The 50,023-nt window shown below is 48.0% G+C and carries 53 protein-coding genes, 2 pseudogenes and 2 other annotated features (1 of these 57 only partly in view); of the genes and pseudogenes, 24 read left to right on the top strand and 31 right to left on the bottom strand.

Translation table 11 applies throughout. From position 1 onward, the window contains the following. Positions 1 to 262 precede the first annotated feature (262 nt). Positions 263 to 1,558, bottom strand: a complete 1,296-nt coding sequence (locus tag KNO76_RS06535) for an HD domain-containing protein (protein ID WP_214883812.1) — start codon at positions 1,556 to 1,558, stop codon at positions 263 to 265. 106 nt (positions 1,559 to 1,664) lie between these two features. Here KNO76_RS06535 and KNO76_RS06530 point away from each other — a divergent pair, with 106 nt between their 5' ends. Beyond that, a complete protein-coding gene (locus KNO76_RS06530) occupies positions 1,665 to 2,507 on the top strand; it encodes a lipoate--protein ligase family protein (RefSeq protein ID WP_214883809.1) in 843 nt (280 codons plus the stop codon). A gap of 8 nt (positions 2,508 to 2,515) precedes the next feature. Beyond that, positions 2,516 to 3,361 carry a DegV family protein gene (locus tag KNO76_RS06525; protein WP_214883806.1) on the top strand — a complete coding sequence of 282 codons (846 nt, stop codon included), beginning with the start codon at positions 2,516 to 2,518 and terminating at the stop codon, positions 3,359 to 3,361. Between the two features lie 41 nt (positions 3,362 to 3,402). Here KNO76_RS06525 and KNO76_RS06520 read toward each other — a convergent pair whose 3' ends face one another. Next, positions 3,403 to 5,352, bottom strand: a complete 1,950-nt coding sequence (locus KNO76_RS06520) for a glycoside hydrolase family 3 protein (protein WP_214883803.1) — start codon at positions 5,350 to 5,352, stop codon at positions 3,403 to 3,405. Positions 5,353 to 5,680: 328 nt separating this feature from the next. On the opposite strand from KNO76_RS06520, the gene lipA reads away from it, so the two are divergent. After that, positions 5,681 to 6,577, top strand: coding sequence for a lipoyl synthase (lipA, locus tag KNO76_RS06515; protein ID WP_214883800.1), 897 nt, complete (start codon positions 5,681 to 5,683; stop codon positions 6,575 to 6,577). A gap of 17 nt (positions 6,578 to 6,594) precedes the next feature. Beyond that, the gene (locus KNO76_RS06510; protein ID WP_214883797.1) at positions 6,595 to 7,425 is read left to right on the top strand and encodes a lipoate--protein ligase family protein; all 831 of its coding nucleotides are present in this window, start codon (positions 6,595 to 6,597) and stop codon (positions 7,423 to 7,425) included. 35 nt (positions 7,426 to 7,460) lie between these two features. Here the strand turns inward: KNO76_RS06510 and desA are convergent, their stop codons facing one another. The 6 genes and pseudogenes from desA to KNO76_RS06480 form a co-directional block, all read right to left on the bottom strand. After that, positions 7,461 to 8,474, bottom strand: a complete 1,014-nt coding sequence (gene desA / locus KNO76_RS06505; RefSeq protein WP_214883782.1) for a Delta(5) desaturase DesA — start codon at positions 8,472 to 8,474, stop codon at positions 7,461 to 7,463. A 202-nt stretch (positions 8,475 to 8,676) separates the two neighbouring features. Then, a pseudogene (amyS, locus tag KNO76_RS06500) lies at positions 8,677 to 10,116 on the bottom strand (alpha-amylase). 277 nt (positions 10,117 to 10,393) lie between these two features. Then, positions 10,394 to 10,921 carry a DUF2812 domain-containing protein gene (locus tag KNO76_RS06495; protein ID WP_214878774.1) on the bottom strand — a complete coding sequence of 176 codons (528 nt, stop codon included), beginning with the start codon at positions 10,919 to 10,921 and terminating at the stop codon, positions 10,394 to 10,396. Beyond that, positions 10,918 to 11,250: a PadR family transcriptional regulator gene (locus KNO76_RS06490; protein WP_214703125.1), complete on the bottom strand. Its 333-nt coding sequence runs from the start codon at positions 11,248 to 11,250 to the stop codon at positions 10,918 to 10,920. Before KNO76_RS06490 ends, KNO76_RS06495 begins: the two co-directional genes overlap by 4 nt. Before the next feature lie 128 nt (positions 11,251 to 11,378). Next, entirely contained in the window at positions 11,379 to 12,506 is a 1,128-nt protein-coding gene (locus KNO76_RS06485) for a YfbR-like 5'-deoxynucleotidase (RefSeq protein ID WP_214883779.1), read from the bottom strand. An 11-nt stretch (positions 12,507 to 12,517) separates the two neighbouring features. Continuing rightward, positions 12,518 to 13,537, bottom strand: a complete 1,020-nt coding sequence (locus tag KNO76_RS06480; protein ID WP_214883776.1) for an ion channel — start codon at positions 13,535 to 13,537, stop codon at positions 12,518 to 12,520. 105 nt (positions 13,538 to 13,642) lie between these two features. Here KNO76_RS06480 and KNO76_RS06475 point away from each other — a divergent pair, with 105 nt between their 5' ends. The 5 genes from KNO76_RS06475 to KNO76_RS06455 all read left to right on the top strand — a co-directional run bounded on the left by KNO76_RS06475 (position 13,643) and on the right by KNO76_RS06455 (position 16,730). Beyond that, positions 13,643 to 14,101, top strand: coding sequence for a hypothetical protein (locus KNO76_RS06475; RefSeq protein WP_026825010.1), 459 nt, complete (start codon positions 13,643 to 13,645; stop codon positions 14,099 to 14,101). Next, positions 14,098 to 14,466 (top strand): hypothetical protein, encoded by a 369-nt coding sequence (locus KNO76_RS06470; protein WP_214883773.1) that lies wholly within the window; start codon positions 14,098 to 14,100, stop codon positions 14,464 to 14,466. Before KNO76_RS06475 ends, KNO76_RS06470 begins: the two co-directional genes overlap by 4 nt. After that, positions 14,463 to 15,692, top strand: coding sequence for a glutathionylspermidine synthase family protein (locus KNO76_RS06465; RefSeq protein ID WP_214883770.1), 1,230 nt, complete (start codon positions 14,463 to 14,465; stop codon positions 15,690 to 15,692). Before KNO76_RS06470 ends, KNO76_RS06465 begins: the two co-directional genes overlap by 4 nt. Continuing rightward, complete coding sequence (locus tag KNO76_RS06460) at positions 15,689 to 16,102, top strand: DUF350 domain-containing protein (RefSeq protein WP_034770831.1); 414 nt, start codon at positions 15,689 to 15,691, stop codon at positions 16,100 to 16,102. Before KNO76_RS06465 ends, KNO76_RS06460 begins: the two co-directional genes overlap by 4 nt. A 70-nt stretch (positions 16,103 to 16,172) precedes the next feature. Further along, the gene (locus KNO76_RS06455) at positions 16,173 to 16,730 is read left to right on the top strand and encodes a hypothetical protein (protein ID WP_214700282.1); all 558 of its coding nucleotides are present in this window, start codon (positions 16,173 to 16,175) and stop codon (positions 16,728 to 16,730) included. 48 nt (positions 16,731 to 16,778) lie between these two features. Here the strand turns inward: KNO76_RS06455 and KNO76_RS06450 are convergent, their stop codons facing one another. Continuing rightward, positions 16,779 to 17,879, bottom strand: coding sequence for a globin domain-containing protein (locus KNO76_RS06450; protein WP_214883767.1), 1,101 nt, complete (start codon positions 17,877 to 17,879; stop codon positions 16,779 to 16,781). A gap of 186 nt (positions 17,880 to 18,065) precedes the next feature. Between KNO76_RS06450 and KNO76_RS06445 the strand changes: the two genes are divergently transcribed. Next, complete coding sequence (locus tag KNO76_RS06445) at positions 18,066 to 18,506, top strand: RrF2 family transcriptional regulator (RefSeq protein WP_214700286.1); 441 nt, start codon at positions 18,066 to 18,068, stop codon at positions 18,504 to 18,506. Between the two features lie 40 nt (positions 18,507 to 18,546). On the opposite strand, the gene KNO76_RS06440 is transcribed toward KNO76_RS06445, so the two are convergent. Both KNO76_RS06440 and KNO76_RS06435 read right to left on the bottom strand, forming a co-directional pair. After that, on the bottom strand, positions 18,547 to 19,035 hold the full coding sequence (locus KNO76_RS06440) for a hypothetical protein (RefSeq protein ID WP_214883764.1): 489 nt from the start codon (positions 19,033 to 19,035) through the stop codon (positions 18,547 to 18,549). Positions 19,036 to 19,072: 37 nt separating this feature from the next. Continuing rightward, entirely contained in the window at positions 19,073 to 20,005 is a 933-nt protein-coding gene (locus tag KNO76_RS06435) for a ring-cleaving dioxygenase (RefSeq protein WP_214883761.1), read from the bottom strand. A gap of 119 nt (positions 20,006 to 20,124) precedes the next feature. Between KNO76_RS06435 and KNO76_RS06430 the strand changes: the two genes are divergently transcribed. The 5 genes from KNO76_RS06430 (at position 20,125) to KNO76_RS06410 (ending at position 25,148) form a co-directional block, all read left to right on the top strand. Then, positions 20,125 to 20,334 carry a helix-turn-helix transcriptional regulator gene (locus tag KNO76_RS06430; RefSeq protein WP_026825002.1) on the top strand — a complete coding sequence of 70 codons (210 nt, stop codon included), beginning with the start codon at positions 20,125 to 20,127 and terminating at the stop codon, positions 20,332 to 20,334. Next, positions 20,331 to 20,795, top strand: a complete 465-nt coding sequence (locus KNO76_RS06425; protein ID WP_026825001.1) for a hypothetical protein — start codon at positions 20,331 to 20,333, stop codon at positions 20,793 to 20,795. The genes KNO76_RS06430 and KNO76_RS06425 overlap by 4 nt, the downstream gene beginning before the upstream one ends. A gap of 129 nt (positions 20,796 to 20,924) precedes the next feature. Continuing rightward, positions 20,925 to 22,253, top strand: a complete 1,329-nt coding sequence (locus KNO76_RS06420) for an MATE family efflux transporter (RefSeq protein WP_214883758.1) — start codon at positions 20,925 to 20,927, stop codon at positions 22,251 to 22,253. Then, entirely contained in the window at positions 22,237 to 24,528 is a 2,292-nt protein-coding gene (gene gshAB / locus KNO76_RS06415; RefSeq protein ID WP_214883754.1) for a bifunctional glutamate--cysteine ligase GshA/glutathione synthetase GshB, read from the top strand. The genes KNO76_RS06420 and gshAB overlap by 17 nt, the downstream gene beginning before the upstream one ends. 119 nt (positions 24,529 to 24,647) lie before the next feature. Beyond that, positions 24,648 to 25,148: an SRPBCC family protein gene (locus KNO76_RS06410; protein WP_214883751.1), complete on the top strand. Its 501-nt coding sequence runs from the start codon at positions 24,648 to 24,650 to the stop codon at positions 25,146 to 25,148. Between the two features lie 45 nt (positions 25,149 to 25,193). Here KNO76_RS06410 and KNO76_RS06405 read toward each other — a convergent pair whose 3' ends face one another. The 5 genes from KNO76_RS06405 to KNO76_RS06385 all read right to left on the bottom strand — a co-directional run bounded on the left by KNO76_RS06405 (position 25,194) and on the right by KNO76_RS06385 (position 29,160). Beyond that, the gene (locus KNO76_RS06405; RefSeq protein WP_034770829.1) at positions 25,194 to 25,565 is read right to left on the bottom strand and encodes a YidH family protein; all 372 of its coding nucleotides are present in this window, start codon (positions 25,563 to 25,565) and stop codon (positions 25,194 to 25,196) included. Positions 25,566 to 25,573: 8 nt separating this feature from the next. After that, positions 25,574 to 26,218: a response regulator gene (locus tag KNO76_RS06400; RefSeq protein WP_034770826.1), complete on the bottom strand. Its 645-nt coding sequence runs from the start codon at positions 26,216 to 26,218 to the stop codon at positions 25,574 to 25,576. Continuing rightward, entirely contained in the window at positions 26,205 to 27,230 is a 1,026-nt protein-coding gene (locus tag KNO76_RS06395) for a PAS domain-containing sensor histidine kinase (protein WP_251127909.1), read from the bottom strand. Before KNO76_RS06395 ends, KNO76_RS06400 begins: the two co-directional genes overlap by 14 nt. A gap of 159 nt (positions 27,231 to 27,389) precedes the next feature. Beyond that, positions 27,390 to 27,950 (bottom strand): hypothetical protein, encoded by a 561-nt coding sequence (locus tag KNO76_RS06390; protein WP_214883745.1) that lies wholly within the window; start codon positions 27,948 to 27,950, stop codon positions 27,390 to 27,392. A 16-nt stretch (positions 27,951 to 27,966) separates the two neighbouring features. Next, positions 27,967 to 29,160 (bottom strand): FAD/NAD(P)-binding oxidoreductase, encoded by a 1,194-nt coding sequence (locus KNO76_RS06385; protein ID WP_214883742.1) that lies wholly within the window; start codon positions 29,158 to 29,160, stop codon positions 27,967 to 27,969. A 324-nt stretch (positions 29,161 to 29,484) separates the two neighbouring features. On the opposite strand from KNO76_RS06385, the pseudogene KNO76_RS14290 reads away from it, so the two are divergent. Continuing rightward, a pseudogene (locus tag KNO76_RS14290) lies at positions 29,485 to 30,666 on the top strand (TsoY family (seleno)protein). A 42-nt stretch (positions 30,667 to 30,708) separates the two neighbouring features. Here the strand turns inward: KNO76_RS14290 and KNO76_RS06370 are convergent. From KNO76_RS06370 to KNO76_RS06360, 3 genes are read right to left on the bottom strand one after another with little or no spacing between them, the layout of a single operon-like run. Next, positions 30,709 to 31,773: a threonine aldolase family protein gene (locus KNO76_RS06370; RefSeq protein WP_214883733.1), complete on the bottom strand. Its 1,065-nt coding sequence runs from the start codon at positions 31,771 to 31,773 to the stop codon at positions 30,709 to 30,711. Positions 31,774 to 31,828: 55 nt separating this feature from the next. Beyond that, on the bottom strand, positions 31,829 to 32,809 hold the full coding sequence (locus KNO76_RS06365) for a zinc-binding dehydrogenase (protein ID WP_214883730.1): 981 nt from the start codon (positions 32,807 to 32,809) through the stop codon (positions 31,829 to 31,831). Between the two features lie 2 nt (positions 32,810 to 32,811). Further along, a complete protein-coding gene (locus tag KNO76_RS06360) occupies positions 32,812 to 33,303 on the bottom strand; it encodes a lactoylglutathione lyase family protein (RefSeq protein ID WP_214883727.1) in 492 nt (163 codons plus the stop codon). Positions 33,304 to 33,421: 118 nt separating this feature from the next. Here KNO76_RS06360 and KNO76_RS06355 point away from each other — a divergent pair, with 118 nt between their 5' ends. Then, positions 33,422 to 33,730 carry a winged helix-turn-helix transcriptional regulator gene (locus KNO76_RS06355; protein ID WP_214883724.1) on the top strand — a complete coding sequence of 103 codons (309 nt, stop codon included), beginning with the start codon at positions 33,422 to 33,424 and terminating at the stop codon, positions 33,728 to 33,730. Between the two features lie 29 nt (positions 33,731 to 33,759). On the opposite strand, the gene KNO76_RS06350 is transcribed toward KNO76_RS06355, so the two are convergent. After that, positions 33,760 to 34,140: a VOC family protein gene (locus KNO76_RS06350; RefSeq protein WP_214883722.1), complete on the bottom strand. Its 381-nt coding sequence runs from the start codon at positions 34,138 to 34,140 to the stop codon at positions 33,760 to 33,762. A gap of 75 nt (positions 34,141 to 34,215) precedes the next feature. Here KNO76_RS06350 and KNO76_RS14040 point away from each other — a divergent pair, with 75 nt between their 5' ends. Both KNO76_RS14040 and KNO76_RS14035 read left to right on the top strand, forming a co-directional pair. Next, positions 34,216 to 34,353: a hypothetical protein gene (locus KNO76_RS14040; protein WP_251127910.1), complete on the top strand. Its 138-nt coding sequence runs from the start codon at positions 34,216 to 34,218 to the stop codon at positions 34,351 to 34,353. A 21-nt stretch (positions 34,354 to 34,374) separates the two neighbouring features. After that, positions 34,375 to 34,698, top strand: coding sequence for a GNAT family N-acetyltransferase (locus tag KNO76_RS14035; protein WP_353047878.1), 324 nt, complete (start codon positions 34,375 to 34,377; stop codon positions 34,696 to 34,698). A 35-nt stretch (positions 34,699 to 34,733) separates the two neighbouring features. Here KNO76_RS14035 and KNO76_RS06340 read toward each other — a convergent pair whose 3' ends face one another. After that, on the bottom strand, positions 34,734 to 35,564 hold the full coding sequence (locus tag KNO76_RS06340; protein WP_214883719.1) for a TerC family protein: 831 nt from the start codon (positions 35,562 to 35,564) through the stop codon (positions 34,734 to 34,736). A 253-nt stretch (positions 35,565 to 35,817) separates the two neighbouring features. On the opposite strand from KNO76_RS06340, the gene folE2 reads away from it, so the two are divergent. Then, a complete protein-coding gene (gene folE2, locus KNO76_RS06335; RefSeq protein ID WP_214883716.1) occupies positions 35,818 to 36,729 on the top strand; it encodes a GTP cyclohydrolase FolE2 in 912 nt (303 codons plus the stop codon). Positions 36,730 to 36,768: 39 nt separating this feature from the next. Here folE2 and KNO76_RS06330 read toward each other — a convergent pair whose 3' ends face one another. The 3 genes from KNO76_RS06330 to pta all read right to left on the bottom strand — a co-directional run bounded on the left by KNO76_RS06330 (position 36,769) and on the right by pta (position 38,326). Next, the gene (locus KNO76_RS06330; RefSeq protein ID WP_026824983.1) at positions 36,769 to 36,933 is read right to left on the bottom strand and encodes a hypothetical protein; all 165 of its coding nucleotides are present in this window, start codon (positions 36,931 to 36,933) and stop codon (positions 36,769 to 36,771) included. After that, positions 36,933 to 37,232, bottom strand: coding sequence for a rhodanese-like domain-containing protein (locus KNO76_RS06325; RefSeq protein WP_214883713.1), 300 nt, complete (start codon positions 37,230 to 37,232; stop codon positions 36,933 to 36,935). Before KNO76_RS06325 ends, KNO76_RS06330 begins: the two co-directional genes overlap by 1 nt. A 104-nt stretch (positions 37,233 to 37,336) precedes the next feature. Further along, positions 37,337 to 38,326: a phosphate acetyltransferase gene (pta, locus tag KNO76_RS06320; RefSeq protein ID WP_214883710.1), complete on the bottom strand. Its 990-nt coding sequence runs from the start codon at positions 38,324 to 38,326 to the stop codon at positions 37,337 to 37,339. 337 nt (positions 38,327 to 38,663) lie between these two features. Between pta and hemQ the strand changes: the two genes are divergently transcribed. Further along, a complete protein-coding gene (hemQ, locus tag KNO76_RS06315; protein ID WP_214883707.1) occupies positions 38,664 to 39,440 on the top strand; it encodes a hydrogen peroxide-dependent heme synthase in 777 nt (258 codons plus the stop codon). A gap of 75 nt (positions 39,441 to 39,515) precedes the next feature. Continuing rightward, complete coding sequence (locus KNO76_RS06310) at positions 39,516 to 39,662, top strand: hypothetical protein (protein ID WP_012727492.1); 147 nt, start codon at positions 39,516 to 39,518, stop codon at positions 39,660 to 39,662. Between the two features lie 3 nt (positions 39,663 to 39,665). Here the strand turns inward: KNO76_RS06310 and KNO76_RS06305 are convergent, their stop codons facing one another. Beyond that, on the bottom strand, positions 39,666 to 40,604 hold the full coding sequence (locus KNO76_RS06305) for an ATP-grasp domain-containing protein (protein WP_214878802.1): 939 nt from the start codon (positions 40,602 to 40,604) through the stop codon (positions 39,666 to 39,668). A 154-nt stretch (positions 40,605 to 40,758) separates the two neighbouring features. Here KNO76_RS06305 and KNO76_RS06300 point away from each other — a divergent pair, with 154 nt between their 5' ends. Continuing rightward, on the top strand, positions 40,759 to 42,249 hold the full coding sequence (locus tag KNO76_RS06300) for a potassium/proton antiporter (protein WP_026824978.1): 1,491 nt from the start codon (positions 40,759 to 40,761) through the stop codon (positions 42,247 to 42,249). 41 nt (positions 42,250 to 42,290) lie between these two features. Here KNO76_RS06300 and trpA read toward each other — a convergent pair whose 3' ends face one another. The 5 genes from trpA to trpD are packed head-to-tail and all read right to left on the bottom strand — an operon-like array spanning position 42,291 to position 46,516. After that, on the bottom strand, positions 42,291 to 43,058 hold the full coding sequence (gene trpA, locus KNO76_RS06295) for a tryptophan synthase subunit alpha (RefSeq protein WP_214883703.1): 768 nt from the start codon (positions 43,056 to 43,058) through the stop codon (positions 42,291 to 42,293). Further along, positions 43,055 to 44,242, bottom strand: a complete 1,188-nt coding sequence (gene trpB, locus KNO76_RS06290; protein WP_026824976.1) for a tryptophan synthase subunit beta — start codon at positions 44,240 to 44,242, stop codon at positions 43,055 to 43,057. The genes trpA and trpB overlap by 4 nt, the downstream gene beginning before the upstream one ends. Continuing rightward, positions 44,239 to 44,793 carry a phosphoribosylanthranilate isomerase gene (locus KNO76_RS06285; RefSeq protein WP_214883700.1) on the bottom strand — a complete coding sequence of 185 codons (555 nt, stop codon included), beginning with the start codon at positions 44,791 to 44,793 and terminating at the stop codon, positions 44,239 to 44,241. The genes trpB and KNO76_RS06285 overlap by 4 nt, the downstream gene beginning before the upstream one ends. Next, entirely contained in the window at positions 44,769 to 45,530 is a 762-nt protein-coding gene (gene trpC, locus KNO76_RS06280; RefSeq protein ID WP_214883698.1) for an indole-3-glycerol phosphate synthase TrpC, read from the bottom strand. The genes KNO76_RS06285 and trpC overlap by 25 nt, the downstream gene beginning before the upstream one ends. Further along, positions 45,527 to 46,516 (bottom strand): anthranilate phosphoribosyltransferase, encoded by a 990-nt coding sequence (gene trpD / locus KNO76_RS06275; protein ID WP_214883695.1) that lies wholly within the window; start codon positions 46,514 to 46,516, stop codon positions 45,527 to 45,529. Before trpD ends, trpC begins: the two co-directional genes overlap by 4 nt. 62 nt (positions 46,517 to 46,578) lie before the next feature. After that, positions 46,579 to 46,806: a binding site (T-box leader), on the bottom strand. A gap of 48 nt (positions 46,807 to 46,854) precedes the next feature. Further along, positions 46,855 to 47,083: a binding site (T-box leader), on the bottom strand. A gap of 243 nt (positions 47,084 to 47,326) precedes the next feature. On the opposite strand from trpD, the gene KNO76_RS06270 reads away from it, so the two are divergent. Continuing rightward, complete coding sequence (locus tag KNO76_RS06270) at positions 47,327 to 48,640, top strand: amino acid permease (protein WP_251127919.1); 1,314 nt, start codon at positions 47,327 to 47,329, stop codon at positions 48,638 to 48,640. Positions 48,641 to 48,727: 87 nt separating this feature from the next. Here KNO76_RS06270 and KNO76_RS06265 read toward each other — a convergent pair whose 3' ends face one another. Then, on the bottom strand, positions 48,728 to 50,023 hold the 3' portion of the coding sequence (locus tag KNO76_RS06265) for a murein hydrolase activator EnvC family protein (RefSeq protein WP_214883691.1). It continues 210 nt past the right edge of the window; only the last 1,296 of its 1,506 coding nucleotides appear in the window; its start codon lies off the right edge, out of view; the stop codon is at positions 48,728 to 48,730.

The following is a 50,023-nucleotide window of genomic DNA, read 5'->3' as shown; positions in this document are numbered from 1 at the left end:
AAGGCGATGCGGCTCCCTGACCGCCCCCAGGAAAGCGGCGTGCCCAAGAGGGCGACAAAGCAAAGGCAAGGAAAACAGATGAGCGTCATCCCTGGTCGGGACGACGCTCATCTGTTCAAGATCATTTTGAGTTTTTCAGTGCCCTCGTCGTGTACCCGCCCATTTTTTGAGCGTATCTGTGAGTAGTGTCATGCCGAGTAAAAATATCCCGATTCCACCAATCAGTGTCGCAATCTCCATCGTGTCACGCTCCTTTGCGTGCTTATTCGTCTTTTAATGTCGACAAAATCCACGATTTCTCGTTGGCATAATCCTTCAAGTTCAACAACACATCTTCCGGATAATAAATCTTTTCATCCGACTGTCTCGAGTTCAAAATCGACTGGACGAGCATCGACACTTCCGAAATCTCTTTCCGCTCACCGTCATTCATCTGAAGATAAATCCCTTCATACTTTCCTTGGCCTTTATACAAGTCATATGGCAATTGACTTAACTGATCTTCAAGCAAATAATATTTCGACGGTAACCCGATTGTTTCCATCGTCTGACGGAGACGTTCCATATGACGGTCACGGTTCGCTTCCGGGAAGTTTTTATATTTCAATAAACGACGATTCACGAACCGACTGGACAGATCGGCCAAAATCGAGTCTTCCTCATCCATCCACTCTTGGAAATAGAAGTAGACGACCGTTTCATCCAACTTCAAATATTGTTCGAGCGTCATCACTTTTTGTTCAAAAATTGGCAAGAAGTGCTTCGGGGTCAGGTTGAAGGCATAGCCACTCTCATACAGTTCCTGTGCTCGCTCAAGAATCGCTTTCAAGAGAAGGTCGCTCGAACGTGTCGCCGGATGAAGGTACACTTGCCAATACATCTGATAGCGACGCATGATGTAATCTTCAATCGTGTGCATCCCCGACTGCTTGACGACGACTTGATCTTCATCTGGACGCAAGACGCGCAACATGCGCTCTAAATCAAATTTCCCGTAGCTGACACCTGCAAAGTGCGCATCTCTTAGCAAGTAGTCCATCCGGTCGACATCGAGTTGCGAACTGAGTATGTTGACAATTAGACGATTCGGGTGCGTCTTGTTGATGATCGAGGCCACTTCTTCCGCAAACCCGACACCCATCTCGGATAACACTTTGTTAACTTCGGTATCCCCTAAAATGATTCGTTCGGTCCATACTTCATGGCGAACGGAAAAGACGTGTTCGAATGCGTGCGAGAACGGCCCATGCCCGACGTCATGTAAGAGTGCCGCTGCTAACAACAACTCACGGTCTCGGTCGTTCCATTCTGGGTACTGTTGGAACTGATCGATTAACTGGCGTGCGATTTCGTATACACCGAGCGAGTGATGAAATCGTGTGTGCTCTGCGCCGTGGAACGTCAAAAAGGACGTCCCGAGTTGCTTGATGCGACGCAAGCGCTGAAACTCTTTCGTGTTGATCAGCTCCCAAATAAGATGATCGTAGACGTAAATATAACGGTGTACCGGGTCTTTAAACACTTTTGATCCAGATAGTTGTCCTCGTGACGAGTACATGACATGCCCTCCTACGTTTCGTTATGTTCTAGATTCGACTTCAAACGAATCGTTCCCTCCGTGCTATAATGAGAAGGAAAATTATTTGTGAAAAGGAATTAGGTATATGATCCATCCATTATTAAAACAACCGAGTTATCGTGTGATCGACCAATCGAGCCTTGGCACGATGTTTCAAGCGGAACAATCTTTCGCAACTGACGATACGTTATGTGCTTCAACCCAACAATCAGGCGCTGTCTTGCGCGTATGGGTGCACACGAATACGATTGTACTCGGAATCCAAGATGCAAGGTTGCCTCATTTAAAAGATGGGGTTCGGCATTTGCACGAGCGTGGCTTTCGACCGGTCGTCCGTAACTCGGGCGGGCTCGCCGTCGTGTTAGACGATGATGTCCTGAACTTATCTTTAATCTTACCCGAGAATGACGGGATTCAAATCGACAGCGGCTATGAGGCCATGACCTCCCTTATCCAACAGATGTTCCAAGATGTCACGAGCGACATCGTCCCAGGTGAGGTCGTCGGCTCGTACTGTCCGGGAAGTTTCGACTTGTCGATTGACGGGAAAAAATTCGCCGGTATTTCGCAACGACGCGTCCGTGGCGGTGTCGCCGTTCAAATTTACTTGAGCGTCAGACAGAGCGGGAGCGAACGTGCCGAAATCATTCGAGACTTTTATGATTTGGCGATCCAAGAGGAAGCCACCAAGTTCACGTACCCTACTATTGTACCGGAAACGATGGCTTCGCTAGAAGACTTGCTCGGCATTCCCCTCACGGTTCAAGATGTTCTTACACGGGCCTACCGCGTCCTTTCCACTGTCAGCACGCTCCAAAACGCGTCACTGACAGCTGAAGAACAAACGACACTCGTGAGCCAGCTCGAACGGATGTGGAAACGGAATGAACCGCTACGCGAGATTGAACAACAATTAACAGAGGAGTGATTCATCCAATGTTTAAACTGATCACAGACACCGGAGCCGATTTGACAGACGATCAAATCATCGAATACGGACTTGAGATTTTACCGCTCGGTGTCATCATCGACAACGAAGAGTTTTTAGACGGGGAAACGATTCAACCGAAAGACGTGTACGATGCGATGCGTCAAGGCAAGACGCCGAAGACGTTCCAAATCGAGGCGTCACGTATTGAACATTGCTTCCGTCAGCATCTCGAGGCGGGACTGCCGTTCTTATATCTCGCCTTCTCAGGTGAACTTTCTGGTACCTATCAAACCGCCGTCATGGTCGGTGAGATGCTGAAGGAGGAGTATCCAGACAGCACATTCAAAATCCTCGATACTCGAACCGCTTCAGTCGGACAGGCGTTATTCGTCAAGACAGTCGCAGAGTACAGTCAAGAGCACACGTACGAAGAAACAGTTGCGTATGCTGCTTCGCTCGTCGGAAAGATTCGCCACTTGTTCACGGTCGAATCGCTCGAATATTTGATGCGAGGCGGACGTGTGTCGAAAGCGAGTGCCTTCATCGGTGACTTGTTGACGATTTTACCGTTATTGACGGTCGAGGACGGCAAGCTCGTCCCGATTGAAAAGGTACGTGGTCATAAGAAAGTCATGCGTCGCATGGTCGAATGGACCGTTGAATCGAAGCCGCTCGTCGAGAACGGGGACCTTTTCATCGGTCACGGGGACGACCTAGAAAAAGCGGAACAGTTCGAGAAGATGGTCCGCGAACATCTCGAACCGAAGCACATCACGAAGACACTGGTCGGGTCTGCGATCGGTGCCCATACTGGTCCAGGTCTACTCGTCATCGCCTATTTCGAAGCATGAAAAAATGAGCTCTCCCGATTTTCGGGCGAGCTCATTTTCGTTTAGCGATTCCAGCTCTTAAATCCGTCCCCAAACTGTGCATAGTTCTCGTCTTGGAATACACCGTCCACAAATTTTGGTACATCTATCGGCAACTTCCCTTGCGGCTTCACTTCACCGAAGATGGCACGGATGCCTGCCGGTAAGTTCGGTCCTGCCGACTTCAAGTTACCCGCTTCCGAGTCCGGTCCGTTCGGGTCGCCTTTGAACCCATAGATCAATAGCTGCGCCGGTGCTTCTAGCTGAACGGCAATATCATATGGATTACGCAAACTGAGTAAGACCGACTTCTTCCCTGTCTCGTTGGCGAAACGGAACACTTCGGCCGGTACATAATGATCGGCTGACGTCGGCTTCAGTTTGGCACTGTTGTTCACGTTTGAACCGACGATGATATAGTCAGCCGCCTCAACTTGTTGCCGTAGTGCCGGATTTCGATCTAGATGTGGCGTCGATGCTGAATAGTTGGCCGTGATGACGTTCACGTCTTTCATATTCCCCGCATTCTTTTCTAGTGACTTAATCGTTTTCACCATGCTATCCGTCTGGTCTTTCGCTGGCGACAAGACGAGCACCGTGTCTCCTTTTTTCGGTTTAAACGGGAGTGTCTTGTGATCATTCTTCACAAGAGTCACAGCCGCTTCCGCGATTTCACGCTCTTTCACTTTATGTTCTGCGCTTCCTACGACAGTATTTGCTTCCGCAAGCTTCGCCTCGAGCGTAGTCGAGTTCATCGTTTCTCCACAGATGCCCCGTTCTGCCTTCAGTTTTAAAATCCGTTCGACCGATTCATCGATGGTCGCCTCCGACAAACGTCCATCGTTCACTGCCGCGATGACTTCCTCAAAGATTGCCTCGAGTTTGATCACGTCCGCCTCCGAACGTAAAATCGTCGGCATGAGCGCAATATCGACACCTGCTTCAAACGTCTTGATGACCGCTTCCGCTTCCGTGAAGTTGTCTGCGATAGCCTGCATGTTGAGCGCATCGGTCACAACGATTCCTTCATATTCGAGTTCCTCACGGAGCACTCCTGTAATGACATCGTCCGAGAGCGTCGCCGGAAGCGGGAACGTGCCACGATCTGACTCGACGACCTCGTCTTCAATCTGCGGCATCCCGATATGTGCTGTCATAATCATATCGATGCCTTCCGTGATGGCACGTTTGAACGGTAGCAGTTCCAGTCCGCGCAACTCGTCGAGCGTTTTGTCGACAATCGGTAATCCGTAATGGGAGTCGACGGCTGTATCTCCATGACCTGGGAAATGCTTCGCCGTTGCCGCTACACCTTGGTCTTGAATGCCTTTCGTCATCGCTGATCCAAGTTCGCCGACCAGGTCAGGATCGCTCGAGAAGGAACGGACCCCGATGACTGGATTCCCTGGGTTATTGTTGACGTCTAACACTGGTCCGAAGTTCACGTTTACCCCGAGTGCGTGTAATTCAGAACCGATGATTTCCCCTGCATCATAGGCATATTGACTGTTTCGAGTCGCTCCAAGCGCCATATTCCCCGGTAAATTCGTTCCCGTCCCAAGGCGTGTCACAATCCCACCTTCTTGGTCGATTGTGACGAATAACGGGATATCATTGCTGGCATCTTGTTTCACGACTTCTTGCAGGTCATGAACGAGTTTCGTCGTCTGTTCCGTCTCTTTCACGTTTTCCGCGAATAAAATGACGCCCCCAAGGTCAAATCGATCGATGACTCGCGCAACTTCCGGTGCAAGTGCCGTATGGTTCGCCCCGTTCCATAGTCGGAAGTCCGGCATGATCATCTGTCCGATTTTTTGAACGAGTGTCATCGATTCCAATTTCGTGCTGACACGCTGATCAATCGACATGGTCGGTGTCCCTTCCGCCACGACCGCGTCCGCTGCCGGAACAGATGAGACTAGCAACGCCGTCGTCAATCCGAGTGTTGCCGTCCAATTTAATGCCTTGTTCATGTTCCCACTCCCCTTAGTCAAATTTGGCTGACCCCCAAACGAAAAGGCATGGAGGAAGAAGCGTTGCCTCATCAACGCTCGTTCACCCCATGCCTGATCGTATCAGTTACATTTGGTTCTTATTCAGGTGGTCAACAACAGTATAGCAACTCCACTTTTCAGAAACAATCGCCCTAGTGAAAGCGTAACCATTTTGAAACAATGTTTCTGTTTTGATACACAGAAAACTGTATTGGTAAAACCAATAATTTCTCTGGTTCGTTTTTGATTCTTTTTTTGGTAAACTCAATTCATTACAGGTTAACTTAAAAAAAGGGGGGAGTTTTTTGTGGCAAGAGGGGAAGTGAAACGCAAGCCGGAATGGTTACAGATTAAATTGAACACGAATGAAACATATACCGGCTTAAAAAACATGATGCGTGAGAAAAATCTACATACGGTATGTGAGGAGGCGAAATGTCCGAACATCCATGAATGTTGGGCGGTACGTCGGACCGCGACTTTCATGATTTTAGGAAGTATTTGTACACGCGCCTGCCGCTTTTGCGCCGTCACGACAGGTAAACCGAACGAGCTTGATTGGGAAGAACCGAAGCGTGTCGCCGAATCCGTACGACTCATGAACTTGAAGCATGTCGTCATCACGGCCGTCGCGCGTGACGACTTGAACGATTACGGGGCTACCGTCTTCGCGGAAACGGTTCGTGCCGTCCGCGCCATGAACCCAGAAACATCAGTTGAGGTGCTCCCGTCAGACATGATGGGTGACTTCTCTGCCTTGCAGACGTTGATTGATGCGGGTCCTGACATCATGAACCATAACTTAGAGACCGTTCGTCGCCTAACACCGAGAGTCCGTGCGAAAGCAACGTATGACCGGACCCTCGAGTTCTTGAAGCGTTCGAAAGAACTGAATCCGGAGATCCCGACGAAATCATCAATCATGGTCGGACTCGGAGAAACGAAAGAAGAGTTGATTGAAGCGATGGACGACCTTCGCGCGCACAACGTTGATATTTTGACGCTCGGTCAATATTTACAGCCGACGAAGAAACATCTCGAGGTCGAACGTTACTATCATCCAGACGAGTTCGCCGAGTTGAAAGAGATTGCGCTAGCAAATGGATTCTCACATTGTGAGGCAGGTCCGCTCGTCCGTTCTTCTTACCATGCGGACGAACAAGTACACAAGGCACGTCGCCACACGATGTTGCCAATCGATTAACAGAAAGAAGAGAGATTATGACTGGTACGACGTGGCACTTACTTAGAACCGAATCCACTTCACCGGCTGAGAACATGGCGATTGACGAAGCCATCGCCAATTGGGTCGCGAAGGGAGAACTCAAACCGACGCTCCGTTTTTATTCATGGGCACCTCATGCGATCAGCGTCGGACGTTTCCAGCGGGCGACACGTGACTTGGACCGCGAGGCGCTTACGAAGAACAATATCCCGGTCGTTCGGCGACTAACCGGGGGACGGGCCGTGTTACACGCGGATGAACTAACATATAGTGTCATCTTGCCCGAGTCGACACCGACTCTTCCGACAAATATCATCGAGAGCTATCGATTACTCACGGAAGGTGTCCGTCGCGGTTATCATGAGCTCGGTGTACCGGCCGAGTTTTCGGTGCCGTTGACGGAAGAGGATCGTGAGGCGCTCCGCAAACCAAAATCAGCCGTTTGCTTCGATGCTGCCTCGTATTACGAGCTTGCCGTCGACGGGAAGAAGATTGCGGGTAGCGCACAGGTACGTCATCAAGGGGCCGTGCTTCAACATGGATCGATCCCGCTTTCTGTCGACGATGAGGTGTTGTTCGACTGCTTCACGATGGAGGAGCACGCAAAGCTTGAAGCCAAAAACCGCTTCAGCGAAAAAGCCGTCGCCTTGAATGACACGTTACAGCGCTTCGTCTCCTTTGACGAAGTAGCAGCCGCATTTGAGACCGGCTTCAAAGACACGTTCTCGTTGACGTTCGAACCGCTCGTCTTTACGACAGAACAGCGAGCTGAGATCGATTTGCTCGTGAAGAAGTATGAGAGTGACGAATGGGTCTGGAAACGCTAAAAAGATTGTCCCTTTTTTACGGGGACAATCTTTTTTCATGCCACGTTCGTTCGGCGCAAGAGATGGCGCACATCCCGGAACGTGACGAATGTTTTATTGTTTTCATCATATAACTTGTAACGTAACGACTTCAGGCTTGAAAATAGCCCGATTGTCGTTGCTCGCTGTAATGGTGGTGTCGATGTATGTGCCTTCTCTAAATGATAGTTCGGCACTCGTGGACTCAAATGGTGAACGTGATGGAAGCCGATGTTCCCCGTCACCCATTGAAGCACTTTCGGCAATTCGTAATACGAGCTTCCTTCAATTGCCGCCTTTACGTAATCCCATTCCTGTTCATCTTCAAAGTAGGAATCTTCGAACGTGTGCTGAACATAGAATAACCAAATTCCGAGCACGCCGGCGATGAACATTGTCGTCCCTTGTACGACAAGGAACGCTTGCCAACCAATCAGATAAATGAGCGCGCTATATAAGACGACGAGAGAAATATTGATGATATACGTATTTTGGCGTTCTTTTTTACGGGCGTCTTTTCGATTGAAACGACTCGTCACGAGAATGAGCCAAAGTGGTCCAAGACCGAACATGACGAGCGGATGACGATATAGGCGATACTTCAATCGCATCCATTTCGAGGCTTCGATGTACTCCTCAATCGTCATGACCCAAATGTCCCCAACGCCTCGCTTGTCCAAGTTTCCGCTCGACGCATGATGAATCGCATGCTCGCGTTTCCACTTCTCGTAAGGAAACAACGTCAAAACACCGGTAATCGTTCCGACGATGGCGTTTGCCTTCTTATTCTTAAAGAACGAACCGTGTGTACAGTCATGGAAGATGATGAACATCCGCACGACAAATCCTGCTGCAATCAACGTGAACGGTAATGTCAGGAAAATGGAGACACTCAGTAGTTGATACGCCAAAAACCATGAAACGAGAAACGGTAAAATCGTATTGATCATCTGCCGCACACTGATCCTAATATCGGACTTTTCAAACGGCGAGACGTGCTTTCTTAATTGGGCAATCTTTTCTTTACTCATCACAACCTCCTTGAATTCAACAGCGTCACAACGCAAAAATATAAATGAAACCAACAACCAACGTTGTTCAATGTGAATTCATGGATTGGAAGCATTCCCTATCAAGAATTAACACTAGGTCATTATATCATGTATAAAACTTATGTGGTGAAAATTCAGAAAAAAAGACTTGTCCCTATCTTTAGAGACAAGTCTAACTAATTTATTGTTGCGTATAAATCGAGACGGACCCACCATTGACGAAGAACTCGCCCCAACCGTCCGCATTGATCGTCACGAGACGCCCGTTATTGCCGGTCATGTCTTTCTATACTTCTCCCGCGTTCTGCTTTCCGACATACATCCATTTCGACCCGCCCGGTCCGTCCGACAAAATCGTCGCAAGTCCCGACTTCGCACGGTCCGTCACCCCTTCGCGCGTCCACCCGATGACGTCTTGATGATTGATGTAATCATGTTGCGTGCCATAGGCGAAGTCTTTACGCGCTTTCAAAATCGGTTGAAGCGACGCTGACATATTCGGGATTTCACGATTCGTCGTCCCTTTCGTTCCGTAATAATCACCATAGAAGAGCGTCGGATATCCTTGATCACGCGTCATGATTGTCGCATAGGCGAGCGGTTTGAACCAATTGGCAACCGTCGACTCGAGTGATTGCCCAGGTTGTGAGTCATGGTTGTCGACAATCGTGACGGCGAGTGTAGGATGCTGCTCGACGACCGTTCCTTTTAGAATGTTGCGCATATCATAGTAACCGCCGCCGTTCCCTGCCGCTTGGAAGTTGTAGTGGAGCGGCACATCGAACACCGAGTGGGTATAGCCCGTCTTCGCCAAGTAATCATTGATGGCTCCCTGGTCATTCTTCCAATACTCCGCAACCGTGAACATCTCTTTTCCGGTTGCCTGACGGACACTTGTCACCCATTCCTTTAAATAAGAATGGTTGATATGTTTGACCGCATCGAGACGGAATCCATCGAGACCGAGCGAATCGGCATACCATTTCCCCCAGTTTTTCATTTCCTGTCGTACTTCTGGATGTTCAAAATCGACATCGGCGTACATCAAGTAGTCATAGTTCCCGTTCTCACCGGATACTTCACTGTCCCATGCTTTACCGGTACTCTTAAATTTATAAATCCGGCTCAAGCTTCGTGACTGATCCCAGTCGGTCCCGTCAAAGTGATACTAACGCCACTTGAACGGCGAGTATGTATTGTTCCGTCCCGCGAAATTGAATCCGGTCCAGGCGGAAATCGAATATGCTCCCGACGTCTCCTGATTCCGATTGGAAGGATTGACCTCAACAGCTTGAACGGACTCGGTATAATCCGCTCCGCCCTTATGGTTCATGACGACATCTCCGTACACGCCGATTCCTTTTCCGCGTAAGTTCGAGATCGCCGACTGTAGCTGCGCTTTCGTTCCATACTTCGTCCGAGTCGTCCCTTTTTGATTGAATTCCCCAAGGTCATACAAATCGTACGCCCCGTATCCGACATCATTTTGTGACGTCCCTTTATACGCTGGCGGGATCCAAACGGTCGAGACCCCAATGTCTTTCAAGTGCTGCGAATCGTTCGAGAGACGGTTCCAATGCAGTCCGTCGTTCGGGACATACCATTCAAAGTATTGCATCATCGTACCGTTCTGCGGAGTTGCCGCTTGTGCGACCGGTTGCCCCAAAAGAAGGGCAATCGATGTCACCCCAGCCAGCACGGCAACCCCTTGTCGTTTCTTCAACATCATTCATTCCTCCTCAAATGATTAATGAAAGCGCTTGCATTAATCATTGTGAAGGATTTTGATTTTGTTGCATAGACCGATGTCCAAAAACAGTTCTCTCTCCCTAACTATTTTTCATTCGAATAGTTCAGTTGAACGAAACAAAGACGGATGGCTTGTGCCATCCGCCTATTCATCCTTGACGATTCACTTTTATTCGTTTGAATCGGTAGCCGATATACGGAAGTCCCGTGAACACGAGACCGGTCGTCACGAGTAGTTGAACGCCAATCAATATCATTTCGACTACGGTCGGCCAATCAAATTGAAACAAGGAAAAGAGCGCAATCCATAATATACCTAGGATGAGCGCAGCCCGTCCCATCTGACGTTCCATGTCATGATATTTCTCCTCTGTTGTTTCGATATCCGAGTAAATCGGCTTAGCATCTCGATCCCCTTTGAAAATATGAATCTCATCCCCGGTCGATGTGACATGTTGCCACCCGCTCGACGCAAACAGGTCAAAGTAGTCTTCATCTGGACGAGTTCGATAATCCAAACTATATTGAACGTCTTCCGGTTCCCCTTCGACAAGCGTATATCCTAAAGGGGCAAATTTCTTCAAATGCCAACCCTTCGCCGCCATTCGCTCCAATTTTCGCATCTCACGCTCTTCGGCAAACGCTAGTCCCCAACTCGACACATACTTCTGTCTCATCGTGATCCCTCCATATCTAAAATGGCACAGGCATCTTCGACCATCGCCTGTCGTCTTTTCACATCATCCGTCAGAATCGAACGCCCTTTACGCGTAATCTGGTAGTTCTTTTTCTTTCCGTCCCCGTCCATCGGTTCAATCAGTTCGGCATTCAACAGTTTTTTGATAATCGTATACATCGAAGCCGGACCAATTTGCATTCGCCCTCGCGTAGTCTCTTCGACAAATTGCATGACCAAATAGCCATGACGCGGCGTCGTGAGCGCCAATAAGATGTAAAACATACTATCCGTCAGTTCCCCTAACTCCAAGGAGTCCGTTCGCGGCATCTCCCCACCTCCTATATCATTAAATGATACATCTCTTACATTCAATATATATCGTTAAATGATATATGTCAATAAATGATATAAAAAAGTCGCACCCATTTAGGTATGCGACTTCTGTGTGGATTGATTTAGCTTGTGACGTAATCCAAATCATGCAAGATATACGCCAGGAAGAAGATCATGCTTGGATTCTCATATCGCATCTGCACTTTACGGAGCTGCTCGCGATACGTGACCTCATACTCGGCCCCGTTCATCTTCCGCTCCATGTTCATCTTGATGAGTGCATCGAGTTTGTCCATCATATCGACAAGCATTCCTTCATACGTATCATCTTTCGAGTCGGCCATATATCTCCGGAATGCCGGTTGCATATACTCAGGCAACAGTCCAAGCAGACGTTCACTTTCCGCCCGTTCGTACGCCTCAAACGCAGCCCCTGTCTCTTTCGTCGAATGTTTGACTGGACCGAGCACGTCGCCTGTCACCCCTTCCACTAAGTCGTGACAGAGAAGACGGGCCACGAGTTCGGCGACATCGACATCGACGTCGTACTTCTCACGCTCTAAGAGCCCACTGAACATACCGAGTGCAGCCGCGCGGAAACCGTGAATCGCATCGTTGTCGTCAATCGTGTTGAAGCGACCTTTCCAACGACGCACACTATCCATCCGCATGACGTTCTCGATGAACCGTAACACATCCGTCTCTGCCTCGACCTGGTCGAACAGCCAGCGGACCGAATCAATCGGATGATGACGAAGTGCAGCTTTCATCTCTTCTAACTTGTCATCGAAATGTGGAGAACCATGCGCGACTTCCCGTCGCACGAACAGCATCGCATCGAAGGAATCAATTCCGTCGACGATTCTTCCTTCGAATGAGTCATCTTCCGCTTCGACAACGAAGCGATGAAAGTGAGGACGTAGCGACTGTGACAGCAACTCGACAAGACCGAGGCTCGCTGTCCGCTCCATCCGCTCGATGTGACCAATCAACGTCGGTTCTTTTTTCGTCCGGTGCATAATCGGGCCCGTCTGGACTTCATTCATGTCGTGGAAAATGGCTTTCCCAAGTAGATCGAGCAAATCGACTTCACGTCCGTTCTCTTTCTCCACATACGCCGCGATCAAGCTGAAGACCGCGACACGAAAGCTATGACTCGCTGCGTTATCATGATAATGGGGGGCATATTCGTCCCACCGTTGCACGTTTTGCATGCGTGTCATCTTTCGGATAAACGTTCCGTTATGCATGATTTCACTCCTTACGATAATCGTTCAAATACTTCGTCGTGACAGACGACGTAGAGCATGTCTGTATCTTGGAGCGGTAAGTCGAGCATCGTCGCCACATCCAATCGGTCATTGACCGCGATGAGCGTCACTCCGGATTCAAGTAGCGCCTTGTTCGCCTCGTGTATGTTTTGCCACTCGGCTTTCGGTTTCAACGCTTGAATGTTCCCACCCGATTGCTTACTTAATAATTGACGGAAAATGGTCGTTGTCCCTGGTTGCAATGTCGCTTTCGCCATCAAGAGCGAGACCGAGTCGTTCGCTAAAATAAAGTCGTCGACACGGACGTGTTTAAATTTCGAGATATTCCGTTCCTCGCACACTTCGACGACCGTGTGTAAATCGACCTGATGATCATGTGATAATGCCTCAACCGCTGATGCAATCAATAACGACTTCCCATCAGCGAGTAATGTCTCCGTGATTCGTGCATCTGCAAAAATGGCGATTCGTCGAGCTTTCAAGACGTTTGCCTGCATCAACACCGCTTCATCCGAGGCGTCTCCTGATACGAAATGTACTTGATCGTGCACATACGGCTCCTCAATCAATTGATCGATTAAGACAATCTCCGCTTTCGGTTCATAGTTGAGCACTTCATCGATTGCTTTTTTCGTCTTCGGGGACCATCCGATATATACATAATGTCCTTCTCCACGATACACTAGTCTTCCCTCCCGTTTTAATCGTTGAAACGTCGCTCCGACTTCAACTAGTTTTCCAATCAATGCCCCGATAATCCCAATCCCGAATAGGAACAAGAAAATCCCGAGCCATCGCCCCGCCACGGAAGACGGATAAAAATCTCCATATCCAACGGTCGTCAATGTCGTCATCGTCCACCAGAACGAGTCGAACAATGACTCGAACGTCTCCGGTTCAAATAAATAACCGAGCACAGTCCCGACGACGATGATACCAACCGAGGCCAGAATCACGTTCAAAAATGATAATTTCGCTAATCCTTTCCATACACGAAATAAGATATGCACTGTTTCCCCCTCCTTCTCTCTTATATACTAAACGTATCCAAGGAAAGATTCACGAAACCATTTTGACATTCACCCCGTATAAAAAGAAAAAGGAAGGACTGAATTATGAATTCAATCGTATTAGAGTATCGTCTCTATAAAAATGAATTATCGTTCGAACCACTATACCATTACACGTCTCTCGGATTAGACGAAGTGCTCGCCCGTCGCGAATGTGAGTTTTTCGTCAAAGACGGCATGACATACAAACAACGCTCGTCCGCCCTAGAAGGCGATCAATACTTTTTGATTTACGTCGATCGCTACACTGAAGGACCGATGGACAAACAAGAAACGAGCGAGATTAAAGTCGAAATCCGTACACTCGACGACCGCTTTGACAACCCGTTGCTCGAAGCCTATTACGTCGATCGTCACCTCGATGCACTCGCCATGCTCGGGAGTCAATACTTGTACGTCGCCAATAAAGAGTACGAACGCGATTCAGCAGAAACAGATGAAGATCGTGGTGTGTATGTCATATATGTCACACCGACCGGTTATACATTGGAGGAATCAACATGAAGACAAGTAAGAAAATTTTAAGCGGACTTTCTGCTACGGTATTAACGACCTCTCTCGCCGCATGTGGAGATGATAACTATAACGAAGCCGCGCTCCCGGAAGAGCCGACCGGCTACGAATGTGACGATTGGGACTGGGATGATGTGACAGAATCATATTATTGTGACGACGATCGTTCCCCCCATTACGGGAGTTACTTTTTACTCGGTAGCTTGTTCCGTTCAAAAAGTGCACTGAAAAACTCTTCGACCTATAAATCATATAAATCAAATGGTGGTGCGACCGGCGCCGTGTCGAACGGCTCAAATTCAGGATCGTCAAAATCTGGACTCGGGAGCGGCTCTAAAGGTGGATTCGGCGGATGACGCGTGACGAACTTTACAGTCAAGTCCCTTATTTTTGGCCCGATTTAAACGATGAAGAATATGCCCTATACGACTGTTTCGAAATGACCGCCTCGCAGGTAGAGTCCGTCCGGGAGGCGACCGGGGCGGTTGATTCGATTTTTCGGAAGACGAATCAACTGTTGCGCTCGCTACCTGACGAGACGCTCCGACTGCTCGGCTATCCCGAATCGAGCCTGCCGTTCTTACGGGAGAAGACAATTCCGCAGGAGACAGTCATCGGTCGCTACGACTGGATCATGAAGAACGGCCAACTCAAATTGATGGAGTTCAACTCAGATACACCGACGTTCATTAAAGAACTGTTTGACGTGAACGGTGTGGTCGCTTCCGAATTCAATCTCCTCGATCCGAACAAGGAAGCCACCGCTCAGTTAAAAACCGAGTTACGAAAGGCCATCGTTGCCGCATGGAAACGACTCGGACGAGAAGGCACACCAAAAATCGTCTTCACGGCTCATGATGACAACATCGAAGACAAATGGACGGCTCACTTCCTGCAAGAAACGCTCGATTTACCGTCTGAATTTGTGTCACTTCATGCTTTGCTCGTCGACGAAAACGGTATCTATACACCATCGGGTGAACGAATCGATATCTTGTACCGTCAAACATATCCGATTGAACATCTCGTAGACGATCAAGCACCGGACGGAGACTTGATTGGCATTCGGTTGCTCGAACTCAATCAACAAAAACACGTATCGCTTCTCAACCCGCTCTCAGCTTTCCTCATGCAATCGAAAGGCGTACAGGCCCTGATTTGGGAGTTATATGAGACCGAGACACTGTTCGATGAAGCTGAGCGCGACATCATCGACACATATTTTTTACCAACTTACTTAGAAGACGCACCGTTTCTCGGCGAATCGAACTACGTCAAAAAACCGGCATTCGGACGTGAAGGGGACTCCGTCATCTTGTACACGAAAGAAGGCAAACCGTTTCACCGAGAATTACTACAAACGTATGCGGAAGAGACGGCCGTGTACCAACAGTTCATCGAACTTCCGACTCGGATGACGACGACCGTCAAGGGCCTTGTCGAGACACATTACATGATCGGATGTTTCTGTTTGAATGGACACCCATCCGCACTCGGTGTTCGCGCCGGTAGCATGATCACGAACAACCATTCGTACTACTTAGCCGTTGGCACACCTACACAAAAGGAGACAAACTCATGACATTCATCACACTCGATTCAATTTTAAGCTTCCTCGCCCACCTCGGGACAGGATTCGGTCTCATTCTCGCCGGACTCATCATCTTCGCATTGACGACCAAATATTCGGAACGTAAGTTAATCAAAGAAGGCAACATGGCCGTCGCTTTAAAGCTTTGGGGGAAAGCGCTCGGACTCGCCATCGTCATCTACACGGTTTGGGCGAACAGCGTCAACTTGCTCGATGCGTTCATCTGGGGACTCGTCGGCATCGCTGCCCAAGTATTGGCGTTTTGGACGTTTGAATACGTCCTTACACCAGGCGTGAACTTAGAAAAAGAAGTCGAGAACGGCAACATGGCCATCGGTTTCAGTTTGTTCGCCGCATCACTCGTCGTCGGCATCATCGTCGCCGCGAGCTTGACGTACTAATTCAAACACCCCATGCACGCATTCGCGAGGCATGGGGTGTTTATGTTTATAAAAGACAGGAGGAAAAATCATGTCCAAGGGAATCACCTTACTCACGATCGTCTCCGGTCTCATCGTCGTGGCAATCGCAGTCGGTGTCGGACTTTACACGTACACTAACATTCAGGCCGGCAACTCATACGAAAATGCCGAAAAAGAAATGAATCGTTATATGACGATAAACGACTGGTATAGTTTTGAAGTTCATAACAGAGAACAGTCCATTCTCTCTTTTTACACAAACGAAGATCGCTCCGTCATCGGTCTAGCCGAGATTGATATCACGACAGGAAACTTAGGGTCTGTCACTAAAGAAATAGAACCGAATCAGTCTTTTGATTTCGTCACCCTTCAAGTTGAAAACAAGGAGTACATCGGTGTCCATCTAAAAGAACGCCCGGAAGATGTCGTCTATTTACGGTTAAACGGTGACGATGTCTCAAAAGATTTTCTCGTCAACGATCCCGAAAACGAAAGCTACACCATGACATATGTCATTGAAACAACAAAACCGTTAGATGGTTCGTGGTCACTTGAAACGTTGGATGACAACAAACAAGTCATACATTTAAGTGAACTCACGGAATAATCCTTCTCGCCATATTATGAATCAAGACGACTGGAAAAGTCGTCTTTTTTAGTTGGTCGCAAGAACTCCAGACGGCCCGAAAAATTCATATCGCGCCTGAGGAATGACACGGACGACCGTCTCCATCATCGCATTCGGCCCACACGTGTAGACATCACGCCCTTCGACATCAAGTGCCTCGAGCTGCGTCGTACTCATACAACCCGATACGTCATCCACATGTGTCATGAGATGAAGCCCTTCTTTCACAAGTTCATCGAGTTCGTCTCCGAGTGGACGAAGGTCCATACTCCGAACTGCGTGCAATAACGTGACAGAACGTCCTTGACGAAGTGCCGTCTTCGCCATATTGAAGAGGGGCGTAATTCCGATACCTCCTGCGATGAGTGTGAGCGGACGGTCTGATGCTTCAAGGATGAATTCTCCTGCCGGTGCGCTCATCGGGACTTCTGTTCCGACCATCTGTTCATGAAGCCAGTTTGAGACGAGTCCCTCCGCTTTCGGCGCAATCCAATATCCGTTTTCTGTCGTGTCGATGACGCTATATTGGCGGTGGTGCAAGATGTCTTCACCAGCGATTCGCGCTTGAACCGAGATGTATTGTCCTGGGATGGCTGTGCCAATAACTCCATCTTTTGCGACGAGACGGAATCGCTTCACTTCCGTTGTGTCTTCTATGATTTCTTCGATGACGAACGGTTTGAATCCGACCCATGGCGCGTCATCATACATCTGTTTCTCAAGTGAGATAAAGACATCGGCAATCACACCATACGCTTTTGCCCATGCATCGATGATATCAGGTGTTGCAGCTTCACCGAGCACGTCTTGAATCGCCGCAAGCAAGTTTTCACCGACAATCGGATAGTGTTCCGGGCGGATGTTCAAACTTTTATGTTTATGAAGTGCTGGTTGGATGGCAGGAAGAATCGCTTCGAGTCGATCGATATGAAGCGCTGCCGCATAGACCGCGTTCGCGAGCGCTTCCGGCTGGCGTCCTCGTTTTTGGTTCGTATGGTTGAAGAAGTGACGCACTTCTGGATTTTGTTCAAACATTCGTTGATAAAAATGCTTCGTAATCGTCACACCATGTTCTTTCAAAACTGGTGCCGTCGCCTTTACAATCTCAATCGTTTGTTGATCTAACATGTGAATTTCCCCCTTTTGTTTCGTACACGTTCATTATGTGAGTCAAGTCACTTTAAAGCAATATATTAAATACTTGTTTAAAGTAGATTTCACGCTTTTGACTTATTTTCGCCATCACCCTTTCACATTTGTTCGAATCGCACTTTTAGGAATTGTCTTGTACAATGAAACGAGAGGTGATGATGGATGAGACTCACGCAAACGTGTGACTACGCACTGCGAACATTGATGTATAGCGCCACATTTTCACATCGACTCGTCACGATTCAAGAAGTGGCGGACCAATATAACATCTCCAAAAACCATGTCATGAAGGTCGTTTACGAGCTCGGCAAGCATGGCTATTTGGAGTCGGTGCGTGGTCGCGGCGGTGGATTCCGTCTCGCTCGCCCGATGGAAGAAATCAACGTGGGCGAGGTGGTTCGGTCGATGGAACCGCTCGAACTCGTGGAGTGCTTCGGGGAAGGCCGATGCGTGATCGCACCGGCCTGTGACTTAAGAAGTGTGTTGAACGAGGCAATGCTGGCGTTCTTTCATGTGCTCGACCGTTACACGATTGCGGATCTCGTCGCGAATCGAACGAACGAACTCGCCCTGCTATTGGGCGTACAAAAACCGATGGACTGAAAAAGTCCGTCGGTTTTTTATTTGTCTCTGCTTTCAGGACTCATCGCCACCAAAATTTCATCATTTTTTTCACATATAGTTCTTCGGACGTTTGATGAATGAAATCTTCAAAACATTCATTCAGGTTATTTTCTAACTCTTCATCGAGTTCGTTTCCATCTTCGTCATACAATTCAAAATGTGTATATTTCCAATCGTTATACGCATCAAACAATAAGTCGTGGTAGCATTGCCAATGCTTACCGAAATTTGATGTGAATGTTGGCACCCATCGATTGATATAAATGTTGTGTAGCAACTCTTCGAATTTGGATGAGTACCAATGGTCATTTCCGAGCTTGTTAACTAAGTCTTGAAATGTTTCCAGCGTCATCGGTTCAACCTCACCAGAATAGTCATAACTCACTTTATTGAACTGATAAGGATGCGGAAACGCCTCTTCTGTTTTTGTCCATTGATGAGGAGGATATTGCTCGATAATTTTACCTAGCAATCTGGCAATCACAAGATTGACTGCTTGCGTATCCAATTCATTCACCTCATTACAGTTATGAATTTCCATTCGATTACAACTTCTCTAGTCTCGATTCGATTTCCGCTCGTCTCGACTCTAGAAACGGTGGTAAGGCCAATCTCTCTCCGAGCGTCTCAACCGATTCATCCGTCGCGAATCCCGGTTCATCTGTTGCCAGTTCCACTAAGATCCCACTCGGTTCGCGGAAATAAATCGACTGGAAATAATAGCGGTCAATAAGACCAGAGTGACTGATGCCATGCGCATCAAGCTTCTCAATCCATTTCGTCATATCGCCTGTTTCTTCCACTCGAATCGCCACGTGATGCACACTCCCCCGCCCAGGTCGTTCCGATGCCAAATCCGGTCGATCGACGAGATGAATCTCTGTCGCCACGCCACCCGCTCCCGTCTCAAAGACGCGCACGTCGTGACCATCCCGATCAAATGTCGTCACGTATCGATAGTCAAGCACTTCTGTCAGCACCCGTGCCGTCTTTTCAATCCGCCGTACCGTCCACTCACTAAATCCGAGACCAAAGATGCCGACATCTGTTGGTACAGGGCCCTTTTCCCAAGGTGTTCCGTTCCCTCCTTCCACAAGACAGAGACGTTGACCCTCATGATCTTCAAACGCGAGCGTCGGTCTCCCTTGAACCGATTCGACGTCCCCGTATGTCACATCGAACGTGTCGAAACGCTCCTGCCAATATGTAAGAGCCCCTTCTGGTACCCGTAGCGCGGTTCGAGAAATACTGTTTGACCCCCGATACGTCTGCCCAAGAAACGGGAGCTCAAAGAACGTCAAATCTGTTCCAGGCGTCCCCGTTTCGTCCGCATAGAATAAGTGATACATCGATGGATCATCCTGGTTAACCGTCTTTTTGACGAGTCGCATCCCTAGTACTTCCGTATAAAATCGTAAGTTTTTCTTGGCATCCCCGGTCATCGCTGACACGTGATGTTGTCCACTAATCACCTTCACCAACCATCTCCCCTTTCGACTATATCGCTATTGTAGCACCTTTGGATAAGTAAAGTCTTCTTTACATTATGTTAAGTTTGTTTTACACTTTTGGTATAAATCAGAAAAGAGGTGGCGCCATGCCATTGGTCAACCGCGTGAAAGAACTGCGTGCCCGGCACCAGTTAACTCAAGGCGATCTTGCTGAAAAGGTCGGCGTGACGAGACAGACGATTATCTCGCTCGAGAAAGGCAGTTACACGCCGTCTCTCATGCTGGCGATGCACATCGCAAGAGTGTTCAAGGAACCGGTCGAATCTATATTCACAATCGAGGAGGAAACAAAATGAAACATGTCGTCGTTCAATCTATTTCAAGCATCATCCTGTATGTCCTGATGGCTTTTCTGTTCAGTTCATTTTTGTCTGATATTTCAACCATCATTGAATCAGATTCATTCATCGTCGAATTCAATCTGCTTCCACTCTTGTTGCTCATTGGCTTTTTTATCGTTTGGACAATCTATTCGTTTAACACACGACCAAACAAACAGCTGAACTTTGCTCAATGGTCTGTCCGCATGACCGAGTTCAGTGAAGTCGATGAACGTGAACAAATCATCACTGCGAAAGCGACGAAAGCTGCCTATGTCTCGTTTAGTATTTCGGTCCCCATTCTTATGGGATCGTTCATGTTCTATCCACTATTTGAAGACGCACTCCCTACTTATCCAATCTACGCACTCGCTTCAACGCTCATCATCGCGACATTCGTCTATATGGTAACTTGGATCCGCGCTTATACACGTTAAGGAATTCGACAAGAGTTCCTTTTTTTATGTCTATTTTTCATCGAATCCTATCTCCTAATTGCTAATCATTTCACCCTGTGTTTATATATAACTAAATGGTTATATAAATAATTAAAGGAGTCTTGCTTTGTGAAAACCGTCGATTTGACGACCGGAAACGTACAGCGTGTCATCCTCACGCTTGCCCTTCCGCTCGTCGGCAGTTCATTGTTACAGTTTACGTATAGTCTCGTCGATATGTTTTGGGTAGGCGCACTAGGAAGTGATGCCGTCGCAAGTGTCGGTGCGGCCAGTTTTTATATCATGCTCGGACAGGCGATTCAATCGTTGATTGTCGTTGGCGCCGGCATTAAAGTGTCACAAGCTGTCGGGAAACGTGACCTGAAATTCATCCAGCGCTATGTTCGGGCCGGAAGGCGTCTAAATCTAGCACTCGGTCTCTCGTATGCCTCATTACTGATTTTTTTTGGTCATTCGTTGATCGGCTTTTTGAATATGAACGCACCAACTGTCGAGCGTCTCGCGTATGGATATTTGCTCGTCAGTGCGCCGATGCTTATTTTTTCTTTCTTCAACTTGCTGTTCGCCCGTCTATTCAGTGCCTATGGCAATACGACAACAGCGATGCGAATCAATGCGACAGGCGTCATACTCAACATGGTTCTCTCACCGATCTTCATTTATCCACTTCAACTCGGCGTCCTTGGAGCAGCTCTTGCGACACTTGTCGCCAACGTCGTCATGTTCGGGTTCTTCTGGCGTCGCGCCCGTTCATTGTTCAATTGGGATGAAGTCATTCAGCCGACTCGAACCGACTATAAAGAAATCTTTCGTCTCGGATTTCCGATGGCGACCCAACGGATTTTGTTCACCGTCATCAGCATTTTCCTTGCTCGCATGATTGGTTCGTATGGGACTGAAGCGATTGCAGCACAACGGATCGGGCTTCAAATCGAATCGATCGCTTATATGATGATCGGTGGACTGAATGGAGCAATGGCTAGCTATACCGGTCAAAATATCGGGGCTCAAAAAGTGGATCGTGTTTATGAAGGTTACCGCGTAACGACCCGACTCGGGATGGTCTATACGGGGTTCATCATGTTGTTATTTATAATCGTCCCGGATTTCCTCATCGGTTTATTCGTCGATGATGTTCGAACCATCGACATTGGGGCGAGCTACTTGCGAATTATCGGTATTTCTCTCGTCTTCTCTTCGATTGAAATGATCGGAAACGGCTACTTCTCAGGACTCGGATTACCGAAAATCCCTGCGACGATCTCGATCATTTTCACAGTGGCCCGTATCCCACTCGCATTGTTACTTGAGCCTTATCTCGGAATCGATGCCATCTGGTGGAGTATTGCCATCTCAAGTATCATCAAAGGGCTTGTCTCCGCCCTCTTTGTCCGACTAACGAAAAAGGAAGTGACTTCACTTGCAGAAGCAGTTTAATCAACTACCCCATCGTCTCATCACGAGCGGAAAGTTTGCCATCGAGCGGGAAATGTTGCGGGTCAAGTCAGACGGCACACTCGCTATTACGAAGCACCCAAAGTCACTCGGTCATAAGGCAACGCATCCATATATCACGACCGACTTCTCTGAAAGTCAAATCGAGCTCGTCACCCCGACGTTTCCGACGATTGAGGGGGCACATCACTTTTTAGAAACGCTTTATGATATCACTGCGCTAAACATAGGCGACGAACGCCTTTGGCCACAATCGATGCCATGCGCCTTACCGGAAGGCGGTATGATCCCACTAGCTGACTTTGGTGTGTCCGGACTCGAGGCTAGTCGTTACCGGGAGCATTTGCTCCAAAAATATGGTGCGAAAAAACAACTCATTTCCGGGATTCATTTCAATTTTTCGTTTTCCGATGAGATGTTGTCCACACTATACGAAGGGTCTCCTGAGCAATATCGACACTTTAAAGATCACCTTTACTTGAAGCTGGTTCGCCAATATTTACGGATGCGTTGGCTCATCGTCTATTTGCTCGGCGCTACCCCGGCTGTTCATGCGAGTTATGAAGAACGATGTGTCAGCCAGATGCAAGCGCTCCATGAAGATACCTTTTCAAATAAACAAGCGTTGTCCTATCGAAATAGCGACTGTGGCTATACGAATGTCGAACCACTTTATCCAAACTATAGGACACTCTCAGCATATACAAATGATGTACGTCGATTCATTGCCAAAGGGGAGATTACACATCCAAACGAACTCTACTCCCCGATTCGATTGAAAACATCGAGAGGTGGCAACGACTTGGACAAGCTCGAGGCGAACGGTATCGACTACATCGAAATTCGCAATATTGATTTGAATCCGTTTGAAAAGACCGGGATCGCTCGTTCAGATTTACGGTTTCTTCATCTATTTTTGCTCTACTTGACATTTACTGAGGAGACAACTTATTTCGATTGGCAGGCTGAAGCGTATAATAACCAACAACGTGTCGCCAAAGAAGGCATGTCTCCCACGAACACATTGACTCGAGATGGTGACGACGTACAACTACACACGTACGCGACAGAACTTCTCGACGCGATCGATGCGTTCGACACGAAATATGACCTCGGCTTCAAAGATGTCTTCCCCTCTCTACGAGAAAAAATTGATCACGTGGACATGACGTACGCTTCTCGATTGAAGACGATTATGACCGAGACGGGTTATAACGCGTGGTCTCTGGCCCAAGCCGAACACTTTTATGAGGACGCGTATGCAAGTCGTTTTCGTGTACATGGTTATTCCGACCTTGAGTTGTCTACTCAAGTATTAATGAAATCTGCCATCAAACGGGGGTATCGTGTCGACGTCATCGATTGGTCCGATCAATTTATCCGCATTCACAACGGCAAATATGAGGAGTACGTCAAACAGGCAACAAAGACATCAAAAGACAATTATGTATCAGTCCTGATGATGGAAAACAAAACGGTAACGAAGTATGTACTCGCTGAACACGGAATTCGTGTCCCTGAAGGTGTAGAACTTCATAACGAATCTGATTTATCGCATGCATGGCACCTGTTTTCACATAAACCAATCGTCTTAAAACCGAAGTCCACGAACTTCGGCGTAGGCATTCATATTTTTAAAGACGGAACGACTTATGAGGAAGCACTATCTGCATTTCAGTATGCGAGAACATTTGATGATGTCGTTTTACTGGAGACGTTTTTACCTGGAAAAGAATATCGCTTCCTCGTCATTGGAAACGAAGTTGCCGGTATCCTCCATCGCGTCCCGGCAAACGTCACAGGGGACGGCGTCTCTACCATTCGCCAACTCGTTTCTACAAAAAACGAAGACCCCTTACGTGGAAAAGGATATAAGACACCACTCGAGAAAATTGAAATTGACGATATCGTCATCTCGTTTTTATATGCTCAAGGCAAGACATCGGACAGTATTCCAGCTCTCGGTGAGCGTGTCTTCTTGCGTGAAAACTCTAACATTAGTACAGGTGGCGACAGTATCGACTATACAGACCAAATTCCTGACGTTTATAAACACATTGCTGTCGATGCCGCTAAGTCGGTTGGCGCTACGATTTGCGGTGTCGATATGATGCTCCCATCTCTTAATGATGAGCACATTGAATACGGCATCATCGAGTTGAATTTTAATCCTGCCATCCATATCCATGCGTTCCCCTATGAGGGAAAAGAACGACCAATTGGCGAGATGTTGCTTGATTTGTTGTTTCAGGATTGAGTACGTTTGTTTTGGAATATATGGATTGGGCATATCCAAATAGGAGCTCCGTGACGAAACTCGCTTCTTTTCCGAACTATTAGATGTATAGCAGATTCACCCTGAGAGGAGAATGAATCATGAGTACGGTTAAATCACATGTAGAGGGTACGACACTGATTACGGAACGTCTGTTCAAGGCACCACGACAACTCGTGTTTGAAGCATTCTCGACACCAGCTCATCTAGAGAAATGGTGGGGACCAACCGGATGGGACACGAAAGTATACAGTTTCGACTTCAAACCAGGCGGGATTTGGCATTACTGTATGACATGTGTCGATCAAAATCAAGGTGACTTCTACGGTATGGAGTCCTGGGGGAAATCCACCTTCATCGACATCGACCCCTACTCGCGAATCGTTTATACAGATGCGTTCTCTGATGCGGACGGTCATGTCAATCCAGATTTCCCTGTCATGACCATCACGAATGAATTTCTCGATACACCGGAAGGCACGCTATTCATTAGCCGCTCCGAATTCCCGAATGAAGAGGCTCTCCAACAAGTGGTTGATATGGGGGCCGTCGAAGGGTTCACATCCCAACTCGATCGTCTTGAAGCGATCGTGACACAGTAACGAGCAAGGCACCGACCTCGTAATAGAGACGGTGCCTGTTTTCGTTTAAAATAAAAAGTAGCTCACTACGAGGATCAGTGAAAAGATAAAGACCATCCCAATCGCCAAAGCAATGAGACTCATCTTCGCAGATTTGAATTGTTGTGTGTTAATCGTATGCACTTTTTTCAAATATGAACGGGTACCTACAAGAATCGTGCTGATGCCGAACAAAATGGATAACATCCCGATTGCTGAAATCAATTGATGTTCTGCCCCACTTAAATTCTCGCTTCGATAATAATGAAAGTTCGTCACTAAAAACCCAATCCCGATCACGGTAATCGCAGTACGAATCCATGCCAAAAATGTCCGCTCGTTCGCCAGATGTTGCTGGATATATTGAGAATCTATCGTTTTTTCTACTTCTAACTTCATTCTTTCAATCATCCTTCCATTTCAATCAAATGATTCTTCAGAGCATATTGCACAAGTTCATGACGATGCTTGATTTGCAATTTATTCATGACACGTGCTTTATGATTTTCAACTGTTTTGGGACTAATCCCTAATTTCTCTCCAATCTCATTATGGCTATAGCCGAGAGTCGACAATCGGACGATTTCTAGTTCACGACGCGTCAATAACGGATGATTATTCTTTTGAAAGACAATCTTTTCAATATAATCCTCGTTCAACGAAGTAGCATAATATCGTTTCCCGTCAAATACGTGTTTGATTCCTTCTTCTAGTTGAGAAGGATCACTATTTTTGGACATATAACCAGGGACGCCCAGCTCGAGAGCACGTTTGATGTAAATCTCTTCATCGTGCATCGTCAGTAAGATCACTTTTACGGTGGGCACTTCCTCAGCGAGCGCTTTAACTGTCACAAAACCATCTAGTCCATTCGGCATCGTAATATCAAGTAAAATGACATCAGGACGTGTCCGAAGCGCTTCTTGGATAGCTGCTGACCCTTCTGTCGCTTCCCCGACTACACGAATGCGCTCATTCGTACGAAACATCAGTTTTAACCCACGACGTACAAGTTCATGATCATCGACAATTAATACATTAATCGGTTGCATAATAACCTCTCTCTCTCGGAACCGACACGGAAATTTGCGTCCCTTCCCCTACCGCTGTAACGATTTGAAACAAACCCTCAATCGTTTTCGCTCTCTCTTCCATATGACGTAACCCTAATCCTTTCGAGACGTTCAGCACATCAAAACCTGCCCCGTCATCCCGGAATAACAATTCAACTCGCCCGTCACGCTCGATTACCTGACAATCCACAATTGTCGGATTCGCGTATTTCATTGTATTTACGAGTGCCTCTTGGACAATCCGATACAAATTAATCTCCACAAGAGAATCGAATCGTGTCGTCAGACGAATGTCTGTATGAAACGCTACGTTTGGATAACGGGTCGCAAAACTATCAAGCAATACTTGTAATGCGGATTCGAGTCCAAATTGATCAAGCTCAATCGGTCTTAATTGCTTCGAGTAATTTCTTACATGATCCATCAGGAGACTTACTTCAGATAGGACGGACGTCAAATATTCTTTTTTATCCGGGTCTGCGACGTCTGATTGAAGAGCGCTCAACGCAAGGGTGATACTAAAGAGCGATTGTCCGACACCGTCATGTAGTTCCTGAGCCAACCGTTCATGTTCTTCCTCTTGTGCATGAATCAATTCCCGAACCATCTTTTCTCTTAAAGCATGCGCTTCTCGGCGCTTTCGTTCTGTGAAATCTCGTAAAACGAGCAAATAATATGTGGCTCCTGTTTTGGCATCATTTAGAATTCGAGCTGTATTCATCTCAACATCTACTAGTTTTCCGGAGTAAGTCGGCATTTCTGAAGAGAAGTATGGAGAACGTTCATGTTCAATTAAGTAACACCGTTCTTCACCTAAGCTCATTCTCCGTTTCTGACAAAAAGAACAATAAGGAACCGGTTCACCGACTTGCCATCCCGTCAATTGTTCGGCCGATTGGTTCATCGATATGATATTTCGGTCATGATCCATCACAATCACACCGTCTTTGAGTACGTCTAATATTTGGTGTTCAAAGTCACGCAGTGTCAACGTCATCCCCCCTCCGCACTCTTTCAGTTCTTATATCCATAATACCCCTATGGGTAAATAAACCCAAATGATGTACTTCACTTTCCCATGAAAAAAAGACGTGCACCGAGGCACGTCCGATTTCTTTTGAAAACCCTACTCATCACAATCCACTCATATTTAACGCTTGATTGTCCGTTCATTTAAGACATCAACAGTCGCTTGCACATATTTGAGTCCGTGTTGAACTGACGGTTCTTTAATCCATCGCATGATTGAGAATAGCGTGATGTGGCGGTCATCCTGTTCCACACGACTTTGTACTTCCGCCCACATATCTCGTGTCCATTCAACCTTTTCTTTCGCTGGCACAGCATACTCCTCAATCCGTTGGCCAATCATTTCTTTCGTTTGTTCATCGTGGTATACATCTTGAACAAACGTGAACATAGACTCAAGTTGATTGGTCACCTGTAACAACATCGGTAATTTTTCAATCAGCTCTATAGCCGATTCAAGCGTTTCGATTTGTATGTTGGAATTGTCGATGGCCGCGTCAACTTTTTCTTTCACCGTTTCATCTTTCATCGTCGCCATACCAAAATCAACAGCATCTTCCAAACGACGGAGAGACTGTTCGATTTTAGGTAGACGATCAATGAGTGCAATCAGTGCTTGCTCAACGTCGGATCTTGTCAGTACTGTTTCAACTGTTTGCTCTTCAAGTGCAGAACGTTCCATCACGATCCCTCCCTTCCTACATCGTCCCTTTCAACATGCCATTCCAGTACATAATCGGTAAAAAGTCTTTTTTCAAAATATACATGCTCCGTCTTTCTTTTGCTTGATTGAACGGCATAGATTCTTGTGGAACTTTATCATAATCAAACTCTGCGAGAATTAATGAACCATAGCCCGTGACAATCGGACAAGAAGAATAACCATCATAAGAAGCAGTCGGTAAATGACCGTACATCACATCCAGTACGTTTCGTACGACGACGGGCGCTTGCTTTCGAATCGCTGCACCTGTCTTCGATGTGGGTAGATTCGTACAATCACCTAACCCGAACACATTTTTAAATTGTTTATGTTGAAGTGTATGTTTGTCGACATCGACCCAACCACCGGATTCCGCCAATGAACTGTTCCGAATAAACGCCGGAGCTTGCATCGGTGGTGTGACATGAATCATGTCATAACTTATCTCAAACGATTCACCAGAATCTAAGTTTTCAAAAACCGCAATTTTTTCATCTGCTTTTATTTCCGTTAAATTAACCCGGAAATGCGTTTCAATCTGTTTTCGTTCGAGTACTTTCTCCAACGCATCCCGATACTTCGTAACATCGAAAATGGCGGGATTAGCCGAACCGAAGACCACTCGACTCGAATCACGAACTCCCGTCTTCGTTAAATACTCTTCAGCCAGATACATGATTTTTTGAGGGGCGCCCCCACATTTCACTGGAGAAGCCGGGTGCGTGAACAATGCAGTTCCACCTGTGAGCTTTTCGAGGGTATCCCATGTATAATCAACGTGTTCGTATGAGTAGTTACTGCAGACTCCTTTCGACCCAAGCGATTCTTTTAACCCTTTGACGCGCCCCCAGTCAATTTCAATACCTGGTGACACGACAAGAAAATCGTATTGAATCTTTCCGTGACTTGACGTTTCGACTTGATTGTTTTCAGGATCAAATGTCGTCACATGGTCTTGTAACCACGTCGCCCCATCAGGAATGAGTGAATCCATCGTGCGGGCTGACTCCTCTTTTTTGACAATACCTGCTCCGACGAGTGTCCATAATGGTTGATAATAGTGAGTGGTTTCGGGATCAATCAGTAAAACCTCATCTCTTAAATGATGTTTCTCTCGAAGCAATCTGGCCGCGACACTGATTCCCCCAGTTCCTGCTCCTACAATCACAACACGATAATGTGTACGCATCGTATGCCTCTCCTTCCTTCTTGCTATGTTTTCTTTTTTGACAAAACAGTGAACTTCTATACAACTTAAGCATATTTGAAAGCGTATACATTTTATATAGGGGAAGTCCCTCAATTTCCTTATGAATCAACACTTGACGCAACATGACACATAATATCTTCAAACAAAATATCAATATTAAACGTTATCAGGGGTGATGAAAATCACACAGACAGCCATGTCTATTATTGATGGATTGCCCTCAATTATATCCAACCCTCTTGACCCCACTATACCCTAGTGGGTATAAATTGATTATGTAATTTAAATGAGGAGTTTTTTATCATGTCAAAACAAACCTATCACCCATTATATTTTTTATCTGCTCTTGGCAACGGCGGGCTCGCTGTGTCATTTTTTATGTACTTTATGTTCCTCATACCACACCCTGATTCTCCACTACCTCACTTCAATCATTTACGTGAAACGTTTGAGGGCGGAGGAATCCCAGCTATTCTTGTCGTTCTCGTTTCATTGGTCATTATTGGCTTCTCGGCAAATCACTTCCGTCTGCTTGCATGGAATATCCGTTCATTTCGTAAATTCAAGAAAAGTGATCGGTATTCCAAAGTGAAAGGAACTCCTGGAGAAGTAGCTGTCATGGCAGAACCACTCACCTATGCGATGAGTGTCAATGTACTGTTTATTCTAGGTGCTTTGTTTGTTCCAGGACTTTGATCTAATGTTCAATCCTTACTACCTTTTGACCTCATTGCCTTCTTAATCATTGGTGGATATGCATTTACTCGTTATGTTCAGTACATCGCATCGGTTATGGTGAGTGGTCAAGTTGACGTTGAAAATATGAACCAATTCGGACAATTCTTAGGTGCTTTTTCGTTCGTCATGGTCGCAGTGGGATTAGCTAGTCCTGCCGCTATGTCAAAAATCCAATGGGTTTCTGTCAGTGCGACAATCGCCTCTATATTTTTTATGACACTTGTATGGGGGATTATTTTATTTTTCGCCAGAATGAGTCTACGAGCCATCTTCAGTAAAGGCTTTGCAAAAGCGAGCGCACCGACTATTTGGTTACCTATCCCGATTCTCACCCTTACTGGTATTACATTCGTTCGATTGAACTCAATGGTGTCACATCGCTTGCTAGAGATTGAGGTCAATGCAGCCTTTATGCTGATTGTACTCGGGATATTATTTATGGGGAGCACCGCGGTTGGACTAATCGGATATAGTGTATTACGTCGACTTGATTACTTCAGAAATCAGCCAGAGGGCGGAGCAAGTTTTGGTCTCATTTGTCCAGGTGTCGCATATGTGGTACTCGGAATGTTCTTTGTTCATTGGGGACTCGTTCAAAACGGCTTCTTGACTGTACACACGTGGATGCATTATATCGCTTTATCACCTCTTGTGTTCATACAATTTAAAACGATTCAATGGGTCGTGAAGTTGTCTTCTACGCATCTATCATCTGCCGCCGACAAATCCACACTCAAAGTCGCATGACAAGAACGCTGAAGAGAAACATCTCTTCAGCGTTCTTTATATTTATTTAGAGTTGAATTGCCTAAATACATCATCGAGTTGATTAGAGGTTATATGACTGTAGACATCCCCGATGCTGATTTCCGTTGAACAGTATCCATCTTTTTCTACGAGATGCCCTGTAATGCCAACCCCGGTTTCTTGTTGGATGCGTGCCATCCGCTCGCGCACTTCCTCTTCATCCCCTTGGAAATGTAAGTGGAACATATTCGTGACCGGAATAAGTGGGGTCGTCCAGACACCGTTGAGTTCGTTGAATCGTGCTGCCAATTGTACGGCAGCATCGCGATATCCCTGCATTTTGTCTTTTCGCAACTCATAATAATAATCCGAGGAAAGGATGTATGGATAAAGGCTGATCAAGTCACCGCCGTAACGTCGCTTCCATACTTTCGACGTCTCACAAAACGCCTTCGGTCCAGCAAGAATGGCACCGGCAATGCCACCAATTCCTTTATAGAACGAAACGTACACGCTATCGAAGAGCGCACATATCTCAGACGCTTCTTTCTCATAATACGGGAGCGATTCGAACAGTCGTGCACCATCCAGATGTAGATAAATCCGTTTGTCACGACAGTGTTCATGAATTGCCACAAGTTCCTCGAACGTTGGCAATTCTCCTCCGATTTCCCGTTGCGGAAGTTCGAGCAACAGACAGGCGATGTCCGGCAACGCTTGAATCTCTTCGAGTGTCATCAGCCTGTTTTCGTCCCCGACTAAAATCGGTTCGATGTGATGCAACTCTTTCAAGCCGTCCTGCTCATGGATTTCAAGGTGACAGAGTGGATGGTATGCGACCGCCTTCTTCCCTGCTTCATCACACCAAATGCGTAGCGCAATCTGTTGCGCCATCGTGCCACTCGGAAAGAATACCGCCGATTCTTTCCCAAGAACGTGCGCCATCTTCTCTTCGAACTGTTGAATCGTTTTGCCCTGTCCATACTGGTCACTCGGCTCATCTTCACGCACCTGTTCAAATGCGCGTTTCAATACCCCGACTTCTCGCTTCCCGTGACCGCTCAATTGAACGTTCGTCTGACGATACGTGTCGATCAATCGCTCCATTTGTTCCCCTCCTCAACAAATAAACTCCCTGTCAGTATAACAGGGAGCCACATACTCAGTCGCGAATCCGGACGATGAGTTTACCGCGCACTTTTCGCGTTTGTAGTTTTTCGAGACCTTCTTTCAATTGGTCGAAAGATAACACTTCTGTGACGAGGTCGTTCAGTTCACCCGCTTCAAGCAAGTGCATCAACTCTTCGGCCATATACGCCAAGTTGCGAATCGCATGTTCGTCCTCGCTCGCATGCGCCGCCCCGAGCGCCACCTCGTGAATCGAAGGGGATAATGTGAACCCTTTCATGTTCGTCATGTCTGGTGGACCGGCGATATAGGCGAGGTGTCCACTAAACGCGAGACGATCTAAGTCGGCGGTCGCGATGTCGCGACCGACCGTGTTCAAAATCAAGTCGACACCACGTCCATCCGTCTCTTCCATGATTCGTGCCGTCACGTCCTCGACGTTGTAGTCGATTGCCACATCCGCACCAAGCGACTCTACCCATTCAACGTTCTCGGGAGATGCCGTCGTGAAGACCTTTAGCCCGAGGCGTTTTGCGAGCTGAATGGCAAAGCCACCAACACCACCTGCACCAGCATGCACGAGAATCGTTTCTTTATTCCGTGTATTCAGTTTCTGCATGACCGCTTCATACGCTGTCATTCCAGCACATAAAATCGAGGCAGCCGCTTCGTCGCTCACACCTTTCGGAACGACCGCACATGCCCGGGCATCAACGACCGTATACTCAGCGAACCCTCCATATTTCGAAAGATCCGTATGAACGGCCACACGCGAACCGGTAATGATGTTGGCGATACTCGAACCGACCTCGACGACTTCTCCAACGAGATCGACACCGAGAATGTGTGGATAAGACCAATTCGGATTGCCATTCGATCCGACTTTATAATCGATCGGGTTCAAGGCGACCGCCTCGACACGAATCAATAATTCTCCGGCTTCAGGTGTCGGTCGGTCGATTTCTCCAATATGCAGATGATCCAGACCAGGTTGGTCGAGTAGCCATGCTTTCATGTTTAATAAGCTCCTTCCGAATACGTAAGTTCGTATGAGTGTGAATAAATTTCAACGAGGTTACCGAATGGATCTTCGCAGTACACCATGCGATACGGTTTTTCGCCTGGGTAGTACTCACGAATCGGCATCCGTTGTTTGCCGCCATGAGCGACAATCTTCTCGACGAGTCCTTCGATATCAGGGTCTTGTACACAATAGTGGAAGATCCCTGTCTTCCAAAATTCGAAGTTGTCTTCTGGTGTCTCGTTATTCGGGAACTCAAATAACTCGATTCCAATCCCATCTCCCGTTGACATGTGGGCAATACGGAATTTGCCCCAGCCTGGTCCGAAGACGTCAGTACACATCACTCCGATTGGTGAATCGTCCTCGATGACGTCTGAAGGTGTCATGATGGTATACCATCCCATCACGTCCTCATAAAATGTAACGGCCTCGGCTACGCTCGGTACAGAAAGACCGATGTGTGAAAATGTTCTTGGATACGTCATGTTTCATCTACTCCTTTTTGTTTGCTCAATTTGTCGGATAACGATAAGATACTGTCATTGAAGCAAGAAAAAAAGTACGCACATTGAAGTAACTACCCGAAAGTGAGGCTCATTGAACATGACCACATCGTTCCCCGTCAACCGCGCACTCGAGATTATCGGCGGCAAATGGCGCCCTCAAGTGTATTGCACGCTTCAAGATGGACCGCTCCGTTTCTCTGATATTCAACGGGCGATTCCTGAGGTCAGCCGAAAAGTGTTGACCGACCAATTGCGTGAGCTTGAACAGCTCGGCATGGTTCGTCGTGTCGATTATTCGACGGAGAAGCAGCTTCACGTCGAATATTCATTAACCGAAGGCGCCCTCGGACTGCAACCCGCCATGAATGCCCTTTGTTCATGGGGAGAGTGCCACGATAATCAATAATCCCGGGCCATTTGGCCCGGGATTATTGATTATGAAGCGAACAGACTGATCAAATTCCCATCCGCATCGTACAGAATTGCGTAACGCTGTCCCCAAAACGCGTCCCATGGGGCTTTGTGTGACACATAGCCTTGTTCAAGGACAGAGTCATACAATGCATTAAGCGACTCACGGCTTTCACATAAGAAGGCAAGTTCGATCCGATGTCCTTCTGCTTGTTTCCATTCCCCATATACCGATTCGGCCACTTCCACCGTATCGAACGCGAGACGCACGCCGCCTTCATCAATATCCACATGCGCTTCCCCATTCATCGCTTCCGGAATCTCAAACCCGAGTGCCCGATAAAAATCGAGCGACCGCTTCATATCCGTCACGACGATTCCGACCATGTCCAACTTGATTGTCATCCCATTCCCTCCTCTTCGTTTCATGATACGATTTGAGTGTAGCACGTCCATTTCAACCAGAGACGAGAAAATATCATGAATCATACGTTTCATCCACTCACACAAGACCAAGCCGAACAAATTGCCTTCGAGTGGCGCTATGAAGGTGAATATGCGTTTTACAATATGGACGCCGACGAGGAAAATCTCGCCTCATTTTTAGATGCGAAGTAACGGGGAGACACGACGTTCGCCATCCTTGAATCTGGCGAGCTTATCGGCTTTGTCACGTTACAATTCGAATCAACGGACACCGTTTCCATTGGTCTCGGCATGCGCCCTGATTTGACGGGGAGCGGCAACGGACATCGATTCCTCACTTCGATTCTAACTTGGATCGAGGCGACATATGGGACTCGTACAGTACGTCTCGCCGTCGCCACGTTCAACAAGCGAGCCATCCGGTTATATGAATCACTCGATTTCATCCCAGAAGAAACGTTCGTGCAGGAGACGAACGGAGGCGTGTATTCCTTTCTCTCGATGAAACGCCTACAAAAATCCCCTCCGAACATCTGAGGTTCGGAGGGGATTTATATACGATCTATCTAAACTCAGTGTTTGACCGCTATCGGTTTCGATGAGAACCAGCCCCATAACGCAATCCCGACCATGACTGACCAGAAGAAAATCGTCCAAGCTGCCGAGTGGACGAATCCATCCGGGAGCCCCATGAATTCGAATGGTGTCCCGGCAATCAATTCTTTGAAACCTGGATGTTCAAGTACGAGGACCGTCAACTTGACCCCGACCCAACCGACGATAATAAAAGCGGCTGTTTCAAGTGTAGGACGTTGATGAAGCAACTTGACAAAAATCCGAGCCGCGAATCGCATCAAGACGACCCCGATGAGTCCACCCGTCAAGACGACGAAGAACTGACCTGAGTCAATCCCACCGATTTCCCCGAGACCGAGCGGTGGCAAGCTGACCGCGAGCGCAACCGCTGCCAAGATTGAGTCGACCGCAAAGGCGATATCCGCAAACTCAACTTTCGCGACAGTGAGCCAAAACTCTTTCTTCGAAACAGGTCGTTCTGTGACGGCCGTCTCTTCTTTCGCTTCTGCTGCCAAATCTTGCTGTGGCTCCATTTTTCTCGCCTTATACGTCATATACAGATGACGCGCACTCATTCCAATCAAGTAAAGCGCACCGAGCGCTTGAACTTGCCATACGTTAATTAAGAACGAGATTAAGAACAATGCGATAAAGCGAAAAACGAACGCCCCAAGGAGTCCGTAGAACAATGCCTTCTTCTGCTCTGTACGTGGCAAATGCTTGACCATGACAGCCAAGACGAGCGCGTTGTCTGCAGATAACAAGCCTTCTAAACCGACGAGAACGACGACAATCCAGGCATACTGCAGGACTAACTGCCAATCCATAACAACATCTCCTTTTTTCTTTCAATTCCTTCATATTTAATAGTGATCTATTTTTTAAGTTCACAGGACCATTTTATTCCCGTTCACAAAGTAAATCAATCCTCTTTCTTCAATATCTGAAGGTTTTTTTAGGATTGCATATTCAAAACACGTTTTGAGAGCAAAATCATACCCGTTCAGCCATCATTTCGTGATAAAATCCTAACAAGAACGAGTGGTCGCTTGAACCGCTCTAAAAAAGGAGAATCCGATTATGTCTACAAGCCATGTCGCTTTACCTACTAAAGCAGAACGACATAAATTGTTCGGGTCGGTCCCACCGATTAAAGGAACAAAACCGACCGAGAAAGAACAGATGGTCGATTTACAAAATACACCGAAAAACTTCTTATTCGCTCTTGATAGTGTTGGAATTTCAAACGTGAAGCACCCTGTGAACGTCGAGACGTCAGAAGGGGTCCAGTCAACAGTTGCTACCTTCGAATTGACGACATCGCTCGTTCAAGATCGTAAAGGAATCAACATGTCCCGTTTGACGGAACAGCTCGATGCGTACCATCAACAAGGATGGACTGTGTCAAACCGTTCGTTAATCGAGTTCGCACAAGAGCTCGCGGAGCGTATGGAGCAAACGGAAGGACAATTGACAATTCGTTACCCGTGGTTCTTCACGCGTAAAGCACCTGTGACAGGCCTCAGTGGTTTGATGAACGCAGATGTGATGCACCGCGTGACATATAACCTCGAAACGGGCGTCGCAAATGTGACAGTCGGTCTCGTCATCAATGTCACGACGCTTTGCCCATGTTCCAAAGAAATCAGTGAGTACAGCGCCCATAACCAACGTGGGTACATCACGATCGAAGCAGGTCTTGATGAGACGTCGATGGATGGGTTCGACTGGCGTGCAGCCCTTCTCGATGCGGCGGAGTCGAACGCCTCAGCGCCACTCCATCCGGTCCTTAAACGTCCGGATGAAAAACGTGCGACTGAAATCGCATACGAAAACCCACGTTTCGTAGAAGATATGGTCCGCTTGATTGCGGCTGACTTGTACGAGATGAAACAAGTCGTGAACTTCTTTGTGGAATGCCGTAACGAAGAGTCGATTCACCAACATGATGCCATCGCGTCAATCACATTTGACAAGCGCAACGACGCATAAGAAAATGCGGAACCTCTTTTAAAGAAGGTTCCGCATTTTCTATAGACTCACTACGAGTTCAATTGTCAGCAAGATGATGATGAGCATCACCCACACCGCCCAAACGAGTCGCCACTTCTCCCAATCAAACCGCTTCACCATTGCATAGACAGTGAGATACAGTGCTATGAGAAGAGGAACGACGACCCATGGATTCTCTAACATCACGCTTCGATGTCGCCATCCCAAGCGAGCATACCGCCCTCAATGTTTACGACTTTATATCCGTTTGACTCTAAGTGGTCACACGCCGTCACACTGCGGCCGCCAGAGCGACAAATCACGTGGTAGACGTTGTCCTGTGCTAACTTTTCTGTCACTTGCGGGAATTCAGACAATGGGTAGAGCGGTACGTTCGGGATATGCCCTGCGTCATATTCGTCTTGTTCGCGCACATCGATGATATGGAGCGACTCCCCGTTTTCTAGCTTTTCTCGTAATTCAGTTGCATGAATATTTTGCATACGTATTTCCCCTTTCGATATTGGATTCCTCTTTTAGTTTACCTCAGCTACCACTCAAAAAAACATGAAAAAAGCACCCTTCTACCTAGAAGGATGCTTCGGACTTACGCTTCGTTGCGCTCGTCGATTGCTTGTGCTGCTGTGATGAGTGTCAATTTGTAGACATCCTCTTCGTTACAGCCACGTGATAAGTCATTTACTGGTTTATTGAGACCTTGAAGGATTGGACCGATTGCTTCGAATCCACCGAAACGTTGAACCATCTTATAGCCAATGTTTCCTGCTTCAAGACTTGGGAAGACGAATACGTTCGCTTTACCCGCCACATCAGAACCTGGTGCTTTCTTCGCCGCTACGCTAGGGACGAATGCTGCATCGAATTGAAGTTCTCCATCGATTGGAAGGTTCGGTGATTTTTCTTTCGCAAGGCGTGTCGCTTCCACAACTTTCTCTGTTTCAGGTGACTTCGCAGAACCTTTTGTCGAGAAGCTAAGAAGGGCGACTTGTGGGTCGATCCCGAACGTCTTCGCTGTCGCTGCTGATAAAAATGCATTTTCTGCTAAGTCCGTTGCGTCTGGTGCGATGTTGATCGCACAGTCCGAGAAGACGTATTGCTCGTCGTCACGCACCATGATGAACACACCTGACGTCTTTTTGATGCCTGTTTGCATTTTGATGATTTGAAGTGCCGGACGTACCGTATCAGCCGTCGCGTGCATCGCGCCTGAGACAAGACCTTCTGCTTTTCCTGTATGAACGAGCATCGTTCCGAAGTAGTTCACGTCCGATGTGAGGAGTTCGCGCGCTTGTTCAGCCGTCGCTTTCCCTTTGCGACGCTCGACGAATGATTCGACGAGAACATCGATGTCTTCGTACGTCGCCGGGTCGTATTGTGTTAAACCTGAGATGTCGAAACCGTGTTTTGTCGCAACCGCTTCGACGTCTGCTTTCGCACCGACGACGATCGGTTCTACCATGCCGTCTGCTTTCAATCGAACAGCGGCTCCAAGAACACGCTCATCGATACCTTCCGGGAAGACGATGGTCGGACGAACCGGGCTGACTTTTTGCTTCAACGTTTCAAATAATTTCATAACGAATGAACCCCTTTTCTCAATTTACAGCATGACTGCTAATGGTTTTGCCATTGACTTGTGTCGTTACGCGATTTCAATTATACACAGTACCCTTTTCAAAATAAACTATTCTGCCCATTTCGTCATAAATCGCTTAGAATCAATCATTATATGAATAGAACAGTTTCTCCAAAGTGACTGATACAGCCATTTTTGTAGCCGTTTTCATGTTTCTGTCCTCTGTTCTTTACCCGTCATGAATCGTGATAACCCTCACAGTGCCTCAAAGTTGCCAGTCAGTGAAGCGTGTATGGTAAAATAGACGGCGAAGCCAAGTCCCGAAAGGAGATTTTTTATGTCAGAACGTCCAGTACCTACAACAGATACACAACATGCCGCCGCCACATTAGACGGATGGTATACACTTCATGATTTCCGCAAGATCGATTGGGCTCGTTTGAAGCTCGTCGATGCCGAAAAGCGTCAACACATGATTGACGAGTTCACAACATTCCTCGCTTCTCTTGAAGAAGTTGAAGCAAAAGGTGAAGGAAGCCACGCCTTCTACTCGATTCTCGGTCAAAAGGCAGACCTCGTCTTGATGGTGCTTCGCCCGACATTCAACGAACTTGAAGACGTCGAGCGCGCATTCCGCAAAACAGCGCTATACGACTATATGATTCCGTCGTATTCGTACGTGTCGGTCATCGAGCTCGGGATGTACCGTGGATCTGGAGATGGGGACCCATATCAAAACCCCCATATCCGCTCACGTCTCTATCCGACACTTCCAAAAGCCGCACACATCTGTTTCTATCCGATGAGCAAGGCTCGTCGCGACGGCGACAACTGGTACATGTTGTCGATGGATGAACGTAAGGACCTCATGTATCGCCACAGCATGATCGGCCGTAGTTACGCTGGTAAGATTCAGCAGTTCATCGGTGGGTCGACTGGATTCGACGCATGGGAATGGGGCGTCACACTCTTCGCTGAAGATTCACTTCAGTTCAAGAAAATCGTTTACGAGATGCGTTTTGATGAAGTGAGTGCGAAATACGGTGAGTTCGGCGACTTCTACGTTGGGAACATCTTACCGAAAGAAAATTTGAGCACATTCTTTAGCGTGTAAAAGGTTTACGCGTATAACACCTCGGGAATTAAGGATGATGTAAGCAAGTTATCCTAATCAACGAGGTGAACAACGATGCGCGTGTTTAAAGAAACCGATCGTGACACTGCGGAACGTTTAGATTCGTTCATCGAACGAATGGCACCGACAGCAGAATTAGTCCAACATCGATTTGAAGAGCAACTCAAACATACACAGCAAAAGGGTCAGGCGAGCGCCTGACCCTTATTTTGTCGTGGTGACGTGAAGTGCGTCGCCTAAGAAAGTAGCCAATTCAAGCATGCCGTAGCGCCCTGCTTTCGCTTCGGCTTCGGAATTATAGTTCGTATTCGTATTGACGTCGTAGGCGTAGACGTTGCCGTCTTCATCTCGGATGATTTCGATCCCGGCGATGTCAATCGCATTCACTTTAAGGAACTGCTCAAGTTGCGGAATGATCGGGTCATCGAATCCTTCGACGATTTCGAACTTCGCCGGCGGCGTCTCCCCGACCGGACAGAACTGGTCTTCAATCGAGCAAGCGTCTGCCGGGCAGAGCTCGAAGCCTTCCGACGTATCGACACGGACCGCATATAGGAACTTCCCGCCGATGAATTCACAGCGGGTAATATACGGTTCTGGTGCTTCGATATACTGTTGAATGAGCGTGATGCCGTCAACCGAGTCCTCGAACGAGGGACCATATACATATTCTTTGAGTCCTTCGATCGTATGGAACAATTGGACCCCAAGTCCTTTCCCGGCACGATTATGTTTCGTGATGAACGGTGTCATGCCCAGCTTCTCAGCCGCCTCGATGATTTGCTTCTTACCAACTGCCGCAATCGTCTTCGGTACACGGATTCCTTCGCGTCGAAGCGCCGTATATTGATTGACCTTGCTCACTTCAAGACGGATGGCACGTGTGCCGTTGAACACGGTCCGGTCGTTCGCCTCTAACCAAGCGAGGACGCCTTCCGTCAATTCAGGGGCGTACCGATGCCCACGTGTGTGCGAAGAGGCGCTCATACGATTATAAAAGACACCTTCCGGGGGCGTTGCTTCGAGATCAATCGTCCCTTGGTCCAAGTGCCATAGTTCATAAGGTAACTGTAGTTCTTCTAAGCGGTGAACCAAGTGATTCGTCCATTCTTCGTTCTCATGAATGACGTGAATTTTAGACATCATCATCCCTCCTTATATGATGTGTTTACTTTACCACATTCATAACCGACAATTCCAATGTGCATGGTTTGTCTAATCGTCAATTCTGAAATATCAGACGATTTCATGGTACAATGAACTTAATAGTATTGTTTATTGAAAGGATGTGTTGTGTTTGCCCGTACCTGTTATAAGTACTGATGTACTCATTCTACTTTTCGGTCTACTCCTTGTAGCCGGTGTCATGGCGACGCGAATCTCGACTCGATTCGGCTTACCGGCCTTGATCTTGTTTATGGGGATCGGCATGATCATGGGAAGTGACATTACCGGTCTCATCTTCTTCGATGATTCAAATTTGGCACAGTTAATCGGAGTCGCTGCATTAATTGTCATTTTGTTTGAAGGGGGTCTCCAGACGAAATGGACGTCGATGCGGAACGTTCTCGTTCCAGCCGCCTCACTTGCCACGTTTGGTGTCTTGATTACGACGACTGTCGTCGCCGTGGCCGTTCGTTTCGTATTTGGTTTCGATTGGATTGAATCTTTCCTATTCGGCGCGATTATTGGTTCGACCGATGCAGCGGCCGTCTTCGCCGCATTCAAAGGAAAGAATATCTCACCGAAAGTCGGTGCGACACTCGAAGCCGAGTCCGGCACGAACGACCCGATGGCGATGTTTTTAACGATTCTCGCCCTCGACTTTATGTTGAAGCCCGAGACGACCATATGGGATGGCATTTGGATGTTCGTCCTTCAAATCGTTGTCGGAGCATTCATCGGCTTTTTACTCGGACAATTGTCTCGTCTCATGTTGAATCATTTGAAACTAGAATCGAGCGGACTACATGCAGTTCTGATGATTTCGATGGCATTCCTCACATACGGTGTCACGGCTTACTTGTTGGGGAGCGGACTACTCGCGGTCTATATCGCTGCGATGATTGTTGGCAACGCGGATACGGCGCACGAAGTGACCATCGTCCAGTTCTCAGAGGCACTCGCATGGATCATGCAGATCATCATGTTCGTCATCCTCGGATTGCTCGTCTTCCCTCGTCAACTCATCGAGCCCGACTTAATTTGGAAAGGTATACTTATTTCCTTTGTCCTTATGTTCGTTGCTCGCCCCATCGCCGTTTATTTATCGACACTCGGGATGGCGTTCACAAAAAAAGAGAAGTTCTTCATTTCTTGGGCCGGTCTAAAAGGAGCCGTACCAATCGTGCTCGCAACTTTCCCGTTAATCGCAGGAATTGATGACAGTCAACTTCTATTCAATGCCGTCTTCTTCGTTGTTGTGACCAGTGCCTTGATTCAAGGAACGACGTTGACTCCACTTGCCGAGAAGTTAGGGCTACTCGGTCCGGATAAAATCCGTTCCCCTTATACAATCGCCCTCGTTTCGAGCAAACAGTCCCAACATAAACTCGTTCCTTATGTCGTCACGGAGAGCTCCTCGATGATTGGGAAGACGCTAGCGGACATCACCCTCCCGCCGAACACCGTAGTAAACGCCATCGTCCGAAACGAATATTTGATTCCGCCGAACGGACAGACAGCTATCGAAGAAGGCGATCTCTTATACGTTCTCGCCTCGATGTACCGTCATGACCAACTCGACCAAAAGTTTGGGGAAGACGGTCTCGATCGAGTGGAATTATGAGTAAACGAATAACCGGTGCTTCATGCGAAGCGCCGGTTTTCTTATGCGTGTATTTGTTTTGCCGAACGAATCAACGTCTCGACGTCGCCTGTTCTCCCTTCATGAAGTGCCTCGACGATAAAGCTTCCGACGACGACACCGTCACATGCATTCCCAAGCGTCTGCACTTGTTCCGGACGATGTACCCCGAATCCTGCTAAGACGGGAACACGTGACTGCTCTGTCAATCGAGTCAAATGGGTGAGTAGTTCATCCGGGAACACATTAGTCTTCCCTGTTGTGCCTTTGAGTGTGACCGCATAGACGAATCCTTCAGCCTTCTCTAAGATGGATGCCGTCCGTGCCTCGCTGCTCGTCAACGTAACGAGTGGGATGACTGCGACTTCCTGGCGATCGACGTTCGAAAACAATTGAACACTTTCTTCAAATGGAAGGTCTGGAATGATGACTCCGCTCACCCCACACTCATTCGCCCGGTCAAAGAACGGTTGGACCCCGAACCGAAACACCGGGTTCAAGTATGTCATCAAGACAATCGGCACAGTAAATCGATCATTTCCTTCTATTAAATGGTTCAACACCATTTCAAGCGTCACACCCGCTTCAAGAGCGCGCATTCCTGCCGCCTCAATGATCGGTCCATCGGCCACCGGATCAGAGAATGGGATTCCGAGTTCGATCGCCGTCGCCCCCATCTGTTCTAGCTCAACAATAGTCGGGATGAGTCGTTCTATCCCTTCGTCACCAGCCATAATATAAGGAACGAATGCCGCCCCTTCTCGCTCTCGAATCGCTGTCTCTAGTTTCATCGTGTTGCCACCTTCTCTCGGATTGTGTGGACGTCTTTGTCTCCGCGTCCAGATAAACAAATCACCAGTGTATCGTCTTCTCCCATCGTCTTCGCGAGCGTTTCTGCGTAAGCGAGAGCATGCGAAGACTCTAAGGCAGGTATGATTCCTTCTTGTCGACTGAGTGCGAGACATGCATCGAGTGCCTCATCGTCCGTGACGGCTGCGTAACGGACCCGTTCAATATCTTTCAAGAAGCTATGCTCTGGTCCTACCCCTGGATAATCGAGTCCGGCTGAGATGGAATGTGCCTCCTCGATTTGACCCGCTGCGTCTTGCAACACATACATGAGTGACCCATGCAATACACCGACTTCTCCTTTTGTGAGTGTCGCCGCGTGTTTGTCCGTATCGATGCCGCTCCCTGCCGCCTCGACACCGTAGAGTGCGACCGACTCATCATTCAAAAACGGATAGAACATGCCCATCGCATTGCTCCCTCCACCGACACAGGCGACGACGGCATCTGGTAGCCGTCCCGTCTGTTCGAGGATTTGACGGCGTGTCTCTGTCCCAATCACGCTTTGAAAATCACGAACCATCTGCGGGAACGGATGCGGGCCGAGAACGGAACCCATCACATAGTGCGTATCGTCTACGTGTTTGACCCAGTAACGAAGCGCTTCATTGACAGCATCTTTTAACGTGCGACTTCCAGATTTGACGGGAACGACCTTCGCTCCGAGCAATTCCATCCGAAACACGTTCAACGCTTGGCGCTCGACGTCGACCTCCCCCATAAAGATGGTACATTCCAGGTCGAGTAATGCACATACCGTCGCGGTCGCGACACCGTGCTGACCGGCCCCCGTCTCGGCGACGACTTTTTGTTTCCCCATCCGTTTCGCAAGGAGCGCTTGCCCAACCGTGTTGTTGATTTTATGGGCACCGGTATGGTTCAGATCCTCTCGTTTCAAATAGACGTTCGTTCCAAGACGACGACTTAGATTCGACGCATAATAGAGTGGCGTCTCACGTCCTACGTATTCACGTAATAAGGAAGAGAAGCGTTCTTGAAACTCAGGGTCTTGCTTCGCCTCTTCGTAAGCAGCCTCCAATTCTTCGACCGCCTGCATGAGTGTCTCCGGAATGTACTTTCCACCGTATTGTCCAAACTTTCCGTTCACTGGTTGTGCATACATCATAGTTCCTCCTTGGCGCGTTGAATGAACGCACGAATTTTTTTGATATCTTTTACACCGTCCGTCTCGACACCGCTCGAGATATCGACGCCGTCTGGTTGGATCGTTTGAATCGCTTGTCTCACATTGTCAGGAGATAGACCGCCTGCTAGCCAAAATGGATGTTTCGGCCGGTCAATCGCGCCCCAGTCTAATACCTGTCCACTTCCCGGAGTCGGATGATCGATCAATCGCACATCCGCCGCCTCCTCGGTCGATGCCTCGATAATTGGTAATCCGAAAGTGCGGAGTTGTTCCATTGACTGCGTCCGATGGTGAATTTGTAAATCCGTCAGTCCCACGTCCATCGCTTGCTCGATGTCTTCCATTGAAGGATTTAAAAACACACCAACGATTCGAACCGATTCGGGAATATAAGCTGCTAGCTCCTTCGCTCTGCTCACGTCGATTTGGCGGGAACTCGGTGCGAATACGAACCCGATGGCATCTGCTCCCGCTTCGACCGCCGCCTGGACCGCTTCCTCTGTCTTTAATCCACAGATTTTAACGAACATGTTTTCAACTCCTCGAGTAGTCGGGTCGGGTCTTCTTCACGCATGAGTGCTTCTCCGACGAGGATGGCACTTGCGCCGGCTTCTTTCAGACGCGCTGCCGCTTCGACGGTGCTGACCCCGCTCTCACTGACGAATATGACGTCGGGATAGCGATTCATCAAGTCGATTGATGTCTCAAGAGCGACCTCGAACGTTTTTAAGTCTCTGTTATTGATGCCGATTAACACGTCATCGAGTTCGAGTGCGATGTGTAACTCCGCTTCGTCATGTACTTCAACCAATACGTTGAGACCGATGGAGCGAGCGTATCGCGTCAGTTCATGGAGACGTGTCGGATGTAGGGCCGCCACGATAAGAAGTGCAACACTCGCCCCGTAATGCTTCGCATAGTCGAGTTGCCGTTCATCGATGATAAAGTCCTTACAGAGCACCGGGATGGTGACCACATCGGCGACTTGTCGCAAATCGTCAAAGGACCCATTAAAATACGTCGTGTCTGTCAATACCGAAATCATCGTCGCACCGGCTTGTTCATATTGACGGGCCCGTTCGGCGACGTCGACCGTCTCTCGAATGATTCCTTTCGAGGGAGACGACCGTTTAATTTCAGAAATGATATGGAATCCCTCGCTCATTACATCTACTAGAGTAATCGGCTCTGTCACAGTGACATCGATCGGCTGCATGCCACTCACTTCTTCAATTTTCGTTCCGATGATTTTCGTTAAATAGCTCATGCCTCTACCTCCGTACGTTGTAAGTGTTGTAATACGCGCAAGGCGTGCCCTTCATCGATACTGCGTTTCGCTTCTATCACACCTTCTCGAAGCGTTGCGGTCGTGCCGTACGTGCAAAGGGCAAGTGCCGCATTCAATAAGACGACGTCTCGCGCCGGTCCTGACTTTCCGTTCAACACAGCTAGCAGCGTCGCGGCGTTCTCTTCCGGTGTGCCTCCGCGTAATGCTTCGAGCGGTGCCCGCATCAAGCCGACATCTCGTGGGTCGATCGCGTAACGCGCTGTCTGTTCCCCATCAAAGAAATACACGTCGTTCACACCGGCGAGACTCGCTTCATCGAGTCCGCCTGCACCGTGGACGACCATGCCGCGCTCCACGCCGAGATGTCGCATCGCGGTCGCCATCTTCTTCAGTAGTGATGGATGGTAGACACCGACAAGTTGTCGCTTCGGACGAAGTGGATTCGTCAACGGCCCGATTTGGTTGAAGATGGTCGCAGTTGCGAGGCGTTTACGGACCGGCATGACATGTTTCATAATCGGATGGACATGCTGGGCGAATAGGAAACTGAGATTCGTCCGTTCCAAGTCTTCATGTACTTCCGCCGCCGTTTTCACAATCGAAACGTTCAATGCCTCGAGGACGTCCGCACTTCCCGACCGGCTCGACACACTTCGGTTGCCATGTTTCGCGACTGGTACTCCAAGGCCGGCCAAGACGAACGCAACGGTCGAGCTGATATTGAACGTATGCGCCCCGTCGCCGCCGGTGCCACAAACATCAAGAACGGATAAATCGCTTTGGGGGAACTGAGCTGCTTCTCGAATGTATGCCGCGAGTCCCGCCATCTCTTCAGCTGTTTCCCCGCGTTCTTTCATCGCCAGTAGCACTCGTTCGATTTGTGCTTCATCCGCTTGGAACATTTCACTTGCTGCCACTTTCATATCTGCTGTTGATAACGCGTTTGTCTCCAATTGTTGAATCATCGTCGGTTCCCCCTCTAAAAACTAAAAATGTGTATAAAAAAACTCCATACGACAATCGTCGTATGGAGGGCGGTTCTAGACCGCGGTGCCACCTCTCGTTGATTCCAAAGAATCCACTCTCCGATGCAATCACATCGTATCCTGATAACGGGGGAAACCGTCACGACCTACTTTCTTCAGTCGTGCTCTCATGAGCCCATTCACGCGGACGCCTCGGTCAGGATCTCACCATCCCTGACTCTCTGGACGAAACGTCTTCTCGCGCTACTCTTCTCAATCCTCGATTTGTGTTATTGAAACGAAAAAGGGGTTACCCGTCTCCTCATAGCCTACGCTACAAGAAGGACGAGTAACCCCGTGGTGCCACCTTCGTTGGTTCCGAAAAACCCACTTCACGGACAATCATCCGCTTCCCCGTGATAACGGTGGGTAACCCGCTAAAGCCTACTCAAAGTTCGGTTTAGAGCTCAGAAGTCCATTCGCGACGTCCTATATACTGATTCGCACCAACCATCAGCTCTCTGTCATACAGGATTCATCGTTACTTCTCTTCGTCGACGCCTTTATTCGTTTCAGTTAAGTTAACTCGTACTATACAGGGCAGATGAATCCATGTCAAATAAAAAAAATTATAAAACTTCGCCTCTATATGTGCACCCCGAAAACAAGGAACCTTCACCGGTTTTTCGAATTGACATTGTTTTTTTCTGTCTGCTATAGTCGTCCACAACAACATTTCACTCAGCTAAAGGAGAATCGATTTTGGAAACAAACAAACTAAAACGCGAGCTGTCCACCCGGCAACTTACGATGATTTCCCTCGGGAGCGCCATCGGAACCGGGCTCTTCCTCGGAAGCGGGCTTGCGATTCAAACAGCTGGCCCGAGCGTACTCGTCAGCTATGCCATCGGGGCGTTCATCGTCCTCTTACTGATGGGTGCACTCGCCGAAATGACGGTCGCCCATCCAACATCCGGATCATTCGGAACAATTGCCGAGCGCTATGTTCATCCACTCGCAGGCTTTCTCGTCCGTTACTCTTACTGGGTCGCAAATGTACTAGCTGTAGGGGTTGAGGTCAGTGCGATCGCCATCTATATGCGCTATTGGTTCCCTGATGTGAACGGGTTCGTCTGGGTCGCCCTCTTCGGTGGACTACTCATTTACGTCAATGCCCGTCACGTTCACACGTTCGGGACGACTGAATACTGGTTATCCTTCATCAAAGTAACTGCCATTATCCTATTCATCGTCCTCGGTGCCGCTACATTGTTCGGCGAACCAGGATCACCGATTGAATCGATCACGACAGGAAACGAAGGATTCTTCGCTTTCGGATTTTACGGAATGTGGGTGACGATTTTCATCTCCCTCTTCAGCTTCCTCGGAACCGAACTCGTTGCCGTCACAGCAGGAGAAGCGAAAGACCCGGACCAGGCCGTACCACGCGCTTTACGTGCTACCGTGTTCCGTCTGACGTTCTTCTATGTCATCACGCTCGCCATCATGCTTATGCTCATCCCATGGCAGCAAGCGGGGATTGACCAAAGCCCGTTCGTGCTCGTCATGGAACAGTTCGACGTCCCGTTCGCAGCCGGCATTCTCAACTTCGTGATTTTGATTGCTGCTTTGTCGGCGATGAACGCGCAACTCTATGCATCGACACGCATGATGTACTCGCTCGCCGAAGCCGGTGATGCACCGAAAGCGTTCAAAAAAATCAGCAAAAACGGCATCCCGATGTTCGCACTACTTGTTTCCACGGGCGGAATCGTTTTGGCTGCTTTATTACAAATGTTTATGGAATCGTCATATCCGTTCTTAATGGGCATCTCGATGTTCGGCGCCATTTTCACATGGTTCATGGTCTTCATCTCTCATTTGTTCTTCCGTAAGAAATGGACGGGACGAAATCTCCCTGTCCGCATGATTGGTTATCCGTTCCTTCCAATCCTCGGAGCCATCTTACTCCTCAGCCTCATGATCACGACATGGTTCACTGACTTCAATATTTTGTTGAAGTTCGGCATTCCATGGTTGATTGGGTTGACGGTTATCTATTACGTGCGTGAACAAATGCGTAAAAAACAAGATCGTCCAAGCGACATCGAGCAAGCCAACTAACGAGCATCCCTTCGCAATTAGCGAAGGGGTGTTTTTGTACGCACAAAAGCCCCTTTCGCAATCGAAAGGAGCTTTTTGTATAGGGCATCAGAAAAATTGACGCGGATTGACCGTGCTACCTGCGCTCGTTGCCGAGTATGAGTAGCCGCCTTTATGAATCTCAAAGTGCAAGTGCGGACCTGACGAGTTCCCTGTGTTTCCAAGCGTTCCGATGTTTGATCCTTGTGTCACACGCTGTCCTGAGCTGACAGATACCGAGTTCATGTGCGCATACACTGTCGTCCAAACTTGACCGTTGATAACGTGTGCAATCATGACGTGGTTCCCGTATGCGCCACCCCAACCTGCACGAATGACCGTACCTGTTGCCGATGCACGGATTGGTGTCCCTGTAGGACCTGCAATATCTAAACCATTATGGAACGTGTAGCCATACGCACCGCTCGCTGGACCCCATCCTTGTGAGTAGCGTCCTGAAGCAGGTTGAATGAACATCGAGCTAGATGGAGCTGGTGTCGACGTCGTCGGTGCAGGTTTTGGAGTTGGTTTCGGTGCTGGAGCCGGTTTCGGCGCCGGTGCAGGTTTTGATGCCGATGTCGACGAAGTCGTATTGTTTGAAGACGACGAAGACGGGGTATTCGATTTATCTTCCTGCTTTTGTTGTGCAGCTTGTTGACGAGCCGCTTCTGCTTCTCGTTCTGCCTCTGCCTTACGAGCTGCCTCAGCTTGACGTGCAGCTTCTGCTTGGCGCGCTTCTTCTGCTTTACGTACCGCCTCTTGACGAGCTGCTTCTTCAGCACGACGACGAGCTTCCTCTTCTTCACGACGTTGTGCCTCGATTTCAGCCGCAATCGCCTGTTCTTGTGCCACTAACGTCGCTTCAATCTCTTGAAGGTCGAAGATTTGCGATTCGAACTTGATGTTTTTCTCTTCAAGTTCTTTAATACGTTTTTCACGTTGTTTCATTTTCTTCTCAAGTTCAGCTTGGCGAACCTCAAGTGCTTTTTGTTGTTCTAGAAGTGAAGCACGTTCTGCTTTCAAGTCAGCTTGTGCTTTTTTCAACGACCGTTGTGTCGCTTCATAGTCATCGAACAACTCTTGGTCACTACGTTGAATCGTTCCTGCCGTAATCATACGTGTGACGAGGTCAGAGAAGTTTTTCGAACCGAAGATGAACTCAGCCCAATTGATTGAACCGCCACCATTCTTTTGCATCGTGGCCATACGTTCTTTCATCATTTCTTCTTGCGCCTTCATTTTTTCTTGATAGTCTTTAATGTCGGCTTCAAGATCCTCGATTTTCATCTCGGTACGTTTGATTTCTTGGCGCTTCATCGCAACATCATTGATGATGTCTTGCAATTGCGCGTCCATTTTATTGAC

The sequence above is a fragment of the Exiguobacterium sp. s101 genome (genome assembly GCF_018617835.1).
Taxonomy (GTDB): Bacteria; Bacillota; Bacilli; order Exiguobacteriales; family Exiguobacteriaceae; genus Exiguobacterium; species Exiguobacterium marinum.
This window is presented reverse-complemented; position numbering and strand designations above follow the sequence as displayed.

Coding starts and splice junctions, on each gene's coding strand:
- KNO76_RS06535 (WP_214883812.1), bottom strand. CDS start 1,558: ATGTACTCGTCACGAGGACAACTATCTGGATCAAAAGTGTTTAAAGAC.
- KNO76_RS06530 (WP_214883809.1), top strand. CDS start 1,665: ATGATCCATCCATTATTAAAACAACCGAGTTATCGTGTGATCGACCAA.
- KNO76_RS06525 (WP_214883806.1), top strand. CDS start 2,516: ATGTTTAAACTGATCACAGACACCGGAGCCGATTTGACAGACGATCAA.
- KNO76_RS06520 (WP_214883803.1), bottom strand. CDS start 5,352: ATGAACAAGGCATTAAATTGGACGGCAACACTCGGATTGACGACGGCG.
- KNO76_RS06510 (WP_214883797.1), top strand. CDS start 6,595: ATGACTGGTACGACGTGGCACTTACTTAGAACCGAATCCACTTCACCG.
- desA (WP_214883782.1), bottom strand. CDS start 8,474: ATGAGTAAAGAAAAGATTGCCCAATTAAGAAAGCACGTCTCGCCGTTT.
- KNO76_RS06495 (WP_214878774.1), bottom strand. CDS start 10,921: ATGAGACAGAAGTATGTGTCGAGTTGGGGACTAGCGTTTGCCGAAGAG.
- KNO76_RS06490 (WP_214703125.1), bottom strand. CDS start 11,250: ATGCCGCGAACGGACTCCTTGGAGTTAGGGGAACTGACGGATAGTATG.
- KNO76_RS06485 (WP_214883779.1), bottom strand. CDS start 12,506: ATGCATAACGGAACGTTTATCCGAAAGATGACACGCATGCAAAACGTG.
- KNO76_RS06475 (WP_026825010.1), top strand. CDS start 13,643: ATGAATTCAATCGTATTAGAGTATCGTCTCTATAAAAATGAATTATCG.
- KNO76_RS06470 (WP_214883773.1), top strand. CDS start 14,098: ATGAAGACAAGTAAGAAAATTTTAAGCGGACTTTCTGCTACGGTATTA.
- KNO76_RS06465 (WP_214883770.1), top strand. CDS start 14,463: ATGACGCGTGACGAACTTTACAGTCAAGTCCCTTATTTTTGGCCCGAT.
- KNO76_RS06460 (WP_034770831.1), top strand. CDS start 15,689: ATGACATTCATCACACTCGATTCAATTTTAAGCTTCCTCGCCCACCTC.
- KNO76_RS06455 (WP_214700282.1), top strand. CDS start 16,173: ATGTCCAAGGGAATCACCTTACTCACGATCGTCTCCGGTCTCATCGTC.
- KNO76_RS06450 (WP_214883767.1), bottom strand. CDS start 17,879: ATGTTAGATCAACAAACGATTGAGATTGTAAAGGCGACGGCACCAGTT.
- KNO76_RS06445 (WP_214700286.1), top strand. CDS start 18,066: ATGAGACTCACGCAAACGTGTGACTACGCACTGCGAACATTGATGTAT.
- KNO76_RS06430 (WP_026825002.1), top strand. CDS start 20,125: ATGCCATTGGTCAACCGCGTGAAAGAACTGCGTGCCCGGCACCAGTTA.
- KNO76_RS06425 (WP_026825001.1), top strand. CDS start 20,331: ATGAAACATGTCGTCGTTCAATCTATTTCAAGCATCATCCTGTATGTC.
- KNO76_RS06410 (WP_214883751.1), top strand. CDS start 24,648: ATGAGTACGGTTAAATCACATGTAGAGGGTACGACACTGATTACGGAA.
- KNO76_RS06405 (WP_034770829.1), bottom strand. CDS start 25,565: ATGAAGTTAGAAGTAGAAAAAACGATAGATTCTCAATATATCCAGCAA.
- KNO76_RS06400 (WP_034770826.1), bottom strand. CDS start 26,218: ATGCAACCGATTAATGTATTAATTGTCGATGATCATGAACTTGTACGT.
- KNO76_RS06390 (WP_214883745.1), bottom strand. CDS start 27,950: ATGGAACGTTCTGCACTTGAAGAGCAAACAGTTGAAACAGTACTGACA.
- KNO76_RS06385 (WP_214883742.1), bottom strand. CDS start 29,160: ATGCGTACACATTATCGTGTTGTGATTGTAGGAGCAGGAACTGGGGGA.
- KNO76_RS06370 (WP_214883733.1), bottom strand. CDS start 31,773: ATGGAGCGATTGATCGACACGTATCGTCAGACGAACGTTCAATTGAGC.
- KNO76_RS06365 (WP_214883730.1), bottom strand. CDS start 32,809: ATGAAAGCATGGCTACTCGACCAACCTGGTCTGGATCATCTGCATATT.
- KNO76_RS06360 (WP_214883727.1), bottom strand. CDS start 33,303: ATGACGTATCCAAGAACATTTTCACACATCGGTCTTTCTGTACCGAGC.
- KNO76_RS06355 (WP_214883724.1), top strand. CDS start 33,422: ATGACCACATCGTTCCCCGTCAACCGCGCACTCGAGATTATCGGCGGC.
- KNO76_RS06350 (WP_214883722.1), bottom strand. CDS start 34,140: ATGACAATCAAGTTGGACATGGTCGGAATCGTCGTGACGGATATGAAG.
- KNO76_RS14040 (WP_251127910.1), top strand. CDS start 34,216: ATGAATCATACGTTTCATCCACTCACACAAGACCAAGCCGAACAAATT.
- KNO76_RS06340 (WP_214883719.1), bottom strand. CDS start 35,564: ATGGATTGGCAGTTAGTCCTGCAGTATGCCTGGATTGTCGTCGTTCTC.
- folE2 (WP_214883716.1), top strand. CDS start 35,818: ATGTCTACAAGCCATGTCGCTTTACCTACTAAAGCAGAACGACATAAA.
- KNO76_RS06330 (WP_026824983.1), bottom strand. CDS start 36,933: ATGTTAGAGAATCCATGGGTCGTCGTTCCTCTTCTCATAGCACTGTAT.
- KNO76_RS06325 (WP_214883713.1), bottom strand. CDS start 37,232: ATGCAAAATATTCATGCAACTGAATTACGAGAAAAGCTAGAAAACGGG.
- pta (WP_214883710.1), bottom strand. CDS start 38,326: ATGAAATTATTTGAAACGTTGAAGCAAAAAGTCAGCCCGGTTCGTCCG.
- hemQ (WP_214883707.1), top strand. CDS start 38,664: ATGTCAGAACGTCCAGTACCTACAACAGATACACAACATGCCGCCGCC.
- KNO76_RS06310 (WP_012727492.1), top strand. CDS start 39,516: ATGCGCGTGTTTAAAGAAACCGATCGTGACACTGCGGAACGTTTAGAT.
- KNO76_RS06305 (WP_214878802.1), bottom strand. CDS start 40,604: ATGTCTAAAATTCACGTCATTCATGAGAACGAAGAATGGACGAATCAC.
- trpA (WP_214883703.1), bottom strand. CDS start 43,058: ATGAAACTAGAGACAGCGATTCGAGAGCGAGAAGGGGCGGCATTCGTT.
- trpB (WP_026824976.1), bottom strand. CDS start 44,242: ATGATGTATGCACAACCAGTGAACGGAAAGTTTGGACAATACGGTGGA.
- KNO76_RS06285 (WP_214883700.1), bottom strand. CDS start 44,793: ATGTTCGTTAAAATCTGTGGATTAAAGACAGAGGAAGCGGTCCAGGCG.
- trpC (WP_214883698.1), bottom strand. CDS start 45,530: ATGAGCTATTTAACGAAAATCATCGGAACGAAAATTGAAGAAGTGAGT.
- trpD (WP_214883695.1), bottom strand. CDS start 46,516: ATGATTCAACAATTGGAGACAAACGCGTTATCAACAGCAGATATGAAA.
- KNO76_RS06270 (WP_251127919.1), top strand. CDS start 47,327: ATGATTTCCCTCGGGAGCGCCATCGGAACCGGGCTCTTCCTCGGAAGC.